The following is a 57671-nucleotide window of genomic DNA, read 5'->3' as shown; positions in this document are numbered from 1 at the left end:
GCCTGCAGAGTGGGGCGCGCGCCGGTGCCGGCGACCCAGTCGAAGACGGGGTCCGGGCCGTGGAGGACATGGAGGTAGGTGGTCTCCCAGGCGTCCACCTCGAGGCCCGCCTGCTGCAGCGCCCGCAGATAGGTCGCGGCGTCGTGCGAGGAGGGTGAGGCGATGCCCTGCACGTGCGGGGCATAGGGCTCCTCGGCGGCGAGCTCGCGTCGGATCGTGTGGCTGGGCTCCTCGAAGTTGCCCGGCACCTGCATCGCGAGTCGGCCGCCCGGTGCGAGCATCCCCGCCAGGCGCGGCAGCAGCTCCAGGTGCCCGTCGACCCACTGCAGCGCGGCGTTGCTGACCAGCACGTCGACCTCGCCGGGCGGCTCCCAGGTGCGCAGGTCCGCGTGCACGGCGGTGAGGCCCGGGATCTCGGCGGCGCGGGCGATCATCTCGGGGCTCGAGTCGACGGCGAGCACCTCCGCCTCCGGCCAGCGCTCGGCGAGCAGTCGCGTCAGCGTGCCCGGTCCGGCGCCGAGGTCGACCACGCGCCGCGGCGACCCGGCGCCGAGGCGGGCGGTGAGGTCGAGGAAGGGCCGGGCGCGCTCGTCGCCGTAGCGGAGGTACTGCTCGGGGCTCCAGGTGTGGGCCATCGGGATCCCCCCCTCGACATATATCTAGACGCCAAGATATCAGCTCAGAGGGTGACGGTCCGGGAGATCTCCACTCTCGGCTGCACCAGGGAGACCCCGGATCCCGGCGCGACCCAGCCGTCGGCCAGCGCCGGCGAGTAGACGGTCTCGACCACCTCCATGCTCGCTCCGTCGGGCACCTCGGCCTCGATCACGACCTCGTGGCCCGCGGGGACCCCGACGATCCGGAGGGCACGCAGACCCTGCGACCCCGAGGAGTCGTCGTCGGCCAGCGGTTCCCCGTCGACCGTGACCCCGGAGAACTCCCCCTCTGCGAGCTCCAGGCGGTACTCGGCTCCGGGCCGCGCCGAGGTCAGACGGATCCGTGTGCTGGTCGTCCCCTCCCCTACGGGCTCCACCTCGACCTGCGGCCCCTCGACCACCGAGGTGCCCTCGATGCCGTCGAGGGACCGGCCCCACTCGGTCACGCCGTCGCTCTCCCAGCGCGTGTGCCCGGTCTCCGCGTCGACGGCGGCGAGCACCCGCTCCTGCACGGGCTCGCCCGCGGCGCGGGTGAGCTCGGTGCCGCCGATCGCGAGGCCGACGGCGAGGACCGCCGGCAGCGCGGGGATCAGGAGCCGGTGCGGCCGCCGCGCGGTGCCCGAGGCCTCCCCCTGCGGCGCGATCAGCAGCGGCGCGGCGGCGGCGAGGGCCAGCGCGGTGGTCGCGGCGAGCGCTCCGACCGAGGAGGCGATCCCGAACTCGCCGAGGGCATGGACCTGGGTGCCCACGAGCCATCCCGTCGGCAGCAGGGCGGCCGCCCTCACCACGAGCGAGGGGACCGGGGGAAGCAGCGTGCCGAGCAGGATGCCGATGCCCGCCGCAGCGGCCGGGAGCACCATGGAGCTCGCGAAGGCCGGCGAGAGCACGGCGACCGCCGCGATCAGCAGCAGCGCGAGCATCCCCGTCCCTGCCAGCAGCGCGTCCCGACCTATCAGGAGGCGACCGAGCAGCCAGGCCGCCGCCATCACCATGGCGCCGGCGAGCAGCTCCGCGCCGAGGAAGGGCAGCGCCACCACCGGCTCCTTCATCGTCTGCGAGAGGATGTCGGGGCTCGCGGCCGCGGTGGCGCTCCACAGCCCGTATCCGGCGGCGCCCGCGAGGGCGATCGCGAGCAGGGCGAGGAGCGCGCCGAAGGAGGTGCCGAGCAGGGTGAGCCGTCCGCGTCGGCGCAGCACGGCCGCCGTCGCCGCGAGGGCGAGCGGAGCGGCGAGGCCGAGGCCCTGCACGAGCCAGGGCGGCATCACGGGGATCCCCCACGGCATGGTCGTCTGCACCGGGCGGTCCTCGCCCGCGTCCTCGAGCGCGGCGAGGTCCTGCGCGCCGAGCTCCCTCGTGAGGGAGAGTGTCAGCTCGCCGAAGTGCTGGAGCGAGCCGGGATCGAGGTGCTCGGCGTCGTCCTGAGGGCTGTGATACGCCCACGCCTCGCCGATCAGGGCGACGTCCAGTCCCCACCAGCCTCCCTCGTCGCGGTAGACCGTGAAGTCGGTGTCGTTGGGGATGACCCCGAACAGCGCATCGGTGAACGATTCGTACTCGGGACGGGGCATCACCGGGAGCGTCTCGTGCATGGGACCGGCGGTGCGGGCCACGAGGGGCCTGCCGGAGATGCCGCGCGCCTCGTGGTTGAGCACCACGACCGGTGCGCGCAGCTCCTCACCGGCGCCGTCGACGTACGCCTGCGCGCCGAGCAGGCCGGTCTCCTCCCCGTCGACCAGCAGGATCACCAGGTCGTTGCGCAGCGCCTCGGGACCGAGCGCCCGCACCGTCTCGAGGATCACCGCGAGTCCGACCCCCGCGTCCGCGGCGCCGGGCGCGTGGGGGACGGAGTCGATGTGCGTGGCCAGTACGAGGGTGCCCGTCGGGTCGCTGCCGGGGCGGGTCGCGACGAGGTTGCGCACATAGCCGGCCGAGCCCGTTCGCTCCGCCGTGCGTCGGCCGATCCCCTCCGAGGAGGTGACCTCGAAGCCCGCCCCGGTGAGCTGCTCGGCGAGGTGGTCGTGGGCGGCGGCGTTGGCCTCCGTCCCCACCGGGCGCGGCTCCTGCACCAGCGGAGCGGCGGCCGCGGCGGCGCGCTCGGCGCTGAACACCTCGTCCGGGGCGGTCGCCGGCTGCGGGGTGCTGGTGCCGCGGGAGAGGAGGCCGCCGACGACCGCCAGCAGCAGCACGAGCAGCAGGATCGGCCCCGCTGATCGGGGGCCGCTCCCGCGGCCGGGCGGGGAAGGCTCTGGGGTGACGTCGTCGTCCAGGGTGCTCGGCATGGGTCCTGTCTACGCGGCCGAGGACGATGACGGAAGCCGTTCAGGACGGTATCCGCCGAAAGGAGGAGCGGCGGGGCGACGGTGCGGCGAGCAGCGTGCCTCCCGCCCGACGCTCAGGACCCGAGACGCTCCAGTCCGGGGAGGTCGCCGAGCGCGTCGGCCGCCTCGAGCAGCGCGGCCCGGAAGGCGAGCAGGGAGGGATGCTCGCGCGCCCCCGCGCGCGCCGCGGTGTAGAGGCCCCGGTGGGGGTCACCGGGCAGCCGCAGCACCCGGGTGCCGCCGAGGTGCTCGGCGGCGATGAGGCCGGGCACGAAGGCGGCGGCATGGCCGGAGCGGACCAGGTGCACCTGCAGGAGCGGATCGGGGGTGTCGAAGCGGACCCACGGCTCGATCCCCGCCGAGCGGAGGTAGGTGCGCTCCCACGCCCCGGTGCGGGTGCCCTCCGGGTCGAGCGCCCAGGGCATCTCGGCGAGGTCCTGCAGGCGTCGCGCCCCGGAGGCGGGACCGTGGTCGGGCAGCACCAGCAGCAGCGGGTCCTGCAGGAGGTCCTCCCGATCGGTGCCGCGACGGACGACCTGCTGACCGCCGGGATAGTCCTCGCCGAGGATCACCTCGAACCGGTGCGCGAGCAGCCCCTCGTAGGCCTCCTCGACCTCGCGCTGGGCGATCTCGATCCGCAGGTCGGGGTGACGCTGCTCCAGCACGCTCACCGCCACGGGCGCGAGCGCGATCAGCGGCGTCTGGAAGGAGGCCACCCGGAGCACTCCCCAAGCCTCGCCCTGGGCGCTGACGAGCTCGGCCTCCGCCGTCTCCATCAGTCCCAGCATCTCCTCGGCCCGACGGGCCAGCCGAGCGCCGGCGTCTGTGAGGACGACGCGGCGTCCGGCCTGCTCGAACAGGGTGACCTTGGACTCCCTCTCCAGCTGGGACAGCTGCTGCGAGACGGCCGACGGCGACATCGAATGCTCCCGCGCGATCGCCGACATCGTCTCCAGCCTGCGCAGTTCCCGCAGGAGGAAGAGCCGGTGCAGGTTCAGCATGAGCATCCTTCCCGATCGGCCATGTCTGCTTCACGGTACACGTCGAGAACATTCGCTGGACCCGACAGGACAGCGGGGCCAGAGTGGAGTCGTGACCACCTCTTCCACCTCCTCGACCACGGCGACCGCAGGCGTCGGCGGCGGCGCCCACTCCGGCGGCGTGCCGATGACGCCGATCCTGTTCATCCTCGGCTCGTGCATCTCGCTCCAGTTCGGAGCGGCCCTGGCCACGCAGCTCTTCCCGGCGATCGGCTCCTGGGGCACGACGGCGCTGCGCCTGGGCCTCGCCGCGGCCGTGCTGATCGTGATCGTGCGCCCGAAGATCCATCGCTTCACGCGGCAGCAGTGGCTGGGGGTGGCCGCCTTCGGCGTGGCGGTCGGCGGCATGAACGGAGCCTTCTACGCCTCGATCGACAGGATCCCGCTGGGCACGGCGGTGGCGATCGAGTTCCTCGGACCGCTGGTGCTGTCCGCGCTGCTGTCCACGCGCCGCACCGATCTGCTCTGGGTGCTGCTCGCGCTGGGAGGCGTGAGCCTGTTCGGGTTCGAGTCCCTCACCGGTGCGGCCTCCCTGGACGTGCTCGGCGTCGTCTTCGCACTGGTCGCGGCGGTTTTCTGGGCGCTCTACGTGCTCGCCAGCGCGCATGTGGGACGCATCGTGCCCGGACAGGACGGCCTCGCCGTCGCCATGCTGATCGGGGCCCTGGCCGTGCTGCCGCTCGGCGCGCCCGGCGCCATCGCCGGCATCGCCGAGCCGCGCCTGCTGCTGATCGCGCTGGGCACTGCGCTGCTCGCCTCCGTGCTGCCGTACACGCTCGAGCTCTCCGCGCTGCGCCGCCTGCCCCGTCACGTCTTCGGCATCATGCTGAGCCTCGAGCCGGTGGTCGCGCTGTTCGCGGGCGTCCTCCTGCTGAGCCAGGAGATCACTCCGCTCCGCGTCACGGCGGCGGTGCTGGTGGTCGTCGCGAGCGCCGGCGTCACCCTCACCGCGCGCTCCCGTCCCGCCGGGGAGCCGCAGCCGATCGACGAGGCACCGGGCTGGGAGCTGCCCACGCCCACCCATGCGACGCTGACCGGCGAGATGCCGATCCTCACCGAGGACGACCTGCGCGAGGACGGCGACGCGTCGACGCGCTGAGCGGCAGCGCTGCTGACCCCACTGGTTGATCGACGATCCGTACCACTCCCCCGGAGTTGATCGACGACCCGTACCACTCCCCCGGAGTTGATCGACGACCCGTACCGCCCCCTCGGAGTTGATCGACGGGAGGTACCGCTCCCCCAGAGTTGATCGACGGGAGGTACCAGAAATCTGGTACCTCCCGTCGAACTCGTCCGTCGGAGCGAGGGGCCATCGCGCCCCGCAGCGCACCCCGACTCCGCCGCCGCGGCGCAGGGCGCATCAGCACCCTGCACCGGCCGGCTCAGGCCCGGGAGCGGGCGTTGCGGTTCAGCGCAGAGGTGATCGCCTCGAGGGAGGCGCGGGTGATCGAGCCGTCGATGCCGACGCCCCAGAAGATCCGGTCGTCGATCTCGCACTCGATGTAGGAGGCGGCGAGGGAGTCGTCGCCCTCGGTCAGGGCGTGCTCGGCGTAGTCGAGGATCCGCACGTCGATCTTCCGCTCGGCCAGCGCCTTGACGAAGCCGTCCAGCGGGCCGTTGCCGATACCGGTGATCTCGTGCTCCTCGCCGTCGACGACGAGCGTGACGGTGATGCGATCGGCGCCGTCGCCCGCGGACTCCTGGCGCACGTCGCGGAAGCTGTAGCGGCCCCAGCGACGCGAGTCGTCCTTCGCCGGCAGGTACTCGTCTGAGAACACGTCCCACAGCGCCTCGACGCTGACCTCGCCGCCGTCGGAGTCGGTCCTCTGCTGGACGATACCGGAGAACTCGATCTGCAGGCGGCGCGGGAGGTCCAGCCCGTGCTCGGTGCGCAGCAGGTAGGCCATGCCGCCCTTGCCGGACTGCGAGTTCACACGGATCACGGCCTCGTAGGAGCGGCCGAGGTCCTTGGGGTCCACGGGCAGGTAGGGCACGCGCCAGACCATGTCGTCGACGGCCTTGCCGGCCTTCTCGGCGTCGGCCTCCATGCGCTCGAGGCCCTTCTTGATGGCGTCCTGGTGGGAGCCCGAGAAGGCGGTGAACACGAGGTCGCCGCCGTAGGGGCTGCGCTCGGGGACGGGCATCTGGTTGCAGTGCTCGACGGTGCGGCGCACCTCGTCGAGGTCGGAGAAGTCGATCTGCGGGTCGACTCCCTGACTGAACAGGTTCAGCCCCAGCGTCACGAGGTCGACGTTGCCGGTGCGCTCGCCGTTTCCGAACAGGCAGCCCTCGATGCGGTCGGCGCCGGCCATGTAGCCGAGCTCGGCGGCGGCCACGCCCGTGCCGCGGTCGTTGTGGGGGTGCAGGGACAGGACGACCGAGTCGCGGCGATCGAGATGGCGGTGCATCCACTCGATCGAATCGGCATAGACGTTCGGGGTCGCCATCTCGACGGTCGCCGGCAGGTTGATGATCATCTTGTCATCGGGGGTGGGCTTGATGACGTCGATGACGGAGTTGCACACGCGCAGGGCGTACTCGAGCTCGGTGCCCGTGTAGGACTCCGGGGAGTACTGGTAGGTGACGGCCGTGTCCGGGATCGTCTCCTCGTACTTCTTGCACAGCAGCGCGCCCTGCACGGCGATGTCGAGCACGGCGTCCTCGTCGGCGCGGAAGACGACGTCGCGCTGCGCGACCGAGGTGGAGTTGTAGAGGTGGACGACGGCGCGCTTGGCACCGGAGATCGCCTGGTAGGTGCGCTCGATGAGGTGCTCACGGGACTGGGTGAGGACCTGGATCGACACGTCCTCGGGGATGCGGTCCTCCTCGATGAGGGTGCGCACGAAGTCGTAGTCCGTCTTGGAGGCCGACGGGAAGCCGACCTCGATCTCCTTGTAGCCCATCTTCACCAGGAGCTCGAACATGCGCAGCTTGCGTTCGGAGTTCATGGGATCGATGAGGGCCTGGTTGCCGTCGCGCAGGTCAACCGCGCACCAGCGGGGGGCGCGGGTGATGCGGCGGGTGGGCCAGGTGCGGTCGGGGAGCTCGACCTGGATCTGCTCGTGGAAGGGCAGGTACTTGTGGGTCGGCATGCCCGAGGGCTGCTGGGGCGCGTCGCCCGTGGTGCCGACGACGGGGGTCGCGGGGTCGGCCTCGGCGGCGACGGTCGCGATGTTTGCGGTGCTCGTGGAGTCAGTCATCTTCAGGTCCTTCTCGCTGGGTTTGCCGGTCGCCGGACAGCACGTCAGCCGCGACAGGTTCCCGGCGGTTCAGGACCCGTCGCGGCGTCTAAGCAGGAGCAGCGATCCACGCACGATGGTCACGTTAGCACCGTCACGCAGGCCGCTCGGGGCGGCTCACGATGCGAACATCCGGGACGTCGACACCCCATCGCCGACGAACACCTCACTCTTCCGCCTCGACGAACGCCCCACTCGAGTCAGCGACCGCCGCGCGTGGGCCCCATGCGAGCTCAGATCTCCCGATGCCGCGCCTCAGGATCCTTGGGACCGTCGGTCTCCGGAGTACGCCCCGGCACCCACGGATCCTCGTCCTCGTCGACAGGCACGTCACCATTCACGAGCCGGGACTCGAGTGACTTCGAGTAGAGAGCGATCGGTTCGGAGGCGACCTCGATCGTCCCGTCGATGTCCTGCCATTCCCCGCCGTCCACGGAGAACTGGCCGGCGAAGGTCGTCGTCAGCGTGACGTCATACCAGCCCTCCCCCGAGTACTTCGCCGACACCTCCTCCGACGGGTACGGCTTGCCCGGCTTGCTCGTAGTGATCGTGTTTCCGTCCCCGAGGTCCCAGTGATACGAAGTCGGAATGGCCCGAACTGCCACCGGGGTGCCGAGCAGGTCCGTCTGAAGGGTCTGCACCTCATGCTCCGCATGTAGCACATTCACCATTCCCGCCGGCAGCCACCCCCGCTCCGGCCCGGCGCTGGCCACAGACGGCTTCACCGGCAGCTTCGCAAAGTCGCTCTGGGTCATGATGATCACGACCGGCTCGGGTGCCTCTGCGTCCACCGCCGTTTCGATTCCCCCAACCCCGGGAGTTGGACTCGACGGAACCTGACAAGAGTATCCGTTGGAAGTCTCCGCGCCCGACCTCGTATCCTGCGTGATCGACTCGAAGGTCAAAGCGCCCCCCTCACGAGCACTCGATGCCCGAGGTCTCGCCAGGATCTCGCCTCCATATGTCGTGTAGTCCGGCGCTGCGGTACACGCTTCCCGGGACGCCTGGCACACCACCCCATTGCAGTTCCAGCCACCATGGTCTGCCGCCCGCTGCAAGCGAGTGATGAAATCGGGCACCCGTCCAGAAGGGGGCGTAACTGTATTTCCGACATCCTGGCTGGCTACCGGGGGCACAGCAGGATCCCCATCACTGGCTGACCCCTCGGGGTAAAGAACATCTTCGGCAATCTGCGTATCCTCGACAGTAGCGTTGTTCTCATCTGTCGCACCCGCAATTCCAGCATACGAGAACTGCATTAAAGCGGTCCAGATTACCAAGACCAGAACAACAGTCAGTCCCCGAGAAACTGGTCTAAACAGCGCGCCCGAGAACATCTCACCCAGCCTCCGCCGTCACTCGCACGGATACAATCTTCCAGGCCCCGTCCACCCAATCCACAACAGCTGCCGTGGTATACCTGGTCGCAGGCTCCAACTCAAGCTCGCCGGTCTCAAGGTTTGGCTCCTCATGTTCACCAAGCACGAAAATATAGCCAACCTCGAAATCAAACTCTTCCGAATCGTAGTGAACGACTCCGACATCTTCAATCGAGGTGGCACTCCAATAGAGCCCCGCCTCCGAGTTATCAAGAATAATTCTTCGATTCTCCGCGCACGTTTTGCAACTGCCAATCTCCCGACTCTCCATGTCTTCCACGTTCCCAGTCTGATATCCCCAGATCATGAGCGCCATGTAGTACCGGAACGCCTGCTCCGCACCCTCAGGAGTGTTCTCATCCATCCCCGGATAGTCCGCAGGATCCGGTGCGGGCACGTCCGGCGCGGCGCTCGGTGAGGCCTCGTCGCCTCCACCATCGCTCGCGGCGCCGTCGTCCCCACCCCCATAACTCGATCCGGAGATGTCGATGCTGGGCGGCGGCGTGGTCACGGGACCGTCTCCGCCCTCACCGCATGCGGCGAGTCCGAGGAGGAGAGTGCAGGCTGCGGCGGCGCTGAGGAGGCGTCGAGGCATGGGTGGTGCCTTCCGGGGAGTGGGACGGATCACCATTACCGTACCCAGCAGTCACCCAGGTCCGCCATCGATCCCCGGAAATGTGGACAACTCCCGCGGTGGGAGGACACCGTCGTCCTCCGCCCCGTCGGTCGCCGTGACCGACGCACCGCCCGGGCGAGGACGGCCTCGCGCCCTCGCCCGCCTGTCGTCAGAAACCGAGGCGACCCAGCTGCTTCGGATCCCGCTGCCATTCCTTCGCGACCTTGACCCGCAGGTCCAGGTGCACCTTCCGGCCCAGCAGCGCGTTGATCTCGCTGCGCGCCCGGGAGCCGACCTCCTTCAGTCGCGAGCCGCCGCGACCGATGATGATGCCCTTCTGGCTGTCGCGCTCCACGAACAGGGTCGCCCGCACCACGAGCCGCCCGGTGCCGGGCTCGACCGGGGTGAACGCATCGCCGTCGGGGTCGACCTCGACGACCTCCTCGACGACCACGGCGATCGAGTGCGGCAGCTCGTCGCGCACGCCCTCCAGCGCCGCCTCGCGGATCAGCTCGGAGATGCGGTCGTCGCGGGTCTCCTCGGTGAGCTGGTCGTCTGGGTAGAGCTGCGGGCCCTCGGGCAGCTGCCGGGTGACGACGTCCATGAGCACGTCGATCTGCTCGCCCTTCACGGCGGAGATCGGCACGATCTCGTCGAAGTCCATGAGCTGGTCGACGTTCATCAGGTGCTCGGCCAGTACGTCGCGCCCCACCAGGTCGATCTTGGTGACGATCGCGACCACGCGGGGTCCCCGTCGGCCGGTGCGCATCTCCACCAGGTCCTCAGCGATGAACCGGTCGCCGGGGCCGATCTTCTGGTCGGCGGGCAGGCAGAATCCCACCACGTCGACCTCGCCGAGGGTCTCGCGCACCAGGTCGTTCAGCCGCTCCCCGAGGAGCGTGCGGGGGCGGTGCACGCCCGGGGTGTCCACAAGGATGATCTGGGAGTCCTCACGGGTGACGATGCCGCGGATCGCACGCCGCGTGGTCTGCGGCTTGGTCGAGGTGATCGCGACCTTCTCCCCCACCAGCGCGTTGGTGAGGGTGGACTTGCCGACGTTGGGCCGGCCGACGAGGGCGACGAATCCCGCCCGGTGCACACCGCCGCTCTCCGCTCGGGTGCCGTCGGCGGTGCCGGGCACCTGCTGCTCATCGCTCATGGTGATCCTCCTGGTCTCGGTCCTCGTCCTCGTCGTCGGCCGCCCTGCTCACCAGCACAGTGGACAGTCGCTTGCGGCGTCCGGCAGTCCTCTCCGCCTCGAGGTCGAGGCCGAGGGCGGTGGCGGTGCTGCCGGGGATCGGCACCCGCCCGGTGGTCTTGGCGAGCAGCCCGCCGACGGAGTCGATGTCGTCGTCGTCGATGTCGAGGTCGAACAGCTCCCCCACCTCGGACAGGCTCGCGCGGGCGGGCACCCGGTAGCGGCCGCCGCCCAGGTCCTCGATCTCGGGCTCGCGCCGATCGTGCTCGTCGGCGATCTCGCCGACGATCTCCTCGAGGACGTCCTCGATGGTGACGATGCCGGCCACTCCCCCGTACTCGTCCACCAGCACGGTGATGTGCACATGGCTGGTCTGCATCTGGCGCAGCACCTCGTCGGCCGGGACGAACTCGGGCGCGAACCGGGCCGGGCGCATCACCTCGCTCACGGGCCGCTGCGGGCGCGGGTCCCACGGTGAGTGGATCGCGCGCATCACGTCCTTGACGTAGAGCATGCCGCGCAGGTCGTCGACGTTCTCGCCGATCACGGGGATCCGGGAGAAGCCTGAGCGGACGAACAGCCGCATCGCCTTCTCGGCGCTGGAATCGGCGCCGATGGTGACCATGTCGGGGCGGGGCACCATCAGCTCGCGCACCATCGTGCCGCGCAGGTCGAAGACGCCCTGGATCATGTCGCGCTCGCCGTCGCGGACGTGCTCGTCCTCGAGGGCGCGGTCGACGTTGCGGCGAGCCTTCTCGGCGCGCTCCTCGGGATCCTCCTGGCTGCCGGCGCGGGCGGCGAGGGACGCGCCGAGGTTCGCGAGCGCGCTCGCGGGCACCCACAGCAGCCACCGCATCACGGCGACGAGGCCGCGGGAGGAGATGAGCACCGATTCGGCGCGGCGTCGGCCGATGGTGCGCGGGGAGATGGCGAGCATCAGCAGCGCCATCAGCCCGGCGATGAGCAGCGTGGCCAGCAAGGGCAGCGCCCAGCCCTCACCGGGTCGCAGCTCGGCATGGGCGGAGAAGCAGATCGCGGCGATCGCCGTGACCATGACGGTCTCGCCGAGCACGCGGCCCAGGGAGACGGAGGCGAGGGTGCGGCCGGAGTCCGCGTGCTGGTGGAGGACCCGCTCACGGGCGGCGGCGGGCTGGTCCGCGACCGCCTTCTCGAGCGTGCCGCGGCTGACGGCGAGCTGGGCGGCGTCGACCGCGGTGAGCACCGCCGAGACGATCCCGCCGACGAGCGCGAGCGGGACGAGCACGAGCAGGGCGAGGCTGAGCGCGCTCACGGGCGCCCTCCTCGGGTCGACGGACGCGGGACGAGGGCCGCACCGCGCGGGTCCGACCGGGTGGTGTTCGGAGCGGCGCGGTGCCCGGGAGGTTGATCAGGCTGGGACATCTCGGCTCAGGCGCTCGGCCGCGAGGCGAGGAAGGTGAGCAGGAGCTTGCGCTGGAGATCGAACATCACCGTGCGCTCGTCCTCCTCCATGTGGTCGTAGCCCAGCAGGTGGAGGATCGAGTGGACGGTCAGCAGCAGCATCTCCTCGGCGGCGCTGTGCCCGGACTCGGCGGCCTGCTTCGCGGCGACGCTCGGGCACAGCACCACATCGCCCAGCAGTCCCTCCGGGGCGGGGTGCTCGGGGGTGCCGGGGGTGAGCTCGTCCATCGGGAAGCTCATCACGTCGGTGGGGCCGGGCAGGTCCAGCCACTGCACGTGCAGCTTCTCCATCGCCTCCTCGTCCACGAAGATGATCGACATCTCGGTGGCGGGGTGGAGGTGCATCGCCTCGAAGACGAAGCGGCTCAGCTCCACGAACTCGCGCTCGTCGACGACGGCGGTGGTCTCGTTGCGGATCTCGATGGTCATGCTCAGTTCCCCTTGCTGCTGCGGTGGCGGGAGTCGCGGGTGCCGCCGGGTCGGATCTCCCAGCGCCCGTACGCCTCGACGATGTCGCTGACCAGCCGGTGGCGCACCACGTCCCGGGAGGAGAGGCGACAGAAGGAGATGTCGTCGATGCCGGAGAGGACGTTCTCGACCACGCGCAGGCCGCTCTGGTGACCGCCGGGGAGGTCGACCTGGGTGACGTCGCCGGTGACGACCATGGTGGAGTTGAAGCCGAGGCGGGTGAGGAACATCTTCATCTGCTCGGGCGTCGTGTTCTGCGCCTCGTCGAGGATGATGAAGGCGTCGTTGAGGGTGCGGCCGCGCATGTACGCCAGGGGCGCGACCTCGATGGTGCCGGCGCCCATCAGACGCGGGATCGACTCGGGGTCGAGCATGTCGTGCAGCGCGTCGTAGAGCGGGCGCAGGTAGGGGTCGATCTTCTCGTTCAGCGAGCCGGGAAGGAAGCCGAGCCGCTCGCCCGCCTCGACCGCGGGACGGGTGAGGATGATGCGGTTGATCTGCTTGGAGAGCAGCTTCTGCACCGCCATCGCGACGGCGAGATAGGTCTTGCCGGTGCCGGCCGGACCGATCCCGAAGGTGATCGTGGAGCTCTCGATCGCCTCGATGTAGCTCTTCTGCCCCATGGTCTTGGGGCGGATGGTGCGGCCTCGCGACGAGAGGATCGTGCGGGAGAGCACCTCCTCGAGCTTGCGGCCGCTCGCCCGGTCGTCGCCGAAGAGGTTCGCGGCGCGCTGCACGGCCTCGGCGGTGACGGGCTGGCCGGTGCTTGCCAGCTCGATGAGGGAGCGCATGATGTGCTCGCCGCGGCGCAGCGCGTCGTCGGTGCCGCGCAGGGTCACCTGGTGTCCGCGCACGTGCACGTCGGTGTCGGGGACAGCGTCCTCGAGGGCGGCCAGCGCCTGGTCGTTCTCCCCGAGCACCTGGAAGGGGCTGAGATGGTCGGGGATCGCCAGCTTCCGCTCGCGCACCTCGGGGGCGCGTCCGGGAGCCGGGCTGAGGGGGTCTGTCACAGTTCTCCTTCTGCGAGCGTCCCGCCCGCGAGGACGTGCGCGTGCACGTGGAAGACGGTCTGTCCGGCGCTCGCGCCGGTGTTGAAGACGAGGCGGAAGTCGCCGTCGGCCTGCTCGGCGGCGACCTTCGCGGCGACGGTGGCGGTGTGGGCGAGGAGCGCGGGGTCCTCGGCGAGCTCGGTCACGTCGCGGCGGTGCTCGCGCGGGACCACCAGGACGTGGACGGGCGCCTGCGGATGGAGGTCCTTGAAGGCGATGACCTTCTCGTCCTCGTGGACCCGATCCGAGGGGATCTCCCCGGCGAGGATCCGGCAGAAGATGCAGTCGGGATCGTGACGCAGTGTGTCGTTCCGGTTGACGCTCGTACCCATGGTCGCGAGTCTACGGGAGCGACGAACACCACCCCTCCTTGGGGAAGCCCCTGAAAGTATGAGAAGTTTAAAGGACTATGACGAAGCTCGGAATCCTCCTCAGCAGTGCCCGCCCCAACCGAGTCGGCGAGAAGGTGGCCCAGTGGGTCAGCGCCTCGGCCTACGGCCGCTTCGAGATCGACCTCATCGACCTGCGCGAGGTCGCCCTGCCCTCCTTCGACGAGCCCTCCTCGCCGAAGTCCGGCGCCGAGAAGACCACCGACCACGGCCGTTCCTGGGCCGAGCGGATCGCCGCGCTCGACGCGATCGTGATCCTCACCCCGCAGTACAACGGCGCCTACCCGGGCGCCCTGAAGAATGCGATCGACTTCCTGTTCCACGAGTGGGAGAACCTGCCCACGATCCTGGTCGGCTACGGCTGGGGCGCCGCGAACGAGGTGCTGCCGCTGCTGGAGACCCTGATGGGCCGCGTGGGCGCCGACGTCGTCGGCTCCGTGGGCCTCGGCTTCCGCGAGGACCTCTCCGTCGAGGGCGAGCTGTTCGTCACCGAGGAGAAGGCCGCCGCGCTGGAGACCGCGCTGGCCGCGCTCGAGACGAAGGTGCTCTCCCCGGTCGGCTGATAACCGCTCCCTCACGTCGCAGGACCCCGCCGGCGCCGAGCGTCTGCGGGGTCCTGTCGTCGGCGGGGTCCGCCGGTGGGCTCAGCCCCAGCGGCCGACGAGCGCGCTGAGCACCGCGAGGGCTGCGGGGCCGGCGGTGGAGGAGCGCAGCACCTCGGGGCCCAGCAGCACGGTCTGGGCACCGGCCTCGCGCAGGGCGGCCAGCTCGGATTCGTCGATCCCGCCCTCGGGGCCGACGACCACGACGATCTCCTCGATGCCGGCCTCGCTCGCTCCGCGCAGCTCCTCGGCGAGGCTCATCACGCCGACGGACTCCTGCTCGTGCAGCACCAGCACGAGCGTCCCGTCGGCCGCGCGGACGCGCAGGTCCTCGACGAGCGCGCTCGTGGTCAGCGGGGCGTCGACGGCGGGGATGCCGGGCCGACGGCACTGCTTGACGGCGGCGCGGGCGGTGCCCTCCCACTTCGCGCGGCCCTTGGCGAGCTTCTCCCCCCGCCATACGGAGACGGAGCGCTTCGCGGTCCACGGGACGATGCGGTCGACGCCGAGCTCGGTCGCGGACTCGACGGCCTGCTCGTCGCGGCCGCCGGTCGCGAGGGCCTGCACCAGCGCGAGTCGGGGCAGACGCTGCACAGCCGGGGACGGGTCCGCGAGCAGGCGCAGGTCGAGCGCCTCCTTGCGGGCGGCGGTGACCTCGGCGAGGACCTGTCGGCCGGGGGCGTCGGTGAGGAGCAGCTGCTCCCCCACCCCGATCCGGGCGACCTTGGCCGCGTGGCGGCCCTCGTCGCCGGCGAGCTCGAGCTGGTCTCCCTCACGGGCGGCGGCGAGGGCCTCGTCGAGGATCAGGAAGCCGGGCGGGGTGGTGGGCACGGGCTCTCCCGCCTCAGAGGTTCAGGCGCTCGCGGAGCTTCGCGAACGGGCCGCCGTGGTTCTTGGGGCGGGTGGCCTCGTCGCCGCGGAGGGCGGCGAAGCGCTCGAGCAGCTCGCGTTCCTCGTCGGTGAGCGCGGTGGGCACGTCCACGTCCAGGACCACACGGATGTCTCCGCGGCGCTCGCGGCGCAGCGGGGTCACGCCGAGGCCCTTGAGGACGATCTCCTCGCCGGGCTGGGCGCCGGGACGGATGTCGAGCTCCTGCTCCCCGTCGAAGGTCTCCAGCGGGATCGTCGCGCCGAGCGCGGCGGTGGTCATCGGCACGGAGACCGTGGTGACCAGGTCGTCGCCGGCGCGGTCGAACATCTCGTGGTCCTTGACGGACAGCTCCACGAAGAGGTCGCCGGAGGGGCCGCCGGCCTCGCCGGTCTCGCCCTCGCCGCGCAGCTGGATACGGGTGCCGTTCTCGACGCCGGAGGGGATGCGCACGGTGACGGTGCGCTCGGTGGCGGTGCGTCCGTGGCCGGAGCAGCCGGTGCAGGGGCTCTCGATCACGTCACCGTGGCCCTCGCAGGTGGGGCAGGGCGCCATCGTGACCATCTGGCCCAGCAGCGACTGCTGGACGCGCTGGACGTGGCCGGAGCCGTTGCAGGCGGTGCAGCGGGTGGGGCTGGTGCCCGGCTCGGCGCAGGAGCCGGAGCAGCGCTCGCACAGCACGGCGGTGCGGAAGGTGACCTCCTGCTCGGTGCCGAAGACGACGTCGCGCAGCTCGATCTTCACCCGGCGCAGCACGTCGCCTCCGCGGCGCTGGCGCGGGACGGGTCCCTGGGTGCGCCCGCGCATCCCGGAGGCTCCGGCGAACATGTCGAAGATGTCGTTGAAGTCGAAGCCGGCGCCGCCGCCGGGGAAGCCGCCCATGCCCGGACCGCCGCCCATGTCGTACTGGCGGCGCTTGTCCGCATGGGAGAGGGTCTCGTACGCCTGGGAGACCTTCTTGAACTTCTCCGCCGCCTCCGGGTCCGGGTTGACGTCCGGGTGGAGGGTGCGGGCGAGCTTGCGGTACGCCTTCTTGATCTCCTCGGTCGAGGCGTCGCGGGAGACGCCGAGCAGCTCGTAGTAGTCGTCGTTCACAGGCGTGGGTCCTTCACAGGGGGTCGGAGGTCGGTGACGGCCGGCGACGGGCGCGGAGGCCCGCCGGCGCGGTCATTCGAGGAATCGGGAGATGTAGCGGGCGATCGCCTGGACGGTCGAGATCCCGGCCGCGTAGTCCATGCGGCTGGGGCCGAGGATCGCGAGGTGGGAACCGGCGCCGTAGCCCGCGCCGACGAGCGCGGCCTGGTGCAGCGCCCGGTCGTGGAGCTCGGAGCCGATCCGCACCTGCACGTCCCCCGGGGAGACGTGCATCTCGGTGAACAGGCGCAGCAGCACCAGCTGCTCCTCGAGGACGTCCAGCAGCGGCTCGACGTCGCGGGCGAAGTCCTCGGCGGAGCGGGCGATGTTCGCGGTGCCCGCCATCATGATGCGGTCCTCGGCGCGGGTCGCGGCCAGCGCGGTGAGCGCCTCGGCCACCTCCGCGGCGGCGGGCCGCTCGGGGACGGGCAGGGACTCGAGGTAGTCCGTCAGCGGGCCTGCGAGGTCGGTGACCTCCCGGCCGGCGACGGCGCGGTTCAGCTGGTCGCGCAGCGCCGCGTAGTACTCGGCGGGGCGGCCGGCGATGACGGGGACGGTGCGCTGGTCCACCCGCCCCGACTCGGTGATCAGCACGACCAGCAGCAGCGAGTCCGCGACCTTCACGAGCTCGACGTGGCGGATGCGGGCCTGGCGCCGGGCCGGGTACTGCACCATCGCGACCTGCTGGGTGAGCTGGGCGAGGAGGCGCACGGTGCGGGCCAGGAGCTCCTCGACGTCCCCCGCGTCCTCGAGCAGGGCACGGATCGCCCGCTTCTCGGCGGTGGAGAGGGGCTTGACCATCGCGACGTGGTCGACGAAAGCGCGATATCCCTTGTCGGTGGGGATGCGGCCCGCGGAGGTGTGGGGCTGATGGATCAGCCCCTCCTCCTCGAGGACGGACATGTCGTTGCGGACGGTCGCCGCGGAGACGCCGAGCTCGTGCCGCTCCAGCAGCGACTTCGAGCCGACGGGTTCGCGCGTGGAGACGTAGTCCTCGACGATGGCGCCGAGGATCTGGAGCTTGCGGTCGTCCATGTCGTGCACCTCCTGCCGCGCGGTCCGGCACCGGGGCGTCCCGGCGCCCGGGTCTCCCTGGACATTGGCACTCTCCCATGCCAAGTGCCAATCGTACGCGTCCGCGGCGTGCTTCGCAGGGAGGCGTTCGCCACGGGGCTACAGTGTCCGCCGTGTCCACCCCGCCTGCTCGCTTCCCCGACCGGTACGGCGCCGATGTGCTCTCCTCCGGTCCGCCCGCCCATCACCGCCGCCGCCCCGTCGGCCGCGAGGTCCCCGCGCAGCGCGACCTCGTCGTCGAGGAGGCCTCGACCGGCTTCACCGGCGCGATCACGCGCGTGGAGAAGACGGCCGGGGAGCTGATCGTCGAGCTGGAGGACGGCCGCGGCCGACGCCGCACCTTCCCGCTCGGGCCGGGCTTCATGATCGACGGCCAGCCCGTCGTCCTCACCCGCCCGCAAGCGGCGCAGAAGGCGCCTGTCCGCAAGCGCTCCGCCTCCGGCTCGGTGTACGTCGAGGGGGCGAAGGCCCGCACCGCGCGTGCGTCGCGGATCTGGGTCGAGGGCACCCATGACGCGGAGCTGGTGCAGAAGGTGTGGGGCCACGACCTGCGGATCGAGGGCATCGTCGTCGAGCAGCTCGAGGGCGCCGACAACCTCGCCGAGCGCGTGCGCGAGTTCGGCCCCTCCCCCGGCCGCCGGCTGGGAATCCTGGTGGACCACCTGGTGAAGGGGTCGAAGGAGTCCCGCATCGCGGCCGAGGTGATGGCCCTGCCGGGCGCTCGTGGGAACGTCACCGTGCTCGGCCACCCCTACGTCGACGTATGGCAGGCCGTGAAGCCCGCGCGCGTGGGACTGAAGGAGTGGCCGCACATCCCCAAGGGGACGGACATCAAGGTCGGCTCCCTCGCCGCGCTCGGCTGGCCTCACGAGGACAAGGCCGACATCGGCCTGGGCTGGAAGCGGATCCTCTCCACGGTCCGCTCCTACGCCGATGTCGAGCCGACGCTCTCGGGGCGCATCGAGGAGCTCATCGACTTCGTCACCGTCGACCAGGGGTGACTCCGCCGCGGCACGGGACGTCGTCGCGGGCCGTCGACGCCGCCCGACGGTGCGTGCACGCGGTCCGGGTCGGCGGCCCTCGGGAGCCCACCAGGGGGATATCCCCCAGCGGATTCGGCGGACCGCCGCGCTGACCGCGGGGTCCCCGGCTCGTTAGGGTGAACCCGTCACCCGAGACGACGGCCCCCGCGCCGACCGAGACGAAGAAGGATCCCATGAGCCAGACTCCGCATCCGCACGACCCGTACGGCACCGAGCCCGGCACCCCCACCTCCGACTCGCTGCCCGAGCAGCCTGCCGAGCGCCCGGCCTCGGACCACCTCGACATCGACGCCCCTGCCGCCCCCGCGCCGCAGGAGCAGGGCAGCGCGACCTCGGACCCGGCAGAGCATCCCTACGATCCGTTTGCGCAGTCCGCTCCCAGCGCGCAGCCGGCCCCCGCCGCGCAGCATGATCCGTTCGCGCAGCAGGACCCCTACGCGCAGCCGGGCTCCGCTCAGCAGGCGGATCCCTACGGGCAGTCCGCGAGCTCGGCCGCTCCGGCCGCGGCGCCGGCCTCCCCCTACGGGGCGCCCTCGCCGTCCCAGCCCTCCGCGCAGCCGGCCCATGCCCAGCAGCCGTACGGGCAGCAGCAGGCTCCGCATGCCCAGCAGCACGCTCCCTACGCCGCCCACGGACAGACCTCAGCCGGAGGAACCATGAACCCCGACCAGACCCCCGCCCACGTCAAGGGCGTCTTCGACGGCCCGCTGATCGGTCAGCCCACCACCGAGTCCGACACGAAGCTGTGGGCGATGTTCGCGCAGCTCTCGGCGATCGTCGGCTATGTGATCGGCGCCGGCTTCCTCGGCTGGCTCGGCCCGCTGATCATCTTCCTGGTCTACAAGGACCGCAACCGCTTCGTCCGCTACAACGCGGCGGAGGCGCTGAACGCGGCGATCGCGACCCTGATCGTGGAGATCGCGCTCGCCATCGTCTTCACCATCATCACGGTCATCACCTTCGGCTTCGGCTCGGTGCTCTTCGCCCTCATCGGCGTCCCGGCGCTGGTCCACGTCGTCTTCGCCATCATCGGCGCGGTGAAGGCCTACCAGGGCGAGTGGTGGAACTACCCCGTCAACATCCGCCTCGTGAAGTGATCCACTTCCACAGCGTCTGAACCTCGGCCGACGGCCGGATGCAGGAGCCCCCGGGAGTCGCTCCCGGGGGCTCCTGCATGTCGGGGCGCGGGCGGCCGACCTCGCGCACCACAACCGGATGCCGCGCGCCGGAACCGGATACCGCGCGCCCGGGCCGGACGCCGCGGGTCAGGACTCGACGCCGCGGGCCGGGTCCTGCCGCACGGCGCCGCGGCCCGTCACATCCAGTTCACGCCGTCCTGCTCGAACTCGGCGAGGCGGTGGCGCGCCATTCGCCGCAGCAGGTCCTCCGGCATCGGCGTGTCGTAGGGGAGCTTCACGCTGCCCTTGCCGGTCTCGAGCCCCTCGAGCTCCGCGGCGAAGGCCTCCTTCGCGCTCGGGGTGACGGTGAAGTTCGCGTGCGCCTTGTGAGCGCTGATGGCGAGCAGGATCGTGCCGCGGGGGTGGACGAAGGCGGGGCTGCCCCATTTGATCGCCTCGGTCGCCTCGGGCAGCTCCTCGCGCACCAGGTTCCGCAGCTCGGCGAGGCGAGTGCGGGCCGGGTCCTCGAGGGCGGCGAGGTACTCGTCGATCGTCGTCGGGCGGGATCCTGTCGGTGGCGTCATGCGGACAGTGTGCACCTCGGTGATCCGTGGGACCAGTGGATCGACGACGAGAGAGCACGGCTGCCGGGGCAGAGAGCAGGAGGAGGCTCGAGCTCGAGGGGCTCGGTCATCGAGATCGTTCCGCGGCCGACGGGTCTCAGGGCACGAGGTCGCGGATCACCGCGTCGGCGAGCAGACGCCCTTCCCTGGTGAGGACCGCGCGGCCTGCGGCGAGGGCGTCGGGATCGAGGTGGCCCCGATCGCGGTGCACCTCGAGCATCGAGCGGTTCTGCTCGGGCACGACGTCGACGGCGAGGCCGTCGGCGATCCGCAGCTCGAGCATGATGCGCTCGACGAGCCGGTCCTCGGCGGCGACCTGCTCGCTGTCCGCGACGGGCAGTTCGCCGGAGGCGAGCATGCGCGCGTAGCGGCTGGGATGCTTCACGTTCCAGGAGCGCAGTCCGTCGCGGTGGCGGTGGGCGCCGGGTCCGATCCCCCACCAGTCCCCGCCCTTCCAGTAGGCGAGGTTGTGGCGGGAGCGGTGCTCGGGGGTGCGGGCGAAGTTGGAGACCTCGTACCAGGTCAGGCCCGCCTCGCACGTGAGGTCGTCGACGAGCTCGTACTTGTCGGCCATGTCGTCGGGGTCGGGCGCCTCGATCTCGCCGCGGCGCAGCTGCCGGGCCATGGCGGTGTTGCCCTCGATGATCAGCGAGTAGGCGGAGAGGTGGTCGACCTCGCAGGCCAGGGCCGCGCGCACGGAGGTCTCGACGTCGGCGACGGTCTCCCCCGGCGTGCCGTAGATGAGGTCCAGGCTCACCTGCAGCCCGGCGTCCTTCGCCCACTGGACCACCTGCGGCACCCGGTCGGGGTCATGGGTGCGGTCCAGGGTCGCGAGCACCGACGGGATCGCGGACTGCATGCCGATCGAGACGCGGGTGATCCCGCCGTCGGCCAGGCGCGAGAGCGAGGCGCGGGTGACCGAGTCGGGGTTCGCCTCGGTGGTGACCTCGGCGCCCTCCGCGAGCGGGATCAGGGAGCGCAGGTGGTCGAGCATCCGCACGAGGTCGTCGGCGGGCAGGAGGGTGGGGGTCCCGCCGCCGAAGAAGACGGTGGAGATCTCCTCGTATTCGTACCCGGCCGCGCGGTCCGCCGCGAGGGTCAGGTCCATCTCGGCCATCGCGTTGTCCGCGTACTCGGCCTGGGACCCGCCGCCGCCCAGCTCGGCGTTCGTGTAGGTGTTGAAGTCGCAGTACCCGCAGCGCACGGCGCAGAACGGAACGTGGATGTAGGCGGAGAGGTCCTTCACGACCGTCACAGCCCGAGACCGAGACCGAGGCCCCGTCCGGTGGAGCGCAGCCGCTCCGGGAAGTCCTCGCGCTCGCCCGCTCTGGCGAGCGTCTTCTGCGCGGCGCCGACGAGGGTCTCGTACAGCACGGTGCCGCTCGCCTCCGCCCAGTCGAGCAGGGCGCGGGCCTGCGCGGCGTCCAGTCCCCGGAAGGCGTCGGCGATCGTCACGCCGTGGTCCGCCCGCTCGAGCACCTCGATCGCGTCGCCGGCGCGCACCTCGCCCTCGACGAGCACGCGGAAATAGGCGCCGGCCCGGCCCTGGTCGGTGAAGGCGCGGCCCCAGCGGCGGTCCCCCATCCAGGCGGCGAAGGTGCCGCAGGGGTTGCGGGGGCAGGTCGCCTCGAGCTCTGCGCCGCCGATCCGCCAGCGCTCCCCGATCACCGTGTGGTCGGTGTCCTGGCCGACGGTGGCGAGGTTCTCGCCGAAGAACCCGTCGGGCAGCTCGTGGCCGAGCGCGGAGGCGTAGGCCTCGCGCACCTCCCGGGAGTAGGCGTAGACGGCCTTGAAGATCCCGCCGTGGTGCTCACGGTCGCCCTGCACGTCGCCGAGCACGCCGTGGGTGAGGAGCGTGACGGGCCCGTCGGCCGGGCGCTTGTCGATCCCGCTCATGAGGGAGCGCTCGCGCACCTCGAAGAGCTGGGCGACCGTGCACACCGCGCCGAGCCGGCCGCCGCCGGGTTCGAAGGCGACCTCGAGCGGGTCGAGGCGGCGCGGGGCGGTCTCGGGCAGCGGGCCGGGCGCGGTGCTCACTTCTTCTTCTTCTCGTCCTTCGAGGGCTCGGAGGCGTCGGAGGAGAGCGCGGCGATGAAGGCCTCCTGCGGCACCTCGACGGAGCCGATGTTCTTCATGCGCTTCTTGCCCTCCTTCTGCTTCTCCAGCAGCTTGCGCTTGCGGGAGATGTCGCCGCCGTAGCACTTGGACAGCACGTCCTTGCGCATGGCGCGGATGTTCTCGCGGGCGATGATGCGCGAGCCGATCGCGGCCTGGATCGGGACCTCGAACTGCTGGCGGGGGATGAGGTTCTTGAGCTTGCCGGACATGTCCACGCCGTAGGAGTAGGCCTTGTCGCGGTGCACGATCGCGCTGAACGCGTCGACCGGCTCGCCCTGCAGGAGGATGTCGACCTTGACCAGGTCCGCGGTCTGCTCGCCGGAGACGTCGTAGTCCAGCGAGGCGTAGCCGCGGGTCTTGGACTTCAGCTGGTCGAAGAAGTCGAAGACGATCTCGGCCAGCGGCAGGGTGTAGCGCAGCTCGACGCGGTCCTCGCTGAGGTAGTCCATGCCGCCGAGGGTGCCGCGCTTGGACTGGCACAGCTCCATGACCGCGCCGATGAACTCGCTGGGCACGAGGATCGTCGCCGAGGCGACGGGCTCGCTGATCTGGTTCACCTTCCCCTCGGGGAAGTCGGAGGGGTTCAGCACCTCGATCTCGGTGCCGTCCTCCATCACGATCTGGTAGACCACGGAGGGGGCGGTGGAGATGAGGTCGAGGTCGAACTCGCGCTCGAGTCGCTCGCGGATGATCTCCAGGTGCAGCAGGCCCAGGAAGCCGACGCGGAAGCCGAAGCCGAGGGCGGTGGAGGTCTCCGGCTCGTAGACGAGCGCGGCGTCGTTGAGCTTGAGCTTGTCCAGCGCATCGCGCAGCACGGGATAGTCGGAGCCGTCGATCGGGAACAGGCCCGAGTAGACCATCGGCTTGGGATCGGCGTAGCCGGCCAGCGGATCGGTCGCGCCGCGCACCGAGGTGGTGATCGTGTCGCCCACCTTGGACTGGCGCACGTCCTTCACGCCGGTGATGAGATAGCCGACCTCGCCGGCGCCGATGCCCTGGGTGGGGTGCGGCTCCGGGGAGCTCACGCCGATCTCGAGCAGCTCGTGGTGGGCGCCGGTGGACATCATGTCGATCCGGTCGCGGGCCTTGAGGAAGCCGTCGACGACGCGCACGTAGGTGACGACGCCGCGGTAGGTGTCGTAGACGGAGTCGAAGATCATCGCGCGGCAGGGGGCGTCGACCTGTCCCTCGGGGGCGGGCAGGGTGCGCACCACGTGGTCGAGCAGCTCGGGCACGCCCACGCCGGTCTTCCCGGACACGCGCAGCACGTCCTCGGGGTCCACGCCGACGAGCTGGCCGATCTCGGCCGCGTACTTCTCGGGCTCGGCGCCGGGCAGGTCGATCTTGTTCAGCACCGGGATGATGGTCAGGTCGTGCTCCATCGCGAGGTACAGGTTCGCGAGCGTCTGCGCCTCGATGCCCTGCGCGGCGTCGACCAGCAGGATCGCCCCCTCGCAGGCGGCGAGGGAGCGGGAGACCTCGTAGGTGAAGTCCACGTGCCCGGGGGTGTCGATCATGTTCAGGGCGTAGTTGACGCCCTCGACCTGCCAGGGCATGCGCACGGCCTGGCTCTTCACGGTGATGCCGCGCTCGCGCTCGATGTCCATCCGGTCGAGGTACTGGGCGCGCATGGCGCGCTCCTCGACGATCCCGGTGATCTGCAGCATCCGGTCGGCCAGCGTCGACTTGCCGTGGTCGATGTGGGCGATGATGCAGAAGTTGCGGAGCCGCTCCTGGGGTGTCGACGCGGGAGCGATGTCCCGTGCCTCATCGGCAGCGATCCTCGGGGTCACCGGCATTCGTCCTCTCGTCGATGGTGTGCCGAGCGCGCATGCGCCGGGCATCGGTCCATGGTCTCATGTGCCGCACGCGCCGCGGCGTCCCGCGGGCGGCCGACGGGCCGACGTCACAGCGAGGCCGACGGGATCACCCGGCCGGGCGCCCGTCCCGGAGGAGAGCACCGGGCCGGGACGATCACCGCCCGTCGGCCTCCCCCGCGCCCGCCAGGCGCCGCCCGGCCCGCGGCACACCACCGGGGAAGGTGAGGGGCAGCGCCGCGGCCGTGCCGGGGTCGCGGCCGTCCATCGCCTGCACGTGCACGTGCGGCTCCATGCTGTTGCCGGAGTTCCCGCACCGGGCGAGCACCTCCCCCGCCGCGACCCGCTGTCCGATGCCCACGGCGATGCTGCCCTGCTGCAGATGGCACAGGACCACGAACGCCGCCCGGCCGCCGCGGGCGACCTCGAGGACGACGTGGTTCCCGGCGAGTCCCTGCCAGCCCCGGCGCAGTCGACGCCGCTGCGTGAGCGCGTAGAGCACCGACGGCAGACCGCGATGGGCGCGATGGTCGGCTTCCCCGTCGTGGACGTGCCGGACGGTCCCGTCGGCCGGGGCCAGCACCTCCAGGCCGAAGCCGACGAAGTGCTCCGGCGGCTCGGGCAGCAGGAACGACATCGGCGTGAACGGCGCCGTCCGGCCCCGGTCGTCGAGGGGCACCAGGTCGATCGCGCACGTCGAGGCGCCCAGCGTCGTCCCGTGGCTGGGGACGCGGTCCGCCGGGCTGTTGCGCACCAGCGCCGCCCCGCGCAGCGGGCTCACGAGCCCCAGCGGGCCCCTCTCCCCTCTCGCCGCGCTCACCCCTGCTCCCCGGCGGGCTCAGGCGGCGGGGTGGAAGTAGGTGGTGCCCAGCGATCTCGTGACGGCGCCGGTGACGCGCTGGAGCTGCTCCATCTCGTCCTCGAAGTCCTCGGTGATGTCCTCGAGCTGGCGGAAGCGCAGGCTCGCGAGCGCGCGGCCGACGATCCTGCGGCCCGGCTCGGCGGTGCCGAGGCGGTCGAAGCTGTTGCCGTGGAGCTTGGCGAGGGTCTCGAGCGCCTCGTCGATCTCGCTGAGGCAGTACGCGACCGAGCGCGGGAAGATCGAGTCCAGCAGCAGGAACTCGATCGCGCCGGAGACGCGCACGCGGCCGCGATAGGAGCGGATGTACGCCTCGTGCGCGCTGCAGGAGCGCAGCAGCAGCACGGTCGCCGCGTCGGAGGTGTCGGAGAGGTCGTGGGCCTGGAGGTTGCGGGCGAGCATGTCGACCCGTTCCAGCAGCTGGCCCACGCGCAGGAACAGCCATGCCTCGTCACGGGTCATCGACGCGTCCAGCAGGCCGTTGACCATGGCGCAGCGGTCCTTGGCGAACTGGAAGGCGCCGTGCATGCGGGAGGGCCGCACGACGCGGGGCATGCCGAGGGTGGCGGTGTTCAGCGACTCCCACACCTCCGTGGACAGCGCCTCGCGCACGCCGCGGGCGTTCTCCCGCGCGGCCTGGAGGGCGCCGGCGACGGAGGAGGGGTTCGCCCGGTCGGTGACCAGGCGCTCCAGCACCCGCTGCACCGTCAGGTCCTCGGCCTGCACGTCGGTGACGCCGAAGATCCCGTACACGCCCGCGCAGGAGTCGACGGGGTCGAGGGAGGCGTCCTCGGTGATCGACTGGAGCGACACGCCGAGGATGCGCGCGGCCTGGTCGGCCCGCTCCACGTAGCGGCCGATCCAGAACATCGCGTCGGCGATCCTACTGAGCATCATGGCGGTCCTCCTCCTCGTCGTCGGCCTCGATGATCGGGATGGCGGAGGTGACCGGGTCGGGCTCGACCTCCCGCTCCTCGCCGTGCTCCTCGCGGGGGTCGTCGAACTGGTCGCGCGTGTCGTCGGTCGGGTCCTCGATCCCCTCCTCGTCCTGGTCGGCGAGACCCGAGGCGGCGGCGCCGGGGCGGCCGGCGGCGAGCACCCAGGTGTCCTTCGAGCCGCCGCCGCGGGAGGAGTTCACGATCATCTCCCCGCTCGGCAGGGCGACGCGGGTGAGCCCGCCGGGCAGCACCCAGACGTCGTCCCCGCTGTTCAGGGCGAAGGGGCGCAGATCCACGTGGCGGGGCTCTGGCCCCTCCTCCACGAGAGTGGGGATGGTGGAGAGCTGGACGACGGGCTGGGCGATCCAGCCGCGCGGATCGGCGCGCAGCCGCCTCCGCAGCGCGTCGAGCTCCTCGTGCGTGGCGGAGGGGCCGATGACGATGCCCTTGCCGCCGGAGCCGTCCACGGGCTTGACCACGAGCTCCTCGAGCCGGTCGAGGACCTCGACGAGGGAGTCGGGCTCCTCGAGCCGCCAGGTGTCGACGTTGGGGAGGATCGGCTCCTCGCAGAGGTAGTAGCGGATCAGGTCCGGGACGTAGGTGTAGGTCAGCTTGTCGTCGGCGATGCCGTTGCCGATGGCGTTGGCGACCACGACGTTGCCTGCGAGGACGGAGCGGACCAGGCCCGGCACGCCCAGCATCGAGTCGGGGCGGAACACCTCGGGGTCGAGGAAGTCGTCGTCGGTGCGCTTGTAGATGACGTCCACGCGGCGCAGTCCCGCGGTGCTGCGCATGTAGATGCGATCGCCCCGCTCGACGAGGTCCGAGGCCTCCACGAGGTCGACGCCCATCGTGCGGGCGACCAGCGAGTGCTCGAAGTAGGCGCTGTTGTAGCGGCCGGGGGTCAGCACCACCACGGTCGCCTCCTCGCCGGCGGTGTCCGGGGCGGCGGCCTGCAGCGCGGCCAGCAGCCGGCCGGGGTACTCGCCGACGCGGCGCACGGGCCGGTCCGCGAACAGCTCGGGGAAGCCCTGGGCCATGGCGCGGCGGTTCGAGAGCACATAGCTGACGCCGCTGGGGGTGCGGACGTTGTCCTCGAGCACCCGGAAGCCGCCGTCCCCGTCGCGGACCAGGTCGATGCCGGAGACGTGGATGCGCACCCCGTTCGCCGGCCGGTAGCCGCGCACCGCGTCGACCACGTAGGTCGAGGAGGTGACGAGCTCCTCGGGGATCACGCCGTCGGCGATGGCGCTGCGGTCGCAGTAGAGGTCGTCGAGGAAGGCCTCCAGGGCGCGGACGCGCTGGGAGACGCCGGAGGAGACCCGGGCCCATTCGTCGGCGTCGATCACCCGCGGGATCGCGTCGATCGGGAAGGGTCGCTCCTCCCCCGCGTAGTCGAAGGTGACGCCCTGGTCGAGATAGCTGCGGGCGAGGGACTCGGAGCGGGAGCGGAACTCCTCCGGTCCCAGCCCGGCCAGCGCGTCATGCAGCGCCCGATAGGTGGGGCGCACGGTGCCGTCGGCGGCGAACATCTCGTCACCGTCCGCTCCGGTGCGGGCGCTGCGGAACAGCGAGGTGTCTGACATGCCTACCATTCTCACACCGACCTCCATCCCCTCGTGGGCGCTCCGCCCAGGAAGCGAGAACCATGTCGCTGCTCTCCCGGCTCGGCTCCGTCGCCCGTTCCCTCGCCCGCAATCCCTCGGTGCGCCGCGGCGCACGGGACCTCGGGCGCGCCGCGATCCGTTACGTTCAGGAGCAGCGCGGCGGGTCCAGGCAGGGCTCCGGGCAGCACGACGGTGCTCGTCCCGAGCCCGACGGTCGCGGGCAGGCGGCGGACGGCGTGCTCGCCGACCGCCGCCACGGCGCGCCGCTCGAGCTGGTCTACGCCCCGCGGGACGACGACCGTCCCGATCCGGGCGAGGTCGCGTGGGCGTGGGTCCACTACGAGGAGGACCTCTCCCAGGGCAAGGACCGTCCGGTCCTCGTGATCGCCGAGGAGGACGCCTCCGCCGGCGGCGCCGACGGGACGGGGACCGTGCTGGTGGCCCTGATGCTCACCTCCCGCGACCGCACCGAGCCCGGCGCGACCCGCACCGATGAGCACGGGGCGACCTGGGTGGACATCGGCGGCGGGGACTGGGACCGGCAGGGCCGCCCCTCGGAGGTCCGGGCGGACCGCCTGCTGCGCCTGGCCCCGGGGTCGGTGCGACGCGAGGGTGGGCGGCTGGACCGCGAGCGCTACGACCGGGTCGCGGAGGCGGTGCGCGCCGTCGCGCTGTGAGCGGCCGCCTCGCCGCCGGAGGTCGCGCAGGCTCTGCCCTCCGGGTGCGCGCCCTGTGCGGGCGCCGAGGAGCAGGTGGGGCGCGCATCGCGGATCGGGAGACACGGCGCACATGAGCACCGGTCCGGGGGCTGGCCTCTGTTAGGATCGCTCCTTGTATGTGTGACATACCGTTCGGTGTGCGCAGGGGTGTCCTCCCGAAGTGTCTCAGGGGACGGGCGGTTCGTGCGACCCGGGCGAGTACCCGTGGCAGCGACTCCGGTACCGACGTCTCCAGGCGAATCCCCACCGCCGTCCCCGTCGGCTCCGTTCCTCGGCAGTCCGGGATGATCCACCTCAGCAACACTGGAGAAGAGTCTTCGTGGCAAACATCAAGTCCCAGATCAAGCGCAACAAGACGAACGAGAAGGCTCGTCTGCGCAACCGCGCCGTCAAGTCGCAGCTCAAGACCTACACCCGCAAGGTGAAGGCCGCTGTCTCGACCGGCGATGCCGACGTGGCGAACGAGGCGCTGAAGTCCGCTTCGCGCAAGCTCGACAAGGCCGTCTCCAAGGGCGTCATCCACAAGAACCAGGCCGCGAACCGCAAGTCCGGTCTCGCCAAGCTGGTCGCCGGCGTCGCCAAGTGATCGTCGGTCCCTGACGAACCCCGCCCCTCTGGGGCATGAGGAGCCCGGTGCGCAGCGATGCGCACCGGGCTCCTTCATGTCCGGGGCGGGTGTCGCGGGAGCGGGTGCCTGCATCGGTCGTGGAGGCCGGGGCCGACGGTCGCGGGCGGCGGGGCCGACGGGGACGGGCGGCGAGGCCCGGCAGTCGCTCTCAGCGGGCGCGGCGCGCCCGGCAGATCTCCATCACCATGCGCTGCACCGACCACTGCGGGTCGCGGCCGGCGCCCTTGACCTCGTGGTCCGCGCGGGCCACGGCCTCGATCGCCCGGGCCAGGGAGCGGTCGTTCCAGCTCTTCGCCTCCCGGGAGAGGTTGCGCAGCATCCAGTCGGGCATGCCGAGGCTGCGCGGGGTCGCGTTCGGTGCGGACACCTTCGCCAGCGAGCGGACCTTCGAGGCGATCGCGGCGACGATCGGGACGGGGTCGGCGCCGGCGAGCTGCGCCTGCTGGAGCAGCTGCAGCGCGTCCTGCTCCTTGCCCGCGATCGCGGCGTCGGCGACGGCGAAGGCGGTGGACTCCACACGGCCGGAGGTCAGCGCGTGCACCTCGGCGACGGTCACCTGGGCGGGCTGCTCGCCCGGGTCGGGGGTGGTGTCCTCGATCAGCTGGCGACTGATCGCGGCGAGCTCTGCGAGGTCGGTGCCGAAGGCGTCGACGAGGGCGACCAGAGCGTCGGGCTGGATGCGACGGCGGGCACGGGCGAACTCCGCGGCGACGAAGGCCTGCTTGTCGGCGGCGCGCTTGACGGGGCTCGCGTCCACGCGCGGCATTCCCGCCTTCTTCAGGGCGTCCAGGAGCTTCTTGCCGCGGTTGCCGCCGCGGTGGACGAGCACGAGGGTGACGTCCTGCTCGGGGGTCTTCACGTAGTCGAGCAGCTCGAGCACGAGGGAGTCCGGGGCGGACTGCAGCTCGGGGACGACCACGAGGCGCGGCTCGCCGAACAGGGAGGGGCTCGCGACCTGCGCCAGGGCGCCGGGGCCGAGGGCCTCGCCGGAGAGGTCGTGGACCTCCACGGAGGGGTCGGCCTCCTTGGCCAGTGCGCGCAGGCGCTGCACGGCCCGGTCGGCGATCAGGCCCTCCGTGCCGTGGACGAGCACGATCGGTGCGAGGGCGACGCTGTGCCACTCGACATCGCTCACGGGAGCTCCTCACTGCTCAGGGGACTGCACGATCCTAGCGGTCCGGGCCGACGCCCCGGTGCCGCTACCGCGCTGGCGCGACGCTCCGCGGCGCGGCGTCCTCGCCCGTGGGGAGCACGACGGTGCCGTGGACGTCGGTGCGCAGCACCTGGGCACCGGTGCCGCGGACGAGGTCCAGCAGCTCGTCGGTGGGATGACCGAAGGTGTTCTCCCGCCCCACCGGGACCAGCGCCAGGTCGGGGTCGAGCTGCTCGTAGAGCGGGGCGTGCTGGAAGCGGGAGCCGTGGTGGGCGACCTTGACGATGTCCGCCGGGCCCGGCTCGGTCGCGGCGAGCTGCTCCTGCGCGGCGGGTTCGAGGTCGCCGAGGGTGACCAGGCGCGTCCCGTCGGCCCAGCGCGCCTCGAGCGCGATCGAGCAGTCGTTCGCGGCGTCCCCCTCCCCGGATCCCCGCTCGGCGGCGCTGGCCCGTTCGGCGGCCTCGGCCGAGTCGGGCCACAGCACCGTCAGCGCGAGTCCGTCCTGCTCCCAGCCGGTGCCGGTGGTCGCGACCTCGACCGGCGCTCCCGGGACGACGTCGGCCGCGGCGGCCGGCAGCGGGCAGACCCATTGCTGCGCCGGGGTGCGCGCCCCGGTCAGGGCGTCCCTCCCGCCGGTGTGGTCGGCGTGCGGGTGGGTGAGCACCAGCAGGTCGATATCCTGCACCTGCAGCAGGTCGAGGCAGGCGCTCAGCGCTGCCGGGTCGGGGCCGGTGTCCACCAGGACCGTCGGCCCGTCCCGGGCCGCGCCGGCGGGGCGCAGCAGCAGCGCATCGCCCTGGCCGACCGCGCACAGGGCGAGGCTCCAGCCGGGGGTGCTGCGCACCGGCAGCATCCGCCCGATGCCGGGGGCGAGCGCGATGACGAGAACCACTGCGGTGGCCCAGCGGACGGCGGGACGGCGCCTCCCCGCGACGGCGAGGCCCGCGAGGAGGAGCACGGCGATCGCGCCGAGCACGCCCGTGGTCCCGTCGGGCACGGCGATGCGGGAGCCGGGCAGGTCGTCGGCGGTGCGGGCGATGAGGAGCACCAGATGGGCCCCTCCTGCGGCGATCCCGTACAGCACCGCGGCCCCGCCGGGCCAGAGCACCCCGAGCACCAGCGCGACGAGGCCCAGCACGGTCGAGGGGCCGACGAGCGGCCCGACGAGCATGTTCACGGGCACGGCCCAGACGGAGACCTCGGGGGTCAGCAGGATCAGCACAGGCGTGCAGGCGGCCTGGGCGACGAGCGGCACGGCGAGCACGAGCGCAGCCGTCCGGCCGAGCCGTCCGCCGCTCATCTGCTCGAGCGCGCGGGCGAGCGGCGGTGCCGCGAGCAGGATCGCCGCGGTCGCGAGGGCGGAGAGCAGGAAGCCGATCGAGGCGGCGGTGACGGGGTCGAGCACGGACCACAGCGCGACGGTGAGGGCGAGCGCGGCGACCGGGGAGGCGCGCACGCCGGCGAACCGTGCGGCCAGCAGTGGTGCGGCCATGGTCGCGGCGCGCTGCACGCTCGGCTCGTCGCCGACCAGCCACACGTACCCCGCGACCACGCCGGCCGCGATCAGCAGGCGGGGACGGCGGCGCACACCGGCGAGCAGCAGCGGGCCCAGCACGGCGGCGAGGACGAGGGCGATGTTCGCTCCGCTGACGGCCACCAGATGCGAGATCCCGGCGCGGCGCATGATCTCCTCGGTCTGCTCCCCCATGCCGCTGGTGTCCCCGGTGGTCATCCCGCGCACGAGCGCGGCCTCGTCCGGAGGGAGATGAGCGGTGGCGTCGCGGGCGATCTGCCGCAGGCGGTGCCGGGTCTCCTGGCCCGGCCCGACACCGCCCGACGCCTCCTGCACGGGACCGACCTCCGTGGCGCGCAGGACCAGCAGCGAGGCATCGCCCGAGACCCGCCCCCGCGCATGGACGGGCTCCCCGTCGCGGATCCGGGCGAGTCCCTCCGCGGCCTTGCCGTCGGCGCGCACGAGCACGGGCACGGCGGCGGTGAGCTGCTCCTGCGTCAGTCCGATCCGTGCCGGACCCGGCTCGGTGCGGGCCATCATCTGCAGACCGGTGCGGGACCATTCCGGGCCGCCGCTCGGCGGTGCGGGGTCGCCTCCCGCGATCACGGTGAGCTCGACGACGAGCCCGTCGGCGGCGGCCTCGCCGAGCACGTCGGCGGTGCCGTCGTGGCGGTGGAGCGCAGGGACCAGGAGCAGTCCGGCCAGGAGCACCAGTGCGAGGTGGGCGAGGATGGTGCGCGCGCCGCGTGCGGGCCCGAGCAGGGTCAGGGCGGTCAGGGCGAGGGAGACCAGCACGGCCCCGGCGGCGATCGCAGCGGCGCCGCCTGCGGTCACTCCGAGCACCGCGAGCGCCCAGACGCAGGTCGCGCCGGGCAGCAGGCGCAGGTCCGCGCGGGTCATGCCCGCTCCTCGCTCCGGGGAGGCGTGCTCACACCGTCGCCCTGTCGCGCATCTTCTCGAGGGTCGCGGGGCCGATCCCCGAGACCTCCTCGAGCTGGTCGACGCTCTCGAAGCGCCCGTTCTGCTCGCGGTGGTCCACGATGCGCTGCGCGATCGCGGGGCCGACGCCGGGCAGCTCGTCGAGCTCGGCGACGCTCGCGGTGTTCAGGTCGATCAGTCCGCCGTCCGCTCCCCCACCGCCCGCCGCCCCGTCACCGGCACCGGCGTCGCCCGCGGGCGGAGCGTCCGCGGCGGGCGCCGGAGCGGCGACGGCCGGCGGCTCCTCCCCGGGGACGGGCACGTGGATCTGCTCGCCGTCGACGACGGGGCGGGCGAGGTTCACGGCGGCGAGCTCCGCCTCACCGGTCGCGCCGCCGGCGGCGTGCAGCGCGTCGTCGACCCGGGCGCCGGGCGGGAGGCGGACCACGCCGGGAGAGGTGACGGCGCCGGAGACGTGGACGACGAGCTCGGTCGGGGCGGAGGAGGCGGGGGCGGCGGGGTCCCCCGAGGACTCGGCTCCGCCCCCGCTCGTCCCGTCGCCTCCCTCGAGGTCGCCGTCATCGTCGGCGCCCTCGGCCCCGTCCGACCCCGCGCCGTCGGCGCCGCCCTCCGGGCCGGCCGCCTCGCCCTCCGCGACCGTCACTCCGGCAGGCTCCTCCTGCGGGATCGCCGAGCCGGTGCCGGAGAGGTGGATGACCCCGGCGCCGATCAGCACCAGCACCGCGATGCCGATCAGCGCGGAGGCCGGCGGGGCGGGGAAGGGCAGTCGACGTCGCTGCCGCTCGGCGCTGTGGTCGCGTCGGCGGATCAGCGGCTGCCCGGTGCGGCGATGCCGTGCCGCGGTGCCGCGCTCCTCGGTCCCAGGTGGTGCTCCCATGCCCGCGAACCTAGGCGCGCGGGGCGGGCGCCGTCCGAGCCCGCTGCCGCCCTGGGGACGGCGGGGCACTGTGGAGGAACGGTCAGGTCCCCCGGTCCGGGATCAGTCGAGGCCGAGCACGACCAGCCACTGCCGCCAGAACGCGGCGGCGATCACGACGACGACCAGCAGATACCACAGCACGGTCAGCAGCACCCAGCGGCGCAGCAGTCCTGCGAGCGGGGCTGGAAGCTTCAGATCGCCGTGCTCGATCGTGCGGGCCAGGGTCGCGAAGAACATCGGCGCGGTGACGGTCCAGATGACCATGCACCAGGGGCACAGCGCACGGATCACGAAGATCGCGGAGATCGCGAGGAAGTGGATGTAGCCGAAGGCGAACGTCATCCCACCGAGCCTCGCCCAGCGGAACCAGGTGGGCAGCTGCGTGCCGGAGACCATCAGCGCACCGGCCGCCGCCATGATCGCGAACCCGGCGAGCCCGATCGCCATGTTGGGGATGCCCAGCGCCGAGGACTGCCAGGTCATCATCACGTTGCCGCAGGAGATGAAGGGATTCACGTCGCAGCCGAGGCTCGCCCCGGGGTTCGCGAGCAGGAACTCCTTGCCGACCTGCAGCTCGAGGGAGGCGATCCAGCCGATGATGCCGCCCAGCAGGAGCACCAGGCCGGCCAGGCGGCTGCTCGCCCGCGGACGGGAGGCCCGTTCGGCCGCGAGCTCGGCGTCGATCTCGGCGCGCAGCGCGGCGTCGTCGGCTGGGGCAGGCTCCGGCGTGGAGGCCGCCCCGGTGGCGGATGGGTCGGTGTTCTTCTCGCTCATGGGTTCGGCTTCCGTGCGATGTGACGGGCTGGAGGATTCAGACGACGGGATGCGCGCGGAACCACTCCGCGAGGCGGGCGTTGCCCTCGTCCATGCTCACGCGCGGCGTCCACTGCAGCAGCTCGCGCGTGCGGCGCTGGTCGAACCAGTGCGCGGTGGACATCTGCTCGGCGAGGAACTCGGTCATCGGCGGCTCGTCGTGGCCCGGGCGCTTCTCCCACACCCGCTCGATGAGCCGTCCGGCGAGGCGGGCCACGCTGCCGGGGACGCGCAGGGTCGGGGCGGGCACGCCCGCGGCCTCGCACCAGCCGGCGAAGACGTCGCGGACGGTCCGCGGCTCGCCGTTGGAGATCACGAAGCTCTGCCCGTGCACGTCCGCGATCCGGTCGTGGGCGGCGACGATCGCGTCGGCGGCGTTGGTGACGTAGGTGGTGTCGATCAGGGCCATGCCCTCGTCCAGCAGCGGCAGGCGGCCGCTCGCGGCGCGGTCGACGATCCGCCCGACGAGCTGGGTGTCCCCCGGCCCCCACACGATGTGGGGGCGGATCGAGGTCACGGAGATCCCGTCGTGCCCGTCGGCGTCCATCGCGAGCAGCTCGGCGGCCGCCTTGGTGCGGGCGTAGGGGCCGCGGGCCCGTTCGGGATCGGCGGGGGTCGCGTCCAGGCCCACGATCGCGCGGCCCAGGTGCGCGGCCGACGGGGTGGAGACGTTCACGAGGGTGCCGCCGCCGTTCGCGCGCAGCGCGTCGAGCACGTTCTCGGTGCCGCCGATGTTGATCGCCCGGTACTCGCTCTCGGGACCGGAGATCGACACCTTCGCGGCGAGGTGGACGACCGCATCCGCCCCGGCGACGGCGCGGCGCACCTCGTCGGCCTCAGTCAGGGAGCCGCAGACGTCCTCGATGCCGTCGATCCCGGCGGGACGGCGCTGGAAGGCGCGGACCGTGGCGCCGCGGTCGCGCAGGGCGGTCGCGACGGCACCGCCGAGCATGCCGGAGGCGCCGGTGACCAGGACGGTCGGGGCGCTCACAGGGCCGCCGCCCGCTCGCCCCGCAGGGTCTGCTCGGACCAGCGCGACAGCGCCGCACGGTCGATCTTCGAGTTGTGACGGATGTCGGTGGGCAGCGCCCGGGTCTCGAACACGGCCACGACCTCGACGCCGGCGCGCTCTCGCACGGCACGGCGCACGGCCTCGGAGAGGGAGGCGGCGGCGGGCTTCGGGCGCGCCGCCTTCCCGGACCGGTAGCCGTCCTCGGTCTCGAGGATCACGACGACCTGCTGGGTGCCGCGGGGGCCGACGACGGCCGCGCCGGCACGGCGCACGGTCGGCACCGCCTCGGCGGCCTCCTCGACCTGGACGGGGGTGAACAGCCCGTCGGCCGTGGCCAGGACGTGCGCGGCACGGCCCTCGACCCACAGCCGTCCGGCCGTATCGAGGTGGCCGACGTCGCCGGTGGCATGCCAGCCCTCGAAGCGCATGGAGGTGTGCGTGGTGCCCCAGAGCATGAGGTAGCGGTCGCGCACGTGCGGGGCGCGCACGAGGATCTCGCCGGTCACGCCGGCCTCCTCTGTGATCTCGCCGGTCGTGCGGCCCTCCTCGTCCATCACCGCGACCGCGATCTGCACCCGCCGGACGGGGGTGCCGACGCAGACGCCCGAGCCGGGGCCCGCCGCCTCGATGCCCTCGAGGTCGATCGCGGCGACGGCCAGGCACTCGGTCATGCCGTAGGGGGTCAGCGCCTTCGCCGCCGGCATGATCTCCGCCAGCCCCTGCAGCAGGTGCGCGGGGATCGGCGCGCCGGCGGAGAAGAAGCTCGCGGCGCCGGCCATCGCGGCGCGACCGGCCTCGTCGAGCTCTCCCGCGGTGTCCAGGATGTTCCGCAGCGCGGCGGGGGCGGTGAACACGGCGGGGCGGCCGAGCGCGCCGATCGCGGCGGCCAGCGCCGGGGCGGTGAGCTCTCCGGGACGGGTGATGTCCATGTCCGGCACCACCGTCGGAGCGCCGAGGGCGGGGCCCAGCAGCGCGAAGGTCGCGAAGCCGGCGACCAGACCCCGCTCGGGAGCGAGGTCGAGGGTGTCGCCGACGGCGGCGAACATGGCGCTGAGCTGGCGATGCGTCATGACCGCGCCCTTGGCGGGGCCGGTCGAGCCGGAGGTGAACAGCACCGCCGCGTCGGAGTCGGGGTCCGGGTGGGACACGTCCAGCGGGGCGCCGAGCTCGCGCTGGAGGGCGCCGGAGCGGGCGAGCTCCGCGATCGACGTCTCGACGCCGAGGGCGGCGCGGTCCACGGTGGGCAGCTGCTCGACGCTGATCCGCCGGCCGGGCCAGCCCATCGCGCGGGCGCCGACGAGAGCCTTCGGGATGCCGATCAGCCAGTCGATGTGGGAGCCGATCACGGCGCGGGTCAGACCCTGGGTGCCGAGGCCCGCGTCGGCGACCACGGCCACCGCACCGATCCGGAAGCAGGCGTAGAGCACGCCGGTGAGGTCGGCGCCGGGGGTGATCAGCAGGCTGACCCGGTCGCCGGGGCGGACCCCGTGGCCGAGCAGGCCCGCGGCGATGTCCTCGACGCGGCGGTGCAGCAGCGACCAGGAGATCTCCCGCGTGCCGCCGTCCTCCTCGGCGCCGAGCTCGACCACGGCCGGACGATGGGCGTGCACCGGGTCCGCGGCCAGGCGCGCGATCGGCTCGCCGATCGGGGCGGCGGGCACCTGCTCGGCGGCGTAGGAGGAGACGGGGCGCCGGGCCGGGGCCTCGGTGCGGGGCGTGCCTGCGGCGGAGAAGGTCGCCTCGAGCCACTGGGCGACGAGCCCGGCGACGTCCGCGTCCTCCCACACCAGGTGGGAGGCACCCTCGAAGCGGTGCACGTCCGCGTGCGGGACGCGCTGGATCAGATCGCGCAGGAAGCGGTCCGAGAAGGTGATGTCGCGCGGGCCCCAGGCGAAGAGCGTGGGGACCTGGAGGCGGGTGAGCCCCTCGGCGACCCGGTCGAGGGTGGCGCGGGAGGGGTGGTCCGCGGCGGCGGGGATGTCGGCGACGAACTGGTCGATGCCGCGGCGGCGCGAGCGGGAGCGGTAGGGCGCGAGATAGGCGTCCTGGATCTCCTTGGGCAGCGACGGCTTCGACAGCGACAGGGTGGTGCGCAGGAAGGCGTCGGTCAGCGAGGTCGAGGCGGTGCGGAAGCCGGGGGTGGTCGCGAGCTGCAGCGCCTTCGGCAGCGCCTCCTCGATCCGCTGGTGCACGCCGGTGTTGGTGAGGATCATGCCGGCCACGTCGTGGCGGTTGTCCAGCGCCCAGCCGGTCGAGATCAGCCCGCCCCAGTCGTGGCCGACGGTGACGACCGGCCCGTGCAGCGACAGCGCGTCGGTCAGCAGGGAGAGGTCGGTGATGCGGTCCTGGTAGCGGCGGGTCACTCCGGTGCGCTCGGAGTACCCCATCTCGAGCTGGTCCACGGCGATGAGCCGCCAGGGGATGTCCTCGCGCACCAGGGAGCGGAACAGGAAGGACCAGGTGGGGTTGCCGTGGACGGCGAGCAGGGTGCCGCGCGGGGTGATGCCGCGCTCGGCGAGCCAGGGGCCGGAGTCCAGCAGGTGCCACCGGCGCAGCTCGCCGGTGTGGTCGCGGACCTGCTCGGTGCGGTGCAGCACCGGGTCCACGCCCGGCACGTCGGGGATCTCGGGGGTGCTCTTCACCACTGGACCTCCATCATCGCGGTGTTCAGTCCGGAGCCGACGCCCATCAGCAGCACGCGCTGCCCCCGTTCGATGTCGTCCTGGATGTTCGCGAGGGTCATCGGCACCGCCTCGGCGGCGATGTTCCCCCAGTCCGGGAAGGTGACGGGGATCCGCTCCATCCCCACGCCGGTGATCTTCGAGAAGTTGCGGGTGTAGACCATCGAGACCTGGTGCGGGATGACGTAGTCGATGCTCCTGAAGTCGAGACCGGACTCGTTCGCGGCCTTCCAGGTGTCCACGATGAGGTTGATGCCGTTCTCGAGCAGGCCGTTGGAGTCGGTGCGCATGTCGTCCATGTTCGCCACGCACAGCTCGTGGTGCTCGGTGCCGGAGCGGGCCTGGGTGACCTTCAGGCGGTGGCCCTCGGGGTGCACGTCGGCCGGACCCAGCACGGCCGCCGCGGCGCCCGATCCCAGGGTGAGGGAGGCGAACTGGTTGTTGAAGTCGGCGCGGGTGGAGCCCTTGGCGTTCAGCCGCTCGATCGTGCCGCGCTGGACCTGCTCGACGTCCTCCGCCCCGACGATCAGGGCGTACTTGATCTGGCCAGAGTCGATCATGCCGGCGGCCATCGTCATGGCGTTGACGAAGCCGAGGCAGGCGTTGGTGATGTCGAAGTTCATGCACGCCGGGGGCAGGCCGAGGCTGTGGTGGATACCGGTGGAGACCGCGGGCTCGAGGTGCTTGCGGGAGACGGAGGCGTTGATCAGCAGGCCCACCTGGTCGCGCATGATCCCGGCCTTGGCCATCGCGCGCTCGGCGGCGAGCACGACGCCCTGCTTCCAGCCGTTCTCGCGGTCGCGCCACCACTTGCGCTCGTAGACGCCGGCGACGCGCTGGAGCACGCCCTTGGGCAGGCGCAGCCGCTTGCGGGCCGGGGCCAGCATCTCGTCGATCTCGTCCGAGGTCACCGTCACCTGCGGCAGAGTCCCCTCGACCGCCAGCAGGCTCGTGTTCGAGTGGACGATCCCTGTGTTGCCGTTCCCCATCTGCCTGCGCTACCTCGTCGTTCGATCAGTTCGTGTGCTTGTCGTCGATGCATGGCGGCCGCGCGGAGCCCGGCACATGCCTCTGCCATCCTCCCACCGGAGCCTGGGGAGTCCCTCAGGGGGTGGCGGATCCCACGTCCCCGTCCTCGAGGTGGTGACCGAGGTGGTGGCGGGCGAAGGCGAGGGACTGACGCAGCGTGCGCTCGCGCGCGACGGAGTCGCGGCTGGTGGTGACCTCCAGCAGCACCGAGCCCTCCCAGCCGCGGTTGGCGAGGCGCCGCAGCACCTCCGCGCAGGGCTGGTTGCCCTCGCCGGGAGGCAGGTGCTCGTCCTTGGTGGTGTTGCCGGACCCGTCGGCGAGGTGGAGGTGGGTGAGCCTGTCGCCGAGCCGCTCGATCATCTCCAGCGCGTCGTCCCCGGCGGTCGCGGCGTGGGAGAGGTCGACGGTGACGTGGGCGTAGGCCTCGTCGGTCGGGTCGTGGTCGGGGAGGTAGTTCAGCACCTCGCGCACCCCGAGCCGCCAGGGGTACATGTTCTCGACCGCGATCGCGATGCCGTGCTCGTCCTCGAGGCGGGCGACGCCCTCGACGAAGCCGCGCGCGTACTTCCCCTGCCACCGGAACGGCGGATGGGCGACGATCGTCGGGACGTCCAGCGCCTTCGCGATCTCGATCGTGCGCTCGATCTTCACCCAGGCGTCGCGACCCCACAGCCCCTGCAGGAAGAACAGCGTCGGCGCGTGGAGGGAGAGGATCGGCAGGTCGTAGCGGCGGGAGTACTCCGCCAGCAGGTCCGGGTCCTGGCTGTCGCGCGGATAGGAGACCATCACCTCCATGCCGTCGTAGCCGATCTCGGCGGCGAGGCGGAACGCCTCCTCCACCCCCGAGGGGAACACGGAGGAGGTGGACAGGCCCACGGGGATGCGGCGGCGCGGCGACTGCTCGCTGCGCGGATCCCCGGCGGAGAGACGACGGGACAGCGCCTCGCGCGCCCCGCGCTGCGCGCTGTTGGGGCGGGTGAACGGCTTGCGGCCCCCGTTCGTGGACGGGTTGTCCGACTCGCTGTCGCGGCGTGGACTCACGGCACCTCCTGGGCTGTCTCGCGAGGCAAGTATGCACCGTCGCGCGCCCCTAGACTCGTCCGCATGCCGGTCCGAGAACTCACCCCGACGGACGCCCTCGCCTACAGGCTGCTCACCTCCAGCGCCTTCGGCGGGTCCGTCGATCCCGATGACCCCGCCGCCTCCGCGCCCCTCTCCCCCGGTCAGACCGCGGTTGGCATCGACTCGGCGGCGCTGCCGGGAGGAGCCGGCGGGGTGCTCGCCGCGGCCGCGCGGATCCGGCACGACGAGATCTCCCTCGGCGGCGGCCGGGTGCGCTGCGGCGGCATCGCCGGGCTCGCGGTCCATCCCGCGCATCGCGGCGACGGGCTGTTCGCCGAGCTGCTCGCTGCGGTGCTCGCCCGCTGCGACGAGGAGTCGCTGCCGGTCTCGATGCTCTATCCCTCGAACCCCGAGATCTACCGCCGCCACGGCTATCAGGTGGTCGCGCGCGTCGAGACGCTCGAGGTGCCGCTGGTGGACCTGCAGCGCCTGCGGTCCGTGCCCGGCCGGCGCACGGTCCCGGTCACCGCTGCGAGCATGCCGCGCGTGCGTGCGCTGTACCAGGAGCTCACGGCCGGGGACAACGCCATGCTGCGTCGCCACGGGCCGCTGTTCCCGGACGGGCTTCCCGGCCACGGCTGGGAGGCTGTGCTGCTCGTCGGCGCGGACGGCCTGGATCGCGGCTACGCCTCCTGGACCCGGCGCAGGGGCGAGGGTCCCGGTCTCGAGGTCCACGAGGTGCTGGGGCGGGACCGGGAGGACCTCCGCGCCCTGCTGCGCGTGATCGGCTCCTGGTCGACGGTGACCGAGTCGGTGCGGCTGCGCGTGCGGACGGAGGATCCCGTGCTGGACGTGCTGCCCGGAGGCGGCGCCCGGCCCGCCGGCGGGCCGGTGCCGATCGTGATGATGAGGGTGGTCGACACCGCGGCCCTGCTCGAGGCGCGGCAGGCACCGGCCGGGCTCTCCGGCGCGCTGCGGCTCGAGGTCACGGACGACACCGTCCCCGCAGGCACCTGCCGTGCCGCGGGACTCTTCGACGTGCACGTCGCCGACGCGCGCGTCCGCGTCGTCCCGGTCCCGAGGAGCGGGACGACCTCGGCGCAGTCGTCGGCCGGGCCGTCTCCCGCCCCCTCGGGCGAGGCGACCGTGGGAAGGGTCCTGCTCGACGTCCACGCGGCTTCCCTGCTGCTCGTCGGCGGCCGCTCCCTCGCCGACGCCCGTCGGCTGGGACTTCGCGCCGAGGCCGACGCGCCCGCCGAGGCGCTGCTCGACGCGCTGCTGGCCGGTCCCCGGCCGAGCGTGCTCGACGCGTTCTGAGCCCGCGCATCCCGCCCCTCCGCGCCTGACCCTGCGCCCCCTTCCCCGACCCACCGCGACCCCGGAGCACCCCACCCATGGCCAAGCTGCACTTCAAGTACGGAGCGATGAACTCCGGGAAGTCCGACACCCTGATCAAGACCGCCTACAACTACGACGAACGAGGGCTGGCGACGCTGACGGTCAAGCCCGCCCTGGACACCAAGGGCGAGGACTGGGTGGTGGCCCGCGGCGGGGCGAGCCGGCGTGTGGACGTGCTCGCCCATCCGGGCGAGGACCTGCGGGAGCGGGTCTCCCGGGCCGCCGACGAGCGGGGCCTGCGGCCGCTGCACTGCGTCCTCGTGGACGAGTCCCAGTTCCTCGAGCCGCTGCAGATCGACCAGCTCTTCCGCATCGCGAAGCAGGACGCGATCTCGGTGATCTGCTACGGGCTGCGCACCGACTTCCGCACCACGACCTTCCCCGGGGCGCAGCGGCTGTTCGAGCTCGCGGACAACGTGGAGAAGCTGCCGACGATGTGCCGCTGCGGCGCGCAGGCCGAGTTCAACTGCCGGCGCGTCGGCGAGCGGTTCGTGTTCGAGGGCGACCAGGTCGCGATCGACGAGGAGGACGGAGGAGCGGTGGCCGACGCCGTCACCTACATGTCGCTGTGCGGGAACTGCTTCATGGACGAGCAGCGGCGCGCCGGCGTCACCGTGCTGGGGTGAGGCCGGCGCGCCGCTGCGCGTCGGGGCGGTCCCGTCGGACCCGGGGCGCGCTCAGGAGCTGAGGGGCTTGTCCTCGCCCACCTCGGCGTCGCCGCCGGCGGCCGCGCTGCCGGCTGCGAGGTCCGTGTCGGCGGAGGCGTCCGCGACCTTCGCCGCGTCCTCGTCGAGGGTCGCGTCGGAGCTGTTCGAGAGGCGCTCCTTCGCGGCGCCGGCCGCGCCGACCACCGCTCCCTGGGCGGCGGAGGCGACCTCGGGGGCCTTGTCCTTGACGGTCCCGGCGGTGTCCTGCGCGACGCGGGTCGCGGTGTCCTTGGCCTGCGTCGCGCGGCGCTGGACCTCGGGATCGTCGGCGACCTGGCGGGCGGTGCGCTCGAGGGACTCGTAGGGGCCGCGGCCCGCACGGGACCCGATCACGAAGCCGATGCCGAGACCGGCCAGGAAAATGAACTTTCTCATCGATGCCTCCAGTGGCGTCCGGGTGGTGTGTGGTGCGGTGTGCTCCCGCATCGTGTCACAGTCGCCGGGGCGCTCGGAGGCGGATGCTGACCGGACGGTCCGCGCGGAGTCGTCCCGGAACCGTCCCGATCCGGTCACGGGATCTCCACGCCTGCGCGCCGCTCGGGCCCGCCGCGGGCCCGCCGAGGACCTACGATCGGGGTGACGGGCGGTGGTGCCCGCGCCGTCGCCCCCGAGGGTCCGGCGAGATCCGTGATCGAGGAGAAGACCCGCGTTGTCCCCCGTGCCCCAGCCCTCCGACCGCGACGCCCTGCGCACGACCGCCCTCACCGCCGAGGACGTCGCCGCCCAGGTGCGCACCTGGGTGCAGGACGCCGCCGGACGCGAGGTCCCGGCCGCCGCCGGACTCCTCTCCGACCTGCTGCGCGATCCGAAGGGGCTCGACTTCACGCTCGCCTTCGTGGACCGGGTGATCCGCCCCGAGGACCCCCGCGCCGCGGCGGTCGAGCTGCGTCGCCTCGCCCAGGACCCGCCGGCCTTCCTCCCCGCCCCGCTGCGCCGCGTCGTCGGCCTCGGCGGCGCCGCCTCGCGCCTGGCGCCCTCGGCCGTGGTGCCCACCGCCCGCGCCGCCATGCGCAGGATGGTCTCCCATCTGATCCTCGACGCCCGCCCCGGGCCGCTGACCGCCTCCCTCTCCCGGCTCACGGCCGACGGGACGACGCTGAACATCAACCTGCTCGGCGAGGCCGTGCTCGGCGCGCAGGAGGCGGCGAGGCGCCTCGCGGGCGTGCACGAGATCGTCTCCCGGCCCGACGTCGACTACGTCTCGATCAAGGTGTCCTCGATCGTGGAGCACCTGCCGCTGTGGGGCGCGGCCGAGACCGTCGACCACGTGGTCGAGACGCTGCTGCCGATCTATCTCGACGCCGCCCGCACCGACTCCCACACGTTCCTGAACCTCGACATGGAGGAGTACCGGGATCTCGAGCTGACCCTGGAGGTGTTCGAGACGCTCCTGGACCGTCCCGAGCTCGCCCAGCTCCACGCCGGGATCGTGCTGCAGGCCTATCTCCCCGATGCGCCGCGGGCGATGGCGCGGGTGCGCCGCTTCGCCGAGCGCCGGGTCGCGGACGGCGGTGCGCCGGTCAAGGTGCGGCTGGTCAAGGGGGCGAACCTCGCGATGGAGAAGGTCGACGCCTCGGTGCACGGCTGGCCGCAGGCCCCGCTGCCCTCGAAGCTGGAGACCGACGCCCAGTACAAGCGGATGCTGCTCGAGGCGATGGACCCGGGCCGGCTCGAGGCGGTGCACCTCGGCGTCGCCGGGCACAACCTCTTCGACGTCGCCTTCGCCCACCTGCTCATGGCCGAGCGCGGGATCCCGAGCGGTCCCGGGCACGGCGTCGAGTTCGAGATGCTCGCGGGCATGGCCCCGGGCCAGCAGGCCGTGGTGCGGGAGGCGACCGGGACGATGCGCCTGTACGTCCCGATCGTCCACCCCCGCCACTTCGACGTGGCCGTCTCCTACCTGGTGCGTCGTCTGGAGGAGAACGCCTCCTCGGAGAACTTCCTCTCCGCGGCCTTCGACCTCGACTCCTCCGAGGAGCTGTTCACGCGCGAGCAGGACCGTTTCACCCGTGCCCTCGACCTCGCCCGGAGCGAGGATGCCCCGGACACGCACCGGGTCCAGGACCGTGCGGCGGAGACCGGTGCTCGGCTCGAGCTGGGCAGCCTCGCGCTGCCCGCGGTGCCCGGCGCCTTCCACGGCACCCCGGACACCGACCTGTCCACAGCCGCGAACCAGGAGTGGGCAGCCGGCATCACCCATCGCATCCGCGGCTCCGAGCTCGGCGTCGAGGAGGCCCGTGCCGCGCGTCTGACCACCACGGACGAGGTCGAGACCACGGTACAGGCGGCGCTCGCGGCGCAGCCGGCCTGGGCCGCGATGCCGGTCGAGAAGCGTGCCCTGGTGCTCCGCCGAGTCGCCGGCACCCTGGCCGCGCACCGCGCCGAGCTGCTGGAGGTGATGGCCTCCGAGACGGGAAAGACCTTCGAGCAGGGCGATCCCGAGGTCAGCGAGGCGATCGACTTCGCGCTCTTCTACGCCGAGCAGGCCGAGCGCCTCGCCGCACGCCGCGACCTCGCGCTGACCCCGCGCACCCTGACGCTGGTCACCCCGCCGTGGAACTTCCCCGTCGCGATCCCGACCGGCGGGGCCCTCGCCGCGCTGGTGACCGGCAGCGCCGTGATCATGAAGCCGGCCCCGCAGGCGCGACGCTGCGGCGCGCTGCTGGGACGTCTCTTCCTCGAGGCCGGGGTGCCGGAGGGCGTGTTCACGCTCGTGGACGTGCCCGAGGACGAGGTGGGTCGCTCCCTCATCGCCCATCCCCGGCTCGACCAGCTGATCCTCACCGGCGCCTACGACACCGCCGCCCTGTTCGCGTCCTGGCGCCCCGATCTGCGGATCCTCGCCGAGACCAGCGGCAAGAACGCGATCGTCGTGACCCCGCAGGCGGATCTCGACCTCGCCGCCCGGGACGTGGCGCTGTCGGCCTTCGGCCATGCCGGGCAGAAGTGCTCCGCGGCGAGCCTCGTGATCACCGTCGGCTCCGTCTCCCGCTCCCGCCGCTTCAACGCGCAGCTCGCCGACGCGGTGCTGTCCCTCGAGGTCGGCGAGCCCGTCGACCCGACGGTGCGGATGGGGCCGATCATCGAGCCGCCCGGCGATAAGCTCGCCGCGGGCCTCACCGAGCTCGGGGAGGGCGAGACCTGGCTCGCCGAGCCGCGCCGGCTCGACGAGGAGGGACGGCTGTGGACGCCGGGCGTGCGGATCGGCGTGCGCGAGGGCTCCGCCTTCCACCGCACCGAATACTTCGGGCCGGTCCTCGGCATCATGCACGCCGACACCCTCGAGGACGCCGTGCGGATGCAGAACGGCACCGATTACGGGCTCACCGCGGGGCTGCACTGCCTCGAGCCCTCCGAGATCGCCTGGTGGACCGAGCACGTCGAGGCGGGGAACCTCTACGTCAACCGGGGCATCACCGGCGCGATCGTGCAGCGACAGCCCTTCGGCGGCTGGAAGCGCTCCGCGATCGGACAGACCGCGAAGGCGGGCGGCCCGCACTACCTGCTGCACCTGCAGGACCTCGCCGACTCCGCCTCCGTCCCCTCCCGCGCCGAGGACCCGCAGGACTGGCTCGAGGCGGCGGGCGCCTCCGACCGCGAGGAGATCGACGGGTTCTTCGCCCCGCGCGACGAGCAGGAGGTCCACGGCGAGATCAACCTGCTGCGCCACCTGCCGCTTCCGGTCATGGTGCGCGCGGCCGACGGGACGACGACGGCGGAGCTCGAGCGGGTGCTGCATGCCGCCCGCACCGCCGGCGCCGAGGTCGAGGTCTCGGTCGCCGACGAGGCGCTGCTCCCGACCGCGCGGGCCGGGGACACGCCTGCCTCGGTCGTCCATGAGGACGCGGCGACCTTCGCCGCCCGTCTCGGCCGGCTCGCCCAGCGCCGCGTGCGCGTGATCGGCGAGGTCGACGACGCGCTGCGGGACGCGCACGCCCAGCGCGTGGAGGTCGCCCTGTTCACCGGTCCCGTGCTCGCCTCGGGTCGCGTCGAGCTGCTGACCTTCCTGCAGGAGCAGGCGATCAGCGCGACGAACCACCGCTACGGCAACCCGCTGCCGCACCCCCTGGACCTCACCGGCGGCAAGGGCTGGGCCACCGGCCCCCGCTGACCCGCAGGGCCGGCCTGGCCCCGTCGACCATTCCGGTACCGTCGGCCGCTCCGGTCCCGTCAGCGGGGCCGGGCCCATGGGCCCGCGCAGATCGAGTGGCGGGAGGGTTGCCGAGCCCGGCCGCGGGGCCGACGGCCCCGGCTGCGGCCGGGGTCAGCCGGCGGCGGGGGTGCCGACGCGGGCGCCCTCGGGCACCTCGCCGCCCTCCTCGCCGAGCACGGCCTCGCCCACGATCTCGACGTCGGCCCCGAAGGTCCAGTCGCCCTGCACGTCCAGGCTCGTGGCCTCCTTGAGCGAGGGCACGCCCTGCGGGAAGCGGAGCTCGAAGTCCTGGATCAGCTTGTAGGAGCCGGACTCCAGGGAGACCGACGGCACGCTCTGAATCTGCTGGACCAGGGCGTTGCGCTCGTCGAGCGCGTAGGCATCGGAGCGGATCAGGAGCAGGTCGCTGGTGGCCTTCACGGGCAGGAAGCGGTCGCGGCCCACCACGATCGCGGTCGCGCCGTCGAACACCTCGATCGCGGCGCCCATCGCGGACTCGATCTGGTAGACGGGCGTGGAGGACTTGTCCGAGGGGTCCACGGTCTTCTCGTTGCGGATCAGCGGCAGGCCCATGACGCCACCCTTCTCCTTGAGGATCGCGTCGAGCTGCTCGAGGTCCCACCACAGGTTGTTGGTGTGGAAGAACGGGTGGCGGTGCTCGTCGGTGAAGTAGTCCATCTCCTCCGTCGGGGTCTGCGCGGTGTCGCGCAGGATGAGCCGCCCGTCGGACTTCCGCACCGCGAGGTGGCCGCCCTTGCGGTCCGCGGGGGTGCGGCGGCACAGCTCGGCGGCGTAGGGCGCGCCGGTGGAGGCGAACCAGGCGGCGAGCACCGGGCTCGGCACGGTGCCGAGGTTGTCGGAGTTGGAGACCGAGGCGTACTTGAAGCCGGCGTCGAGCAGCTGCTGGAGCAGGCCCGAGGTCTGCAGGGCGGTGTAGATGTCGCCGTGACCGGGCGGGCACCACTCGAGGTCGGGGTCCGCCTCCCACTCGACGGGGGTGAGGTCGTCGGCGCGGAGCTTGGGCTCCTTGTTCTGCAGGAAGTCCAGCGGCAGGTCGCCGACGGGCAGGTCGGGGTACTTCGAGAGCACCTCGAGGGTGTCCTCGCGGGTGCGGAAGGAGTTCATGAAGATCAGCGGCAGGCGCGAGTTCGTGCCGCGGCGGGCGGCGAGGACCTGCTCGACGATGAGGTCCAGGAAGCACTTCCCGTCCCGCACGGGGAGCAGCGACTTCGCCCGGTCCAGCCCCATGGAGGTGCCGAGCCCGCCGTTGAGGTTGATGATCGCGAGCTTGTCGAAGACCTTCTTCGCCTCGGCCACGTCGATCTTCACGTCGTCGAGGTGGGTGGGGTCCAGGTACGGCTCGATCGTGTCCTCGGGGATCGTGCCGGTCACCCCCTCCTCGAGCTGCCCGTAGTAGTGGGAGAAGACGTCGATCGCGGTCTGCGCGACCCCTGCGTCCTTCATCTTCTGCTGCGCTGCGGCGAGTCCTTCGTTGCTCATGGTCACAGCGTATCTACTCCCGCTCGCCCTGCCGCGCACCGCACCGCCTCGCCGAGATCGAGGCGCGGCCAGTGCGCCAGGCGGCGCAGCACGGTGCGGTCGTGGCTCGCGACGACCACGGCCGACGGGGTGCGCTCGAGCGCCTCCAGCAGGTCGTCGACTCCGCTGATGCCGAGGTGGTTGGTGGGCTCGTCGAGCAGCAGGATCTCGTCGCGGGCGGCGATCACGCCGGCAAGCCGCACCCGGTACCGCTGCCCCACCGAGAGGGCGGTCAGCTCGCGGTCGCGGTCGGTGACGGCGCCGACCTCCTCGAGGGCGACCTCGAGCCGCCGCGGCGCGTCTGAGGCGTCCAGGGCGGTGACCCGGGCGAGGGCGTCGTCGTAGCGTCGCGCGGCCTCGGCGGTGCCGTCGGCGAGCGCGTCGGCGGCGGCGTCATGTTCGCGCAGCGCGGCGAGGGGCCGGGCGAGGAGCGCATCGAGCAGGTCGCCGACGGTGCGGGGGCCGTCGGCGTCGGCGGTGGCGAGCTCCTGGCGCACCATGCCGAGGGCGCCGTGGCGCTCCACGGTGCCGGCGTCGGGCTCGAGCGTCCCGGCCAGCGCGTCCAGGAGGGTGGTCTTGCCGCGTCCGTTCTCGCCGACCACGGCGAGCACGGCTCCGGGGACGAGGGTCAGGTCGATGCCGGTGAGGAGGACGCGCCCGCCGCGCGAGAGCTGCAGCTCGCGGGCGCGGAGATGAGAGGTGGTCCGCTGGGGCATGGTTCGGGTGCCTTCCGGTGGTGGGTGTCACCGGGCACGGCGGATCGCCGCCCGGTGGAGGTCCGGACGGCAGCGCGGGGTGGTGGAGGGGCGCCGCCGTCAGCGGCGGGCGCGGGGGCGCGCGATGGCGCAGGTGCCGAGGAAGCAGGTCGTCATGGGGCCACCGTCGGAGCGACCCGGCGGCGCTGTCACGCGATTTCCGCCCGGTCGACGCCGGAGGCCTTCCCCCCGAGCCCCGAGCGGTGCTTGACTCGTGGTGGAGCGCGCCGGGCACCGCCGTCCGACGCGCGATCCGCTGGAGGCGACATGACCGACCGTCCGCACAGGATTCCTGCCGACGACGTTCCTGCCGACGGCGCCGGCGCTCCCGGTCCCGGCCTGCCCGAGGTGGTGGACCGGGAGGCCTGGGAGGCCGCCCGCGCCGAGCTGCTGCTCGAGGAGAAGGCGCACACCCGCGCCGGCGACGCCCTCGCCGCGAAGCGCCGCCGCATGCCGATGCTCGAGGTCGACGGCGACGCGACGGTGGTGGGGGCCGACGGCCCCGTCCCCTTCCGCAGCCTCTTCGAGGGGCGCGACGAGCTGCTCGTCTACCAGCACATGTGGTGGGACGGCGCGCCGCACCAGGGCCAGTGCGAGGGCTGCACGATGACCGCCTGGCATCTGCACGACGCGTCCTATCTGCGCGCCGCCGGCGTGTCCTTCGCGATCCTCACCACCGGCGCCTGGGAGGAGGTCGCGCCGTTCGTGGCGTTCATGGGCTACACCGAGCCGTGGTTCTCGGTGCGGGAGACGGCCCCGCCGATCGGCGGCGACATGGGCTACCTGCAGTGCTACGTGCGCGAGGGCGACCGCGTCTTCCTCACCTACGCGATCACCGGGCGCGGCACGGAGATCTCCGATCCGACCCTCGCACTGCTGGACCTGACCGCCTTCGGCCGGCGCGAGGCCTGGCAGGACATGCCCGCGGGGCGCATCGCCGAGCGCGACGCCTGCTGGTTCTGGCGCACCGACGTCGACGGGAACCCCACCTGGGGGCCGACGGGACGGCCGGCGGCGCAGTGGACGCGCCCCGGTGCGACCGCGCAGACCACCCTCGGCCGCACCGGCATGCATCACTGAGCCCGTTCCGGCCTCCGCGGCCGATGCACGAGCGTGACGAGCACGACCGACACCATCATCAGCAGCAGCCAGGAGACGAGCTTCGAGGCCGGCACGAGCTCCCAGCCCGCGCGCTGATGCGGGTAGATCCACGCCCCGGCGGCGGTGCCGACGTTCTCCGCGATCCACAGCAGCCCCGCGACGCCCAGGAAGGCGGCGATCACGGGCATCCGCCGCCAGGGCGCCCGGCGATGGACGCGCAGCGACATCGCGCACCGCCCGTAGAGCAGCAGCGTCGCCGCGAGCAGCACCCAGCGGGCGTCGGGCAGGTAGTGGTGGGTGAAGAAGTTCGCGTAGATCGCCGCTGCCAGCGCAGCGGTCGCGAGCAGCGGCGGGTAGCGGGTGAAGCGCAGGTCGAACAGGCGCATCACGCGCACCATGTAGGAGCCGACGGCCGCGTACATGAACCCTGTGTACAGCGGCACCTCGCCGATCCGCAGGAGTCCGTCGGTCTCGTAGGCCCAGGATCCGACCGCCGTCTTGAACACCTCCATCGCGGTCCCGACCAGGTGGAAGAGAGCGATCACGCCCATCTCCCGCAGGCTCTCCAGGCGCAGGGCGAGCATCGCGACCTGCACCGCGACGGCCGCGAGGACGAGCGCGTCGGCGCGAGCGAGCGGCGCATCGTCCGGGTACAGCACTCGCGCGGTCACCAGCAGCACGAGCATCACCGCTCCGAACACGCACGCCCAGGCGTGCTTGAGGCCGAACACGACGAGCTCGACGTGGCGGGCCCGCCTCGTCCCGCCCGCGGTCGCGAGGGCCGAGGTGCGGCGCTGCGCCCACCGGTCGATCCGTTCCTCGAGCGGGGTGAAGGGGACACGGTCAGGGGTCATCCGCCCAGTCTCGTCGCGCGATGCGCAGGTCCTCGCGAGACGTCGTGGGCGTTCCGGGGAGAGCGCGGGGAGCTCCTGAGGAGTCGGGCCGACGGCGGCGGCGCCGTCGTGGTCGGCCCCGACGCCGCACCCCGCGCCTACGATGACCGGATGTCCTCCGACGACACGACGTACACCGATTCCCTGCTCGCCCTGGGAGAGCTCGTCGCCGAGCACGGGATCCGGGTCGTGGTCTCGGACCTGGACGGCGTGCTGCGGGTCTTCGACGCATCGCTGTGGGACGAGCTCGACGCGATGACGGGAACCCCGGACGGGACGAGCTTCCGAGCGGTGCTCGGCCATCCCTACCTCGACGACGTGGTCCGCGGGCGCGGCACCCATGCGCGGTGGCGAGAGCTCGCCGCGGAGCAGCTCGTCGAGGCGGGCAGCGACCCCGCAGCCGCCCGCGAGGCCGTGGACCGCTGGGCAGGGACCCCGGCCGTGGTCGATCGGCGCGTGCGCGCGATGCTGCTCCACCTCCGTGCCGCCGGCACCGCGGTGTTCGTCCTCACCAACGGCACCGACCGCGTCCCCGAGGAGCTCGCCGCGCTCGGGCTCGAGGACGTCGTCGGCGAGGACGGCCGGTTCCTGCTGAACACCGCGGATCTCGGCGCCGCCAAGCCCGATCCGGAGGCCTTCGCCCGGGCGAGGGCGCGGATCGGCCGGGTGCTCGGCGAGGAGATCCCGCCGGAGCGGATCGCGTTCCTGGACGACTCGGCCCGTCACGTCCAGGCCGCGGCGAGGTGCGGATGGCACGCGGTGCTGCACCGCGCATCGGGGACGGAACGCGCCGCGCCCCGCCTCCCCTAGAATCGGATCCCATGAGCACAGTCCTGTCCGCGGTCGCCTGGCCGTACGCCAACGGTCCCCGCCACATCGGCCACGTCGCCGGCTTCGGCGTCCCCTCCGACGTCTTCTCGCGCTACATGCGGATGGCGGGCCACGACGTGCTCATGGTCTCCGGCACCGACGAGCACGGCACGCCGATCCTCGTCGAGGCCGACAAGGAGGGCATCTCCGCCCGCGAGCTCGCCGACCGCAACAACCGGCTCATCGTCGAGGACCTGGTCGCGCTCGGCCTCTCCTACGACCTGTTCACCCGCACCACGACCCGCAACCACTACCAGGTGGTGCAGGACATGTTCGTGGCCGTGCGGGACAACGGCTACATGATCGAGCAGACCACCTCGGGCGCGATCTCCCCGTCGACCGGCCGCACCCTCCCCGACCGCTACATCGAGGGCACCTGCCCGATCTGCGGCGCGGGCGGCGCGCGCGGCGACCAGTGCGACAACTGCGGCAATCAGCTGGACCCGACGGACCTCATCGACCCGGTCTCCCGCATCAACGGCGAGACCCCCGAGTTCATCGAGACCTCGCACTGGTTCCTCGACCTGCCGGCGCTCGCCGCGGAGCTCGGCCGCTGGCTCGACGAGCGGGAGGCGACCGGGCTGTGGCGCCCGAACGTGATCCGGTTCAGCCAGAACATCCTCGAGGACATCAAGCCCCGTGCGATGACCCGCGACATCGACTGGGGGATCCCGGTCCCGGGCTGGGAGGACCAGCCGAACAAGCGCCTGTACGTCTGGTTCGACGCGGTGATCGGCTATCTCTCCGCCTCGATCGAGTGGGCGCGCCGCTCCGGGGACCCCGAGGCGTGGCGCCGCTGGTGGAACGATCCCGAGACCCTCGCCTACTACTTCATGGGCAAGGACAACATCGTCTTCCACTCGCAGATCTGGCCGGCGGAGATGATCGCCCAGAACGGCGAGGGCGACAAGGGCGGGGAGCCCGGCCGCTTCGGCGAGCTGACCCTGGCCACCGAGGTCGTCTCCTCCGAGTTCCTCACGATGGAGGGCAAGAAGTTCTCCTCCTCCAAGGGGATCGTCATCTACGTGCGCGACGTGCTCGAGCGCTACCAGCCCGATGCGCTGCGCTACTTCATCTCCGCCGCGGGCCCCGAGAACCACGACGCGGACTTCACCTGGGTCGACTTCGTCTCCCGCACCAACAACGAGCTGGTCGCCGGCTGGGGCAATCTCGTCAACCGCACCGCCGCGATGATCGCGAAGAACGTCGGGGAGATCCCGGCCGCCGGCGAGCTCGAGGACGTCGACACCGCGCTGCTCGACCAGATCCACACGGGCTTCACGACCGTCGGGAAGCTCATCGAGAGCCATCGCCAGCGCGCCGCGATCGCGGAGATCATGCGCCTGGTGGGCGAGGCGAACGCCTACGTCTCCCGCACAGAGCCGTTCAAGATGAAGGCCGAGGAGCAGCGTCCGCGCCTGCTCACCGTGCTGCACGTGCTCGCCCAGGCGGTCACCGATCTCAACACGATGCTCGCCCCCTTCCTCCCCCACTCGGCCAACGCCGTGGAGAAGGCGCTCGGCGGGGACCGGGAGATCGCCCCGATGCCCCGCATCGACGAGGTCGAGGACCTCGACGGCGGCCCGGGCTACCCGATCATCACCGGCGACTACACGGCCGTGCCCGCCTGGGAGCACCGCCCGGTGACCGTGGGGCAGACCGTCGTGAAGCCGACCCCGATCTTCGTCAAGCTCGACCCGGCCGTGGCCGAGCAGGAGCTCGAGAGGCTCGAGGCGGAGGCCGCCGACGAGGCCTGATCCCTCCGGCTGGGGAGCGAGAACCGTGACCACGACCGCCCTGTAGTAACACTTTCGGAGGAAAGTGTGACGACAGGGCCTCCTGGAGATCCTCGACGACTATGCGGAGCAGGTGCGGCGCAGCGGATGAGGAGCGGTCCTCGTCGGCCCCCGGAGGTGTACGGTGACCAGCACCTGGACGATGCGTCGGACGCCGACCCGAGGAGATGGACCCCATGAGCGCACCCGCACAGACCCTCAACCCGAAGGTGGTCGGGATCAGCATCGCCGCGGCCGTCGGCGGCTTCCTCTTCGGCTTCGACACCTCGGTGATCAACGGCGCCGTCGGTGCCCTCTCCGCGGAGTTCTCGCTCGGGGCGGGCCTGACCGGCTTCGCCGTCTCCTCCGCGCTGCTCGGGTGCGCCGTGGGCGCCTGGTTCGCGGGCTCCCTCGCCAACCGCTTCGGCCGTATCCCGGTGATGGTCATCGCCGCGATCCTGTTCTTCGTCTCCGCGATCGGCTCGGGGCTCGCCTTCGGGGTGTGGGACCTGATCGTGTGGCGCCTCGTGGGCGGGCTCGGCGTCGGCGCCGCGAGCGTCATCGCCCCGGCCTACATCGCCGAGGTCGCACCCGCGAGATACCGCGGGCGCCTCGGCTCGCTGCAGCAGCTCGCGATCGTGCTGGGCATCTTCGCGGCGCTGCTGTCCAATGCGGTGATCGCGAACACCGCCGGCGGCGCCGCGGAGTCCTACTGGTTCGGGGTCGCCGCCTGGCGCTGGATGTTCATCATCGAGGCCGTGCCCGCCGCGATCTACGGCGTGATGGCCCTGTTCCTGCCGGAGTCACCGCGCTATCTCATCGGCAAGGGCGAGCGGGACAAGGCCTCCAAGGTGCTCTACGACTTCACCGGCGAGCTCGACGTGAACCTCAAGATCGAGCAGATCAGCCACTCCCTGGAGCGGGAGAGCAGAGAGAGCCTGCGGGACCTGCTCGGCGGCCGCTTCGGGCTGATGCCGATCGTGTGGCTGGGGATCGCGCTGTCGCTGTTCCAGCAGCTCGTGGGCATCAACGTGATCTTCTACTACTCGACCACGCTGTGGCAGTCGGTCGGCTTCGACGAGTCCCAGGCGCTGCTGACCTCCACCATCACCTCGGTGATGAACATCGTCGCGACGATCATCGCGATCCTGCTGGTGGACCGGGTGGGCCGCCGCGTCATGCTGCTCGTCGGCTCGGTGGGCATGACGGTGTCGCTGGGACTCATGGCGCTGGCCTTCTCCTTCGGGGAGACGGCGGCCGGCGCAGAGTCGGTGTCGCTGCCCGATCCGTGGTCGACCGTGGCGCTGATCAGCGCCAACGGCTTCGTGATGTTCTTCGGCACCACGTGGGGTCCGCTGGTCTGGGTGCTGCTGGGCGAGATCTTCCCCAACCGGATCCGCGCCTCGGCCCTCGCGGTCGCGGCCGCGGCCCAGTGGGGCGCGAACTGGGCGGTCTCGGCGACCTTCCCGACGCTCTCGGAGATCGGTCTGAGCTTCGCCTACGGCCTGTACGCGGCCTTCGCACTGCTGAGCCTGCTGTTCGTGGCGCGCTGGGTCCCCGAGACGAAGGGACGCGAGCTGGAGGACATGGACCAGCTGCGCCTGGGACGGCGGGGGTCGGCCGACGACGTCGCGGCCGACAGCTGAGCGCAGTCCCGCCGCCCCGAGCAGGAGGCTCAGCCTTCCAGCACCGTTCGCGCCGCGCGCGCGATGTGCGCGGCGTCGATGCCGGCCCAGTCCAGCAGCTCCGCGGTGGTGCCGGAGCCCGGCACCCCGTCGACCGCGAGGTGCTCGAGGTGCAGGTCGGCGAGCGGCTCGGCGGCCAGCGCCGCGAGCACCGCGGCACCCAGCCCGCCCTCGCGATGGTGGTCCTCCGCCACCACCGCGCGCCCGCCGGTCTCGGCGACGGCCGCGCGGATGCCCTGGGCATCGATCGGCTTGACCGAGTACGCGTCGATCACGCGGGCCTGCACGCCCTCCTCGGCCAGCGCATCGGCCGCCCCGAGCGCCTCGTGCAGCGTCACGCCGGCGCCGATGAGGGTGACCGCGTCGTGCGCGCTGCGGCGCAGGGTCTTGGACCCGCCGACGGGGAACTCCTCCTCGGGCCCGTAGAGCACCGGGTATCCGCCGCGGGTGGTCCGCAGGTAGCTGACGCCGTGCAGGTCAGACATCGCGGCGACCAGGGCGGCGGTCGAGGTCGCATCGCTCGGGTACAGCACCGTGGAGCCCTGCGTGGCCGCCATCAGGGCGAGGTCCTCCAGGCCCATCTGGGAGGGGCCGTCGGCGCCGATCTCCACCCCGGCGTGCGAGCCGACCAGTCGCAGGTCGGCCCGGGAGACGGGGGCCATGCGGACGAAGTCCGCGGCGCGGCTGAGGAAGGCCGCGAAGGACGAGGCGTAGGCGATGTACCCGCGGGCGGCCAGGCCGGTCGCGGCGGCGACCATCTGCTGCTCGGCGATGAACATCTCGAAGAACCTCTGGGGATGCGCCTGGACGAAGTCTGCGACGCCGGTGGAGTTGGACACCTCCCCGTCCAGCGCCACCACACGGGGATCGACGTCGGCGAGGGCTGCCAGCGCCGGCCCGTAGGCCTTGCGGGTGGCGATCTCCTCTCCCACGTCGAAGGTCGGCAGCTCGACCTGACCGCGGGACGCCGAGCGGCGCGCGACCTCGGGCGGGCGGGGACCGCGCGCCTGCAGCGAGCGGACGCCGCCGAGCGCGTCGATCGCCTCCTCAGCACGCTCCTCGGGCATGGGCTTGCCGTGCCAGTCCTCCTCGTCCTCGACCCCGGGGATCCCCTTGCCCTTGACGGTGCGGGCGAGGATCACCAGCGGCCGCTCGAGGTCATCGTCGGCACGGGCGAGGGCGGCGTCGATCGCCTCGACGTCATGTCCGTCGACGACGACCGCCTCCGCGCCGAATGCCTCGACACGGGCGGCATAGGCGTCCATGTCCCATCCCAGCGCGGTCTCGCCGCGCTGGCCGAGCCGGTTCACGTCGACGATGGTCACCAGCTTCGTGAGCCCGTAGTGGGAGGCGGTCGCGAGGGCCTCCCACATCGAGCCCTCGGCGAGCTCGCTGTCGCCGGCGAGCACCCAGACCCGGTACGGGGCCTGCTCGAGCTTCGCGCCCGCCAGAGCGATGCCGACGCCGTCGGGCAGTCCCTGCCCGAGCGAGCCGGTGGCGACGTCGACCCAGGGCAGGACAGGGGTGGGGTGCCCCTCGAGCCGCTGGCCGAAGCGTCGGTAGCCCTCGAGCAGCTCCTGCTCGGACACGACGCCGGCCGCCCGGAACACCGAGTACAGCAGGGGTGAGGCGTGTCCCTTCGAGAAGATCAGATGGTCGTTGCCGGGGGCGTCGGGGTCGTCCCAGTCGTAGCGCAGGTGGCGCGACATGAGGACGGCCAGCAGGTCGGCGGCGGACAGGCTGGAGGTGGGATGTCCCGAGCCGGCGGCGGTCGAGGAGCGGATCGAGTCGACCCGCAGCTGGGCGGCGAGCTCGCGGACCTGCTCGAGGGAGAGGCCGTCGTGCATGGTCGTGGTCATGGGAGCGTCCTTCCGTGGCGGATCCTGCCTGACCACCCCACCGTAGGAGCCTGCACGCCGGGCGGCCAGGGGGCGGCCGACCGTTCGGTCCCGCGCTCAGAGCTCGTGCACGCGCAGCGCGACGGCGTGGTCCGTGCCCGCGGCGGCACCGCCCTGGCGGAGGATCTCCGGGATGAACTCCTCCGGGACGGGATGGTCGGTGACGTGCGCGAGATAGGCCTCGTGCGCGTGCAGGGAGGCGACCGCGGCGTCGACCTCGCGCTGTCCGACGGACTTGGCGTGGGTGGGGTCGGGGTGCCCGGCCACCGCGAGCGTCCTCGTGCTCCAGGGCGCGAGGTGCTCCTGCTCCGCCAGCTCGCGGAACACCCACGGGTTCGCGGCGTCGCGGCAGGCGTCGACGGCGGCGAGGCCCGCGACCCGATGGTCGGCCTGGTTCAGCCCGCCGTACGCCTCGACCTCGAAGTTCGCGGTGAGCACCAGGTCGGGGCGCGCCTGCCGGATCACGCGGGCGATGTCGCGGCGCAGCACCAGGCCGGGCTCGAGCATCCCGTCGGGGTGGTCGAGATGGCGCAGGTCCGCGACGCCGACCTGTGCGCAGGCGCTGCGCTGCTCCGTCTCCCGCAGCGACGCGACGATCTCGGGCGGCTCCGCCATCCCGGCCTCGCCGCGGGTCAGCAGCAGATAGGTCACCTCCACGCCTGCGGCGGTCCAGGCGGCGACGGCGGCGGAGGCGCCGTACTCCATGTCGTCGGGATGCGCGACGACGCACAGCACGCGCTGCAGTCCGTCCTCGGGCAGCGGGGGAAGGGCGGTGGGAGCATCCATGGCGCCACCCTAGGTGTAGTTGGCCATGACGTTATCGACGCCGGTAT

48 protein-coding genes (1 of these 48 running past the window's edge) are annotated in these 57671 nt (G+C 72.3%); 13 read left to right on the top strand and 35 right to left on the bottom strand.

Annotated features, from left to right (window positions below; genetic code table 11):
* The 3 genes from Y09_RS00240 to Y09_RS00230 form a co-directional block, all read right to left on the bottom strand.
* Positions 1 to 635, bottom strand: partial view of a methyltransferase domain-containing protein gene (locus Y09_RS00240; RefSeq protein WP_053915676.1) — the 5' portion only. The gene continues 130 nt to the left of window position 1, outside the view; the window shows 635 of its 765 coding nt (coding positions 1-635); its start codon is at positions 633 to 635; its stop codon lies beyond the left edge, outside the window.
* 44 nt (positions 636 to 679) lie between these two features.
* Complete coding sequence (locus tag Y09_RS00235; RefSeq protein ID WP_053915675.1) at positions 680 to 2935, bottom strand: M28 family peptidase; 2256 nt, start codon at positions 2933 to 2935, stop codon at positions 680 to 682.
* A gap of 113 nt (positions 2936 to 3048) precedes the next feature.
* Positions 3049 to 3975, bottom strand: coding sequence for a LysR family transcriptional regulator (locus Y09_RS00230; RefSeq protein ID WP_053915674.1), 927 nt, complete (start codon positions 3973 to 3975; stop codon positions 3049 to 3051).
* Between the two features lie 91 nt (positions 3976 to 4066).
* On the opposite strand from Y09_RS00230, the gene Y09_RS00225 reads away from it, so the two are divergent.
* The gene (locus tag Y09_RS00225) at positions 4067 to 5113 is read left to right on the top strand and encodes a DMT family transporter (protein WP_053915673.1); all 1047 of its coding nucleotides are present in this window, start codon (positions 4067 to 4069) and stop codon (positions 5111 to 5113) included.
* Positions 5114 to 5399: 286 nt separating this feature from the next.
* On the opposite strand, the gene leuA is transcribed toward Y09_RS00225, so the two are convergent.
* From leuA to Y09_RS00185, 8 genes are all read right to left on the bottom strand, one after another.
* Entirely contained in the window at positions 5400 to 7217 is a 1818-nt protein-coding gene (gene leuA / locus Y09_RS00220; protein WP_053915672.1) for a 2-isopropylmalate synthase, read from the bottom strand.
* A 272-nt stretch (positions 7218 to 7489) separates the two neighbouring features.
* A complete protein-coding gene (locus Y09_RS00215) occupies positions 7490 to 8011 on the bottom strand; it encodes a PKD domain-containing protein (RefSeq protein ID WP_082358569.1) in 522 nt (173 codons plus the stop codon).
* Positions 8012 to 8594: 583 nt separating this feature from the next.
* Positions 8595 to 9146, bottom strand: coding sequence for a DUF6318 family protein (locus tag Y09_RS16690; RefSeq protein WP_234695584.1), 552 nt, complete (start codon positions 9144 to 9146; stop codon positions 8595 to 8597).
* Between the two features lie 274 nt (positions 9147 to 9420).
* The gene (gene era, locus Y09_RS00205) at positions 9421 to 10410 is read right to left on the bottom strand and encodes a GTPase Era (protein WP_053915670.1); all 990 of its coding nucleotides are present in this window, start codon (positions 10408 to 10410) and stop codon (positions 9421 to 9423) included.
* Positions 10400 to 11740, bottom strand: coding sequence for a hemolysin family protein (locus Y09_RS00200; protein ID WP_053915669.1), 1341 nt, complete (start codon positions 11738 to 11740; stop codon positions 10400 to 10402). Before Y09_RS00200 ends, era begins: the two co-directional genes overlap by 11 nt.
* A gap of 116 nt (positions 11741 to 11856) precedes the next feature.
* A complete protein-coding gene (gene ybeY, locus Y09_RS00195) occupies positions 11857 to 12318 on the bottom strand; it encodes an rRNA maturation RNase YbeY (RefSeq protein ID WP_053915668.1) in 462 nt (153 codons plus the stop codon).
* Between the two features lie 2 nt (positions 12319 to 12320).
* Positions 12321 to 13367: a PhoH family protein gene (locus Y09_RS00190; RefSeq protein ID WP_053915667.1), complete on the bottom strand. Its 1047-nt coding sequence runs from the start codon at positions 13365 to 13367 to the stop codon at positions 12321 to 12323.
* On the bottom strand, positions 13364 to 13738 hold the full coding sequence (locus Y09_RS00185) for a histidine triad nucleotide-binding protein (protein ID WP_010551692.1): 375 nt from the start codon (positions 13736 to 13738) through the stop codon (positions 13364 to 13366). Before Y09_RS00185 ends, Y09_RS00190 begins: the two co-directional genes overlap by 4 nt.
* Before the next feature lie 77 nt (positions 13739 to 13815).
* On the opposite strand from Y09_RS00185, the gene Y09_RS00180 reads away from it, so the two are divergent.
* Positions 13816 to 14358 carry an NADPH-dependent FMN reductase gene (locus tag Y09_RS00180; RefSeq protein WP_053915666.1) on the top strand — a complete coding sequence of 181 codons (543 nt, stop codon included), beginning with the start codon at positions 13816 to 13818 and terminating at the stop codon, positions 14356 to 14358.
* Between the two features lie 81 nt (positions 14359 to 14439).
* Here the strand turns inward: Y09_RS00180 and Y09_RS00175 are convergent, their stop codons facing one another.
* The 3 genes from Y09_RS00175 to hrcA all read right to left on the bottom strand — a co-directional run bounded on the left by Y09_RS00175 (position 14440) and on the right by hrcA (position 17434).
* Complete coding sequence (locus Y09_RS00175; RefSeq protein ID WP_053915665.1) at positions 14440 to 15228, bottom strand: 16S rRNA (uracil(1498)-N(3))-methyltransferase; 789 nt, start codon at positions 15226 to 15228, stop codon at positions 14440 to 14442.
* A gap of 13 nt (positions 15229 to 15241) precedes the next feature.
* Positions 15242 to 16360: a molecular chaperone DnaJ gene (dnaJ, locus tag Y09_RS00170; protein WP_053915664.1), complete on the bottom strand. Its 1119-nt coding sequence runs from the start codon at positions 16358 to 16360 to the stop codon at positions 15242 to 15244.
* A 72-nt stretch (positions 16361 to 16432) separates the two neighbouring features.
* Positions 16433 to 17434: a heat-inducible transcriptional repressor HrcA gene (hrcA, locus tag Y09_RS00165; protein ID WP_053915663.1), complete on the bottom strand. Its 1002-nt coding sequence runs from the start codon at positions 17432 to 17434 to the stop codon at positions 16433 to 16435.
* A 143-nt stretch (positions 17435 to 17577) separates the two neighbouring features.
* Between hrcA and Y09_RS00160 the strand changes: the two genes are divergently transcribed.
* Together Y09_RS00160 and Y09_RS00155 are read left to right on the top strand one after the other, a co-directional pair.
* Positions 17578 to 18474 carry a DUF3097 domain-containing protein gene (locus Y09_RS00160; RefSeq protein ID WP_053915662.1) on the top strand — a complete coding sequence of 299 codons (897 nt, stop codon included), beginning with the start codon at positions 17578 to 17580 and terminating at the stop codon, positions 18472 to 18474.
* 215 nt (positions 18475 to 18689) lie between these two features.
* Positions 18690 to 19613 (top strand): DUF4870 domain-containing protein, encoded by a 924-nt coding sequence (locus Y09_RS00155; protein WP_053915661.1) that lies wholly within the window; start codon positions 18690 to 18692, stop codon positions 19611 to 19613.
* A 218-nt stretch (positions 19614 to 19831) separates the two neighbouring features.
* On the opposite strand, the gene Y09_RS00150 is transcribed toward Y09_RS00155, so the two are convergent.
* The 7 genes from Y09_RS00150 to Y09_RS00120 all read right to left on the bottom strand — a co-directional run bounded on the left by Y09_RS00150 (position 19832) and on the right by Y09_RS00120 (position 27575).
* Positions 19832 to 20218 (bottom strand): iron chaperone, encoded by a 387-nt coding sequence (locus tag Y09_RS00150; RefSeq protein WP_053915660.1) that lies wholly within the window; start codon positions 20216 to 20218, stop codon positions 19832 to 19834.
* Between the two features lie 136 nt (positions 20219 to 20354).
* The gene (hemW, locus tag Y09_RS00145; protein WP_053915659.1) at positions 20355 to 21512 is read right to left on the bottom strand and encodes a radical SAM family heme chaperone HemW; all 1158 of its coding nucleotides are present in this window, start codon (positions 21510 to 21512) and stop codon (positions 20355 to 20357) included.
* The gene (locus tag Y09_RS00140; RefSeq protein ID WP_053915658.1) at positions 21509 to 22294 is read right to left on the bottom strand and encodes an MOSC domain-containing protein; all 786 of its coding nucleotides are present in this window, start codon (positions 22292 to 22294) and stop codon (positions 21509 to 21511) included. The genes hemW and Y09_RS00140 overlap by 4 nt, the downstream gene beginning before the upstream one ends.
* A complete protein-coding gene (gene lepA, locus Y09_RS00135) occupies positions 22291 to 24174 on the bottom strand; it encodes a translation elongation factor 4 (RefSeq protein ID WP_053915657.1) in 1884 nt (627 codons plus the stop codon). The genes Y09_RS00140 and lepA overlap by 4 nt, the downstream gene beginning before the upstream one ends.
* Positions 24175 to 24349: 175 nt before the next feature.
* Positions 24350 to 25012: a M23 family metallopeptidase gene (locus tag Y09_RS00130; protein ID WP_308772437.1), complete on the bottom strand. Its 663-nt coding sequence runs from the start codon at positions 25010 to 25012 to the stop codon at positions 24350 to 24352.
* Positions 25013 to 25030: 18 nt separating this feature from the next.
* Positions 25031 to 25948, bottom strand: coding sequence for an alpha-E domain-containing protein (locus Y09_RS00125; RefSeq protein WP_082358551.1), 918 nt, complete (start codon positions 25946 to 25948; stop codon positions 25031 to 25033).
* Complete coding sequence (locus tag Y09_RS00120; protein ID WP_053915655.1) at positions 25935 to 27575, bottom strand: circularly permuted type 2 ATP-grasp protein; 1641 nt, start codon at positions 27573 to 27575, stop codon at positions 25935 to 25937. Before Y09_RS00120 ends, Y09_RS00125 begins: the two co-directional genes overlap by 14 nt.
* Positions 27576 to 27637: 62 nt before the next feature.
* Between Y09_RS00120 and Y09_RS00115 the strand changes: the two genes are divergently transcribed.
* The gene (locus Y09_RS00115) at positions 27638 to 28273 is read left to right on the top strand and encodes a type II toxin-antitoxin system PemK/MazF family toxin (protein WP_053915654.1); all 636 of its coding nucleotides are present in this window, start codon (positions 27638 to 27640) and stop codon (positions 28271 to 28273) included.
* Between the two features lie 361 nt (positions 28274 to 28634).
* Positions 28635 to 28901 (top strand): 30S ribosomal protein S20, encoded by a 267-nt coding sequence (rpsT, locus tag Y09_RS00110; protein ID WP_053915653.1) that lies wholly within the window; start codon positions 28635 to 28637, stop codon positions 28899 to 28901.
* Positions 28902 to 29091: 190 nt separating this feature from the next.
* Here the strand turns inward: rpsT and holA are convergent, their stop codons facing one another.
* From holA to Y09_RS00070, 8 genes are all read right to left on the bottom strand, one after another.
* Complete coding sequence (gene holA / locus Y09_RS00105; RefSeq protein WP_053915652.1) at positions 29092 to 30078, bottom strand: DNA polymerase III subunit delta; 987 nt, start codon at positions 30076 to 30078, stop codon at positions 29092 to 29094.
* Positions 30079 to 30142: 64 nt separating this feature from the next.
* A complete protein-coding gene (locus Y09_RS00100) occupies positions 30143 to 32509 on the bottom strand; it encodes a ComEC/Rec2 family competence protein (RefSeq protein WP_053915651.1) in 2367 nt (788 codons plus the stop codon).
* Positions 32510 to 32537: 28 nt separating this feature from the next.
* Positions 32538 to 33425: a ComEA family DNA-binding protein gene (locus tag Y09_RS00095; RefSeq protein WP_053915650.1), complete on the bottom strand. Its 888-nt coding sequence runs from the start codon at positions 33423 to 33425 to the stop codon at positions 32538 to 32540.
* A gap of 102 nt (positions 33426 to 33527) precedes the next feature.
* On the bottom strand, positions 33528 to 34241 hold the full coding sequence (locus Y09_RS00090; RefSeq protein ID WP_053915649.1) for a vitamin K epoxide reductase family protein: 714 nt from the start codon (positions 34239 to 34241) through the stop codon (positions 33528 to 33530).
* A 37-nt stretch (positions 34242 to 34278) separates the two neighbouring features.
* Entirely contained in the window at positions 34279 to 35271 is a 993-nt protein-coding gene (locus Y09_RS00085; protein WP_053915648.1) for an NAD(P)-dependent oxidoreductase, read from the bottom strand.
* Positions 35268 to 37937 (bottom strand): alpha/beta fold hydrolase, encoded by a 2670-nt coding sequence (locus tag Y09_RS00080; RefSeq protein ID WP_053915647.1) that lies wholly within the window; start codon positions 37935 to 37937, stop codon positions 35268 to 35270. The genes Y09_RS00085 and Y09_RS00080 overlap by 4 nt, the downstream gene beginning before the upstream one ends.
* Positions 37931 to 38962 (bottom strand): 3-oxoacyl-ACP synthase III, encoded by a 1032-nt coding sequence (locus Y09_RS00075; RefSeq protein ID WP_053915646.1) that lies wholly within the window; start codon positions 38960 to 38962, stop codon positions 37931 to 37933. The genes Y09_RS00080 and Y09_RS00075 overlap by 7 nt, the downstream gene beginning before the upstream one ends.
* 115 nt (positions 38963 to 39077) lie before the next feature.
* On the bottom strand, positions 39078 to 40043 hold the full coding sequence (locus Y09_RS00070; protein ID WP_082358550.1) for a sugar phosphate isomerase/epimerase: 966 nt from the start codon (positions 40041 to 40043) through the stop codon (positions 39078 to 39080).
* Between the two features lie 63 nt (positions 40044 to 40106).
* On the opposite strand from Y09_RS00070, the gene eis reads away from it, so the two are divergent.
* Together eis and Y09_RS00060 are read left to right on the top strand one after the other, a co-directional pair.
* Positions 40107 to 41381 (top strand): enhanced intracellular survival protein Eis, encoded by a 1275-nt coding sequence (eis, locus tag Y09_RS00065; protein WP_053915645.1) that lies wholly within the window; start codon positions 40107 to 40109, stop codon positions 41379 to 41381.
* 77 nt (positions 41382 to 41458) lie between these two features.
* Positions 41459 to 42088, top strand: coding sequence for a thymidine kinase (locus Y09_RS00060; protein ID WP_053915644.1), 630 nt, complete (start codon positions 41459 to 41461; stop codon positions 42086 to 42088).
* Between the two features lie 51 nt (positions 42089 to 42139).
* Here Y09_RS00060 and Y09_RS00055 read toward each other — a convergent pair whose 3' ends face one another.
* On the bottom strand, positions 42140 to 42544 hold the full coding sequence (locus Y09_RS00055; RefSeq protein WP_053915643.1) for a hypothetical protein: 405 nt from the start codon (positions 42542 to 42544) through the stop codon (positions 42140 to 42142).
* Between the two features lie 283 nt (positions 42545 to 42827).
* Between Y09_RS00055 and Y09_RS00050 the strand changes: the two genes are divergently transcribed.
* The gene (locus Y09_RS00050) at positions 42828 to 46280 is read left to right on the top strand and encodes a proline dehydrogenase family protein (protein ID WP_082358549.1); all 3453 of its coding nucleotides are present in this window, start codon (positions 42828 to 42830) and stop codon (positions 46278 to 46280) included.
* A gap of 153 nt (positions 46281 to 46433) precedes the next feature.
* Here the strand turns inward: Y09_RS00050 and Y09_RS00045 are convergent, their stop codons facing one another.
* The gene (locus Y09_RS00045; protein WP_053915642.1) at positions 46434 to 47822 is read right to left on the bottom strand and encodes a UTP--glucose-1-phosphate uridylyltransferase; all 1389 of its coding nucleotides are present in this window, start codon (positions 47820 to 47822) and stop codon (positions 46434 to 46436) included.
* A gap of 2 nt (positions 47823 to 47824) precedes the next feature.
* Positions 47825 to 48577 (bottom strand): ATP-binding cassette domain-containing protein, encoded by a 753-nt coding sequence (locus tag Y09_RS00040; protein WP_082358548.1) that lies wholly within the window; start codon positions 48575 to 48577, stop codon positions 47825 to 47827.
* Positions 48578 to 48883: 306 nt separating this feature from the next.
* On the opposite strand from Y09_RS00040, the gene Y09_RS00035 reads away from it, so the two are divergent.
* Positions 48884 to 49696, top strand: coding sequence for a DUF899 family protein (locus Y09_RS00035; RefSeq protein ID WP_200716731.1), 813 nt, complete (start codon positions 48884 to 48886; stop codon positions 49694 to 49696).
* On the opposite strand, the gene Y09_RS00030 is transcribed toward Y09_RS00035, so the two are convergent.
* Positions 49690 to 50571, bottom strand: a complete 882-nt coding sequence (locus tag Y09_RS00030) for a DUF817 domain-containing protein (RefSeq protein ID WP_053915641.1) — start codon at positions 50569 to 50571, stop codon at positions 49690 to 49692. The two genes, Y09_RS00035 and Y09_RS00030, sit on opposite strands and share 7 nt — an antisense overlap.
* 150 nt (positions 50572 to 50721) lie before the next feature.
* Between Y09_RS00030 and Y09_RS00025 the strand changes: the two genes are divergently transcribed.
* The 3 genes from Y09_RS00025 (at position 50722) to Y09_RS00015 (ending at position 54901) form a co-directional block, all read left to right on the top strand.
* Complete coding sequence (locus Y09_RS00025) at positions 50722 to 51420, top strand: HAD-IA family hydrolase (RefSeq protein WP_053915862.1); 699 nt, start codon at positions 50722 to 50724, stop codon at positions 51418 to 51420.
* Between the two features lie 11 nt (positions 51421 to 51431).
* Positions 51432 to 53237: a methionine--tRNA ligase gene (gene metG / locus Y09_RS00020; protein WP_053915640.1), complete on the top strand. Its 1806-nt coding sequence runs from the start codon at positions 51432 to 51434 to the stop codon at positions 53235 to 53237.
* Positions 53238 to 53443: 206 nt separating this feature from the next.
* Positions 53444 to 54901 carry a sugar porter family MFS transporter gene (locus Y09_RS00015; protein ID WP_082358547.1) on the top strand — a complete coding sequence of 486 codons (1458 nt, stop codon included), beginning with the start codon at positions 53444 to 53446 and terminating at the stop codon, positions 54899 to 54901.
* Between the two features lie 29 nt (positions 54902 to 54930).
* Here the strand turns inward: Y09_RS00015 and Y09_RS00010 are convergent, their stop codons facing one another.
* Positions 54931 to 56799 carry a transketolase gene (locus Y09_RS00010; protein ID WP_053915639.1) on the bottom strand — a complete coding sequence of 623 codons (1869 nt, stop codon included), beginning with the start codon at positions 56797 to 56799 and terminating at the stop codon, positions 54931 to 54933.
* Between the two features lie 96 nt (positions 56800 to 56895).
* Complete coding sequence (locus Y09_RS00005) at positions 56896 to 57624, bottom strand: PIG-L deacetylase family protein (protein WP_053915638.1); 729 nt, start codon at positions 57622 to 57624, stop codon at positions 56896 to 56898.
* Between the last annotated feature and the right edge of the window lie 47 nt (positions 57625 to 57671).

Source organism: Brachybacterium sp. SW0106-09, assembly GCF_001293905.1.
Lineage (GTDB): Bacteria > Actinomycetota > Actinomycetes > Actinomycetales > Dermabacteraceae > Brachybacterium > Brachybacterium conglomeratum.
Note: the sequence above shows the minus strand (reverse complement) of the source record. Positions and strands in the feature narration are given on the sequence as shown.

Excerpts from the sequence above, each read along its gene's own strand:
- Y09_RS00125 (WP_082358551.1), bottom strand. The coding sequence starts at position 25,948 with ATGATGCTCAGTAGGATCGCCGACGCGATGTTCTGGATCGGCCGCTAC.
- Y09_RS00075 (WP_053915646.1), bottom strand. The coding sequence starts at position 38,962 with ATGGGGAACGGCAACACAGGGATCGTCCACTCGAACACGAGCCTGCTG.
- Y09_RS00185 (WP_010551692.1), bottom strand. The coding sequence starts at position 13,738 with ATGGGTACGAGCGTCAACCGGAACGACACACTGCGTCACGATCCCGAC.
- Y09_RS00095 (WP_053915650.1), bottom strand. The coding sequence starts at position 33,425 with ATGGGAGCACCACCTGGGACCGAGGAGCGCGGCACCGCGGCACGGCAT.
- Y09_RS00015 (WP_082358547.1), top strand. The coding sequence starts at position 53,444 with ATGGACCCCATGAGCGCACCCGCACAGACCCTCAACCCGAAGGTGGTC.
- Y09_RS00230 (WP_053915674.1), bottom strand. The coding sequence starts at position 3,975 with ATGCTGAACCTGCACCGGCTCTTCCTCCTGCGGGAACTGCGCAGGCTG.
- Y09_RS00090 (WP_053915649.1), bottom strand. The coding sequence starts at position 34,241 with ATGAGCGAGAAGAACACCGACCCATCCGCCACCGGGGCGGCCTCCACG.
- Y09_RS00010 (WP_053915639.1), bottom strand. The coding sequence starts at position 56,799 with ATGACCACGACCATGCACGACGGCCTCTCCCTCGAGCAGGTCCGCGAG.
- lepA (WP_053915657.1), bottom strand. The coding sequence starts at position 24,174 with ATGCCGGTGACCCCGAGGATCGCTGCCGATGAGGCACGGGACATCGCT.
- eis (WP_053915645.1), top strand. The coding sequence starts at position 40,107 with ATGCCGGTCCGAGAACTCACCCCGACGGACGCCCTCGCCTACAGGCTG.
- Y09_RS00025 (WP_053915862.1), top strand. The coding sequence starts at position 50,722 with ATGTCCTCCGACGACACGACGTACACCGATTCCCTGCTCGCCCTGGGA.
- Y09_RS00120 (WP_053915655.1), bottom strand. The coding sequence starts at position 27,575 with ATGTCAGACACCTCGCTGTTCCGCAGCGCCCGCACCGGAGCGGACGGT.
- Y09_RS00180 (WP_053915666.1), top strand. The coding sequence starts at position 13,816 with ATGACGAAGCTCGGAATCCTCCTCAGCAGTGCCCGCCCCAACCGAGTC.
- leuA (WP_053915672.1), bottom strand. The coding sequence starts at position 7,217 with ATGACTGACTCCACGAGCACCGCAAACATCGCGACCGTCGCCGCCGAG.
- Y09_RS00040 (WP_082358548.1), bottom strand. The coding sequence starts at position 48,577 with ATGCCCCAGCGGACCACCTCTCATCTCCGCGCCCGCGAGCTGCAGCTC.
- Y09_RS00150 (WP_053915660.1), bottom strand. The coding sequence starts at position 20,218 with ATGACGCCACCGACAGGATCCCGCCCGACGACGATCGACGAGTACCTC.
- Y09_RS00060 (WP_053915644.1), top strand. The coding sequence starts at position 41,459 with ATGGCCAAGCTGCACTTCAAGTACGGAGCGATGAACTCCGGGAAGTCC.
- Y09_RS00055 (WP_053915643.1), bottom strand. The coding sequence starts at position 42,544 with ATGAGAAAGTTCATTTTCCTGGCCGGTCTCGGCATCGGCTTCGTGATC.
- era (WP_053915670.1), bottom strand. The coding sequence starts at position 10,410 with ATGAGCGATGAGCAGCAGGTGCCCGGCACCGCCGACGGCACCCGAGCG.
- Y09_RS00115 (WP_053915654.1), top strand. The coding sequence starts at position 27,638 with ATGTCGCTGCTCTCCCGGCTCGGCTCCGTCGCCCGTTCCCTCGCCCGC.
- metG (WP_053915640.1), top strand. The coding sequence starts at position 51,432 with ATGAGCACAGTCCTGTCCGCGGTCGCCTGGCCGTACGCCAACGGTCCC.
- Y09_RS00005 (WP_053915638.1), bottom strand. The coding sequence starts at position 57,624 with ATGGATGCTCCCACCGCCCTTCCCCCGCTGCCCGAGGACGGACTGCAG.
- Y09_RS00030 (WP_053915641.1), bottom strand. The coding sequence starts at position 50,571 with ATGACCCCTGACCGTGTCCCCTTCACCCCGCTCGAGGAACGGATCGAC.
- hrcA (WP_053915663.1), bottom strand. The coding sequence starts at position 17,434 with ATGGACGACCGCAAGCTCCAGATCCTCGGCGCCATCGTCGAGGACTAC.
- Y09_RS00045 (WP_053915642.1), bottom strand. The coding sequence starts at position 47,822 with ATGAGCAACGAAGGACTCGCCGCAGCGCAGCAGAAGATGAAGGACGCA.
- ybeY (WP_053915668.1), bottom strand. The coding sequence starts at position 12,318 with ATGACCATCGAGATCCGCAACGAGACCACCGCCGTCGTCGACGAGCGC.
- Y09_RS00155 (WP_053915661.1), top strand. The coding sequence starts at position 18,690 with ATGAGCCAGACTCCGCATCCGCACGACCCGTACGGCACCGAGCCCGGC.
- Y09_RS00035 (WP_200716731.1), top strand. The coding sequence starts at position 48,884 with ATGACCGACCGTCCGCACAGGATTCCTGCCGACGACGTTCCTGCCGAC.
- Y09_RS00235 (WP_053915675.1), bottom strand. The coding sequence starts at position 2,935 with ATGCCGAGCACCCTGGACGACGACGTCACCCCAGAGCCTTCCCCGCCC.
- Y09_RS00100 (WP_053915651.1), bottom strand. The coding sequence starts at position 32,509 with ATGACCCGCGCGGACCTGCGCCTGCTGCCCGGCGCGACCTGCGTCTGG.
- Y09_RS00215 (WP_082358569.1), bottom strand. The coding sequence starts at position 8,011 with ATGACCCAGAGCGACTTTGCGAAGCTGCCGGTGAAGCCGTCTGTGGCC.